Origin of the sequence: Microbacterium sp. NPDC056057 (genome assembly GCF_042266945.1) — a bacterium.
In the GTDB taxonomy this organism is placed as follows: Bacteria; Actinomycetota; Actinomycetes; order Actinomycetales; family Microbacteriaceae; genus Microbacterium; species Microbacterium trichothecenolyticum_C.
On record NZ_JBHJWS010000003.1, the window covers coordinates 401,012 to 458,682 of the forward strand.

A 57,671-nucleotide genomic window follows, 5' to 3' on the forward strand; every position below is an offset into this window, starting at 1 on the left:
GAGGGCGCGATGGAGGCGCTGCACGTCCAGTGGATGGACGAGCCGGGCCCGACCGACGTGCTGAGCTTCCCGATGGACGAGCTGCGCCCCGGCACCGAAGACGCCCCGACGCCTCCGGGCCTGCTCGGCGACATCGTCCTGTGCCCGCAGGTCGCCGAGACCCAGGCGGTGGCCGCGAAGCACTCCACGCTCGACGAGCTCATCCTCCTCACCACGCACGGCCTGCTCCACCTCCTCGGCTTCGACCACGCCGAGCCCGAGGAGGAGCGGGAGATGTTCGGACTGCAGCGCGAGCTCATCACCTCGTTCCAGGCATCCGAACGCCGACGACCTCGCGCATGACCGCCGCCCTCCTTCTCGTCGCCGCAGCGCTCCTGCTCGCGTTCGGCGCCCTCATGGTCGCGATCGACGCGGCGCTCAGCGTCACCTCCCGCGCGGACCTCGCCGAGCTCGGAGCAGGCGGCCGCAACGCGGCGTCGCTGCGGAAGATCGGGGACGACCCCGACGCGCATGCCAATGCCGTGATCTTCATCCGCGTGCTGGCCGAGACGACGGCCGCCGTGCTCGTCACCGTCGCCTTCGTCGACCTCTTCGACAACATCTGGTGGGCGATGCTCGCTGCGGCCCTGCTCATGACCGGCGTCTCGTACGTCGTCGTCGGCGCCAGTCCGCGGTCGGTGGGCCGGCTGCACGCCCGCCGGCTGCTGCGCGGGGCGGCTCCGGTGGTCCGCGGGGTGCGCATCATCCTGGGGCCGCTCGCCCACGGACTCGTCGCGCTCGGCACGCGCATCACGCCGGGCGCGTCGCGCGGCTCGTCCTTCGCGTCGGAGGAGCAGCTGCTCAGCATCATCGACGAGGCGGCCGAGAACGAGCTCATCGAACAGGACGACCGTGAGCTGATCCACTCGGTGTTCGACTTCACCGACACGTTCGTGCGGGCCGTGATGGTGCCGCGCACCGACATGGTGACGGTGGATGCCTCGACCTCGACGCGCGAAGCGATGACGCTGTTCCTCGAGAAGGGCGTCTCGCGCATGCCGATCGTCGACGACGATGCGGACGACGTCGTCGGAGTGCTGTACCTCAAGGACCTGGTGCAGTTCGGCTTCCGCGACGAGGCCGGGTGGCGGGATGCCCCGATCAGCCGGATCGCGCGCCCGGCGGTGTTCGTCCCCGAGTCGATGAAGGCCGAGACGCTGCTGCAGCAGATGAAGCGCGACGCCGTGCACGTGTGTCTCGTCGTCGACGAGTACGGCGGCGTGTCCGGACTCGTCACGCTCGAAGACCTCATCGAGGAGCTCGTCGGCGACATCTCGGACGAGTACGACCCGCGCGCCGAGGAGGTGACGGAGCTCGAGCCCGGTCACTATCGCGTGAGCGCCCGCCTCGGGCTCGACGAGGTCGGCGACCTGTTCGGCCTCGAGCTCGAGGACGAGGACGTCGACTCCATCGGCGGGCTGCTGGGCAAGGCCCTGGGCCGCGTGCCGCAGCCGGGCGCCACCGCCGAGTACGCCGGCCTCGTGCTCACCGGGGGTGCGTCGCGCGGGCGCGGGCGCGGCATCTCGACGGTGTTCGTCGAGCGCGGCGATCCTGCTCTCGACATCGGCCGCTCACCGCGCACGGGCGAGATCCGCATCGTGAGCCCCCGCACCGGCGAGATCCGGCTGCCTCGGAAGGAAGAGACGTCATGACCGAGAACGAGCCCACTCCGGACGCCGAGCCCGGCACCACCGCCGAGTCCGCCGCCCCCGAATCCGTTGAGGGCCGGTCCGGCTTCGTCACGTTCGTCGGGCGCCCCAACGTCGGCAAGTCGACCCTCACGAACGCCCTCGTGGGCGAGAAGGTCGCCATCACGAGCGACAAGCCCCAGACGACGCGCCGCGCGATCCGCGGCATCCTGAACCGGCCCGCCGGACAGCTCGTCATCGTCGACACCCCGGGACTCCACAAGCCCCGGACGCTCCTCGGTCAGCGTCTCAACGACCTCGTCGAGCAGGTGCTCGGCGACGTCGACGTCATCGGCTTCTGCGTTCCCGCGACCGAGAAGGTGGGCCCGGGCGACCGCCGCATCGCGGAGTCGCTCAGCGGGTACGGCCGCGCGAAGAAGGTCGCCATCGTGACCAAGACGGACGCCGCCTCCCGCGACCAGATCACCGAGCGGCTCATGGAGGTCGACAGCCTCCGCGAGGACTGGGCGGCCGTCATCCCGCTGTCGGCTCTCACCCGCGACCAGCTCGACGTGCTGAGCGACGAGCTGCTCTCCCTCATGCCCGAGGGACCCGCGCTCTATCCCGAAGGCGTCGTCACCGACGAGTCCACCGAGGACCGCATCGCCGAGATCATCCGCGAGGCCGCGCTCGACGGCGTGCGCGACGAACTGCCGCACTCGATCGCGGTCGTCGTGCAGGAGGTGGAGCCCCGCGAGGACTCCGACCTCACCGACATCTACGCCGACATCGTCGTGGAGCGCGACAGCCAGAAGGGCATCATCATCGGGCACAAGGGCTCGCGCCTGCGCGACGTCGGCGCTCGCGCCCGCGCGCAGATCGAGCCTCTCGTGGGCACCAAGGTGTTCCTCAAGCTGCACGTGCGGATCGCCAAGGAGTGGCAGCGCGACCCGAAGCAGCTGGGGCGTCTCGGCTTCTGATGCCGTCTCTCACCCTCCGGTCTCGGTGATCGCAGAGCGGATGATGACGGTGTCGGCACCGTACTCCGCGTCCGCCGCCTCCTGCCAGCTCCCGTCGTCCCACACGACGTCGACCCAGAGCCACCCGTCCTGCGGATACGAGGCGAGATACGCGTCGCCGAGCTTGCCGGGGAGCTCGTCCTGGATGGCGGCGAGGGTCGCCTCGTCGCCCGCACCGGGCTTCCCGCCCGTCGGGTCCTCCGGCCGGATCGGGTCGTACAGGGCGAGAAGGATCGGCGGCTGCGTCGAGGTGAACGTCTCGCCGTCGTAGGTGCCGCGTACCGCGTAGGAGCCCCACGTGACGTCACCCGACGACTCCGCGCCGTCGACGCCCTGCCACGTCCAGTCCTTCAGCGGGATCCCGGTGCACTGCGGAGGATATGACTCCGCGACCGGACCCACGCAGAGCTGCGGGGCCCCGCCGCTGTCGAGCACGGTGCCGGTGGCGGCGACCTCGCCCTCGGGAGGGATCGGGGTCACGGCCCCGAGCGATGCCGGCGCGGGTGTCCCGCTGGGACCAGCGCTCGCGCATGCGGCGATGGCGAGCATGACGACGGCGGCAGTGGCGGCGATGCCGAGGGGGCGACGGAGACCTCTCATGTCTCGATGGTGTCGCATCGACGCCGATCGTCTCAGAATCGGATGCCGCGGCATCCGTCCGTCATCTGTTCGCTCTCCGCTCGTCACGGGGTGTAGCCTGAATCCATGCGCTTCGGCCGGCTTCTCCTTCTTAGCCGCCGCGACGAGACCTCGTTCTAGGGCCTTCCTCGTCGCGGAGCTTTTCGTTGGCCCGCATCATCAGGCATCGAGCCGCCCCGATCGGGCTGCAGCTCGGAACAGACGAGAGAAGCGACGACATCATGGAGAACACCCAGAAGCCCTCGGGCCTGCCGACCCACAAGTATCGGCCGTTCCACGAGCAGATCACCGTGAATCTGCCCGACCGCACCTGGCCCGACCAGCGCATCACGACCGCACCACGCTGGTGCGCGGTCGATCTTCGCGACGGCAACCAGGCGCTCATCGACCCGATGAGCCCCGAGCGCAAGCGGATCATGTTCGACCTGCTCGTGCAGATGGGCTACAAGGAGATCGAGGTGGGCTTCCCCTCGGCGAGCCAGACCGATTTCGACTTCGTGCGTCAGCTCATCGAAGAGGACCTCATCCCGGAGGACGTCACGATCCAGGTCCTGACGCAGGCGCGTGAGCACCTCATCGAGCGCACGTACGAGTCCATCGCCGGTGCCAAGCAGGCGATCGTGCACCTGTACAACTCGACCAGCGTGCTGCAGCGCGAGGTGGTGTTCCGCACCGACGAGCAGGGCATCATCGACATCGCCCTCGAGGGCGCACGCCTGTGCCGCGAGTTCGAGAAGCGCATCCCCGAGACCAAGGTCTTCTACGAGTACTCGCCCGAGAGCTACACCGGCACCGAGCTCGAATTCGCGCTGAGCGTGTGCAACCAGGTCATCGAGATCTTCGAGCCGACGCCCGAGCGCAAGGTCATCATCAACCTGCCCGCGACCGTCGAGATGGCGACGCCGAACATCTACGCCGACTCGATCGAGTGGATGAGCCGACGCCTCGCGCACCGCGAGAACGTCATCCTGTCGCTCCACCCGCACAACGACCGCGGCACCGCGATCGCCGCCGCCGAGCTCGGCTACATGGCCGGCGCCGATCGCATCGAAGGCTGCCTGTTCGGCAACGGCGAGCGGACGGGCAACGTCGACCTGGTGGCGCTGGGCATCAACCTGTTCACGCAGGGCATCGACCCGCAGATCGACTTCAGCGACATCGACCAGGTCAAGCGCACGGTCGAGTACTGCAACCAGCTGCCCGTGCACGAGCGCAGCCCGTGGGCCGGCGATCTGGTGTTCACGGCCTTCAGCGGCTCGCACCAGGACGCGATCAAGAAGGGCTTCGAGGCGATGGACGCCCGCGCCGCGGCGTCCGGCGTCACCGTCGACGAGATCGAGTGGGCCGTGCCGTACCTGCCCATCGACCCGAAGGACCTCGGCCGCTCGTACGAGGCGGTCATCCGCGTCAACTCGCAGTCGGGCAAGGGCGGCGTCGCGTACCTGCTGAAGACCGACCACTCGCTGGATCTTCCCCGCAAGCTGCAGATCGACTTCTCGGGTGTGGTGCAGGCCAAGACCGATGCCGAGGGCGGCGAGGTCACGAGCGACCAGATCTGGAAGATCTTCACCGACGAGTACCTGCCGTCGGAGGTCGCCGACGAGCGCTGGGGACGCTTCGAGCTCCTGGCGACCAGCACCCGCAGCGACCTGTCGGGCGACGTCGCGCTCGACATCACGCTGCGCGACGGCGACGACCGGTTCGAGGCATCCGGTCGCGGCAACGGCCCGGTCGCCGCATTCCTCGAGATCATCCGCGCACAGGGATTCGACGTGACGCTCTACGACTACGTCGAGCACGCCCTGAGTGCAGGCGGCGACGCGCAGGCGGCCGCCTACATCGAACTCCAGGTCGATGGTGAGCGCCTCTGGGGCGTCGGCATCGACTCGGACATCTCGACCGCATCGCTCAAGGCGATCGTGTCGGGCGTGAACCGCGCCATCCGTACGCGGCAGCGCTCCGGGGCCCTCGCGGGCGTCTGAGCGCGAACCGTCGACGGGTGTGCGCGGGTGATCCCCGCGCGCGCCCGTCGGTGTTCGCCCACCGGCATCCGGGAAGACGGATGCCTCAGGGCTTGACGATCGGGATGGTCGAGGTCTCGACGGCCACCTTGCGTCGGTAGAGCGCTCGTTGCTCCGGCAGCGAGATGTCGAAGATCACGGCGAGCAGACGGATCACCGTCGTGACCGCGATGCCGACCGCCGCGGCGATCACGACGTCCACGCCGAGCTTCTCGGCCGTCGCGAGGACGAGGCATCCGACTCCTGCGGCGACCGCGTAGAGCGAGCCGACGTGCATGATCGCGACCGGCAGGCCCATGATCACGTCGCGGAGGATGCCGCCGCCGACCGCCGCGCAGACCCCGACGAAGACGGCGGGTACGAGCGGCAGCCCGAGGACGAGGGCCTTGCTGGTCCCGAATGCGCCGAACAGGCCGATGACCAGGGCGTCGAGGCCGACGATGACGGCGTTGAGTCGCTGGAAGAGGCCGGCGAGCAGCATCCCGAACAGTGCCGCGCCGACCGCGGTGAGCAGGTACCAGTTGCTCTGCAGCGTGGTGGGCGTGACGTTGAGCAGCAGGTCGCGGATAAGACCGCCGCCCATGCCCATGACGATCCCGATGATCGCGACGCCGAGCATGTCGAGCCGGCGTTCACCGCGGAAGCCTGAGGCGAACAGCGCGCCCTGGATGCCGCCGAGGCCCACGGCGATGAGGTCGGCCCACAGGGGGATCACGAAGACCGGCTCGTCCACCCCTCCATTGTCGACGGGGATCAGGGGATATGGGTGCGCACCGCCGACAGGAACCCGTCGAGATCGTCCGTCCACAGCCGCACCGCCTCGACGCGGTCGCGGCCCTGCGGAAGCCGCACGTCGAGCGGGTGCTCGAGAAGGATCAGCACGTTGGTCTCGTTGGCGATGCGCGCGGCGAACGTGCGGCCCTCCGGCTCGTCCACGACGGCAGGTGCCTTGTCGACCCGATGCGCTGAGCGCTCGACGGACCGCACGACCTGCCAGGGCAGGTCGAGATCGAGCTCGGCACCCTGTCGCACGCGGATTCCGGCAGGACCGACCGCGTGCGGTCGGGTCAGGTAGCCGGACAGGAGGCCGAGCATCCACGTCACGCCCCAGATGCCGAGGACGAGCAGCGGGATGCGCAGCCAGGCCCAGCGGTGGACGATGAGATCGACGATCGGGATCTCGACGGCCGACAGCACGATGAAGACGACGAGGAGCGTCAGCACGGGAGAGTGGTAGCGGAACGCGCTGGCGCCCACGGGAACGCGGGGCCTGCGGAACACGAACCGGAAGATGCTCTGATAGACCCCGAGCTCCATGATCCATGCGCGCCGCGCGAAGGCTCCCAGCTTCGTCCGCCATCCGGGCGGAGCCAGGGTGCCTGACGATCGATCCGGTCGAGCCGGGCTGTCGCGCGGAGTGTCGACGGCGCTCACGACGGGCGGTCCTCGGCGGTCCGGGCCTCGTGCTCCGCGATGAGCCGGTTCAGCCGGTCGAGGACATGCGTCAGCCCCCGCAGCGTCGCTTCGGCGGTCGCATCGTCGAGGCCGTCGATGAGCTGTGCGCCGAGCTCGGTGTGCTCGGCGTCCATGGCGCGCATCGCCTCTTTGCCACGCGCCGTCAAGGTGACGAGCACGGCCCGGCGGTCGTGGGGGTGCGGCTCGCGGCGTGCGAAGCCGGTCGCCTCGAGCCCGTCGACGAGGGTCGTGATGTTGCGAGGCGTCACGCCGAGCGCCGTTGCGAGCTCCGCCTGGGTGCGCGGGCCTTCGTGGAAGACGAGCCAGAGGATGTGGGTGCGCGCGGGCGTGAGGCCCCGGCGATCGAGCTCGCGCTCCTGGTCGGCGCCCAGTACGCCGGACAGCGCGAGCAGCGTGTCGAGAATATGAGTACCGGACATAGTGAACATGGTACACGTTCAACGATCACGGCCGTCTTGCGCGGCAGGCGCGAGCTCTACTTCTTCTTGCCCTTGCCCGGTGAGGTGGGGGTGGGCTCGGGTGCGGGTGCGGGTGCGGGCTCCGGTGCGGGCGTGGGCACGACCGTCTGCTGCGCGGGCGGCGGCGAGGTCTCCGGGATCGGGGCTGTCGGGGCGACCGGCGCCGCGGTTGTGAGGGCCGCGCCGGGCGCATAGCCGTCGGAGCGTATCCGCAGCGAATCGAACTGCGCGGAGCCCACGGTGACGAGGAGGCCGAAGCGCCCGTCGGCGAGGGCGGCGTTGTACGCGCGCGACGCGATGAAGACCCCGTTGAGCGTCAGCGACACCGAGGCGCCCTTGATCGTGACGAAGAGGGTGTACTTCGTCCCGGCGACGAGGGCCCGGCTGACCGTCTGATCGACGACGACGCGTCCGCCGGCGACGTGTCCGAAGACGACCGCCTGCGCCGCGAGATCCAGCACGATGAACTTGTAGTCCGAGGTGCTGTAATAGTCGTAGACGAGGCCTGCGCGCGATCCCGCCGTCAGGGTGACCGACTGGGTGATCTCGAGGTAGGCGTTGGGCGACACCGTGCCGCCGATGCCGGCGAGTCCGATCACGGGCCTGCCGCCTGCCACGGTGCCGTTCACCGTTCCGGCCCCGGGTGTGAGCGCGCCGCTCGGCACCTGGCCGACGATTCCGGGGCCCGTCGTGAAGTCCTCGGTCATGTCGTAGGTGATGGTGGGCGGCAGCACCTGGACCGAGATGCTGTCGAACTGCCCGCGCGCCTGGTTGGAGCCGACGCCGACGAAGCCCTTGTTGAGGCCGACCGCCTCCCCGTCGATGATCCGCGGCGCGAAGGTGTACGTGAACGCCGTGGTGCCGTCCAGCACGACGCTCACCGTGGTGCCGTTGACCGCCACCATCATCGTGTACCACTTGTTCGACTTGACCCCGCCGGTGACGACCGATTGGACGTCCACGATCCATCCCGCCGACGTGCGACGACCCATGACCAGCTTGTTCGTGGACTGGTCGACGCCGGCGAACTTGAAGTCGGTCGGGGAGAAGTAGTCGAAGATGACGTAGGCGTTCGCCTTCCACCCGCCCGTCGGCTTGGTGAGGTAGACCTGCGCGTGGATCTCGAAGTAGATCGGCAGGTACTGGTCGATGTAATACACCGCCACGGCGTCGCCGGTGGTCGAGGCCGCGGTGACGGTGAGGGCACCGCCCTGTGCCTGGAAGGCACCGGAGTCGGCGAAGAAGTCCTCGGCGCCATCGGTGAAGCCGGCCGACCGCAGCACGTCGCGCTTGCCCCCCGGCACGTTCCCGGGCTGCGGATCGCGCGGACCGCCGGTCTGGTCCTGCCACTGCGGGTCCTTCTGCGTGACGAGGCCGATCTCGCCGTACGGCTCGCCGTTGCGCGGGACGTAGGGCGCGCCCGAGAGCTGCGCGACGGTGAAGTCCGCGCCCTGCGCTGCGGACAGCGCGTACAGGAACTCGAACAGGGCGGGCGGCACCTGGCGGCTCACGGTTCCGAGGCCGAAGGGCGCGAAAGGCACGAGGTAGCTGTTGAACTCGCCGACCCAGTCGATCAGCCGGTCGCCGCCCGTGTTGGCGATGAGCACATCGAGGCCCGCGCCACCGACGGCGCGATCCTCGTAGGTGCTGTGCGTGTCGGGCTGGGTGTTCTCGCCGGCGGCCGTCGTCAGGACGTCGTCGACGTTGAGCAGGTCGTTGCCCCAGCCGCCCCACAGCGTGTCGCGGCCGGTGCCGCCGACCATCCAGTCGTTGCCGTTGTCGCCGAACAGCATGTCGTCGCCGTCGGAGGCCACCGTGCTGGTCGCCGTGCACGTCCCCTGGTTGTTCGACGCGGAGCAGCCGGTGACCAGGCGGCCCTCGGTGTGGACGAAGTTGAGGAACCACTCTCCGCCGTTGATGAGGACCTTCCGCATCGGGAAGTACTCGTCGTACCGGTCGAACTCGCCCGTGACGGGGTCGAAGCCGAGGAGTGTGCCGTCGTTGAACGGCCGGGCGAAGTCGCTGCGCTTGCCACCCACGCCGTAGCCGAGCGTGAGCGCCTCCGCGCCGGAGATCGCGTCGTCGCCCGAGCCGCCGTGGATGAAGTCGGCGTCCCAGCCGCCGAAGATGACGTCGTTGGCGAACAGCGGCGTGAAGTCCACGTCGAACACGTCGCCGTTGGCCGCGAAGGGGGTGAGGTCCACGCGCTTGGTGAGCTGTCCGGTCGGGAACAGGGTCGCCACCTGAACACGGCCAGGCGTGGTGATCTCCACCTGGACGCTCGCGGTGGTCACGCCGTTGAGGGGCTCGGTGGTGCCGTTGCGGCTCGTGAAGATGCGACCGTCGTCGCCGAGGATGCCGTCGACGCCGGTGCCGCCCGAGATCCAGTCGTGGCCCCATCCGCCGACGAGGTCGTCGTCGCCCGCATCGCCGAAGATGACGTCGCCGTCGCGGCCGCCGTAGACGGTGTCGTCGCCCGACTCGCCGTGGATCTCGTCGGCGCCGCCGATGTCGTTCGCGAGCGCCCCGGCGGCGAAGTCCGGTCCGCCCGGCGTGTAGTCGAGCATCACGACAGCACGGGGGAGGAGACGCATCTCGCCGACGCCGGTGTAGTTGTCATAGGTGAAGGTGCGGTATTGGGTCGCGCCGCCGGCGCCGGCCGCGACGAGGCGGAGGATGCGGCCGTTGTCGCCCACGATGTTGTCGGAGTCGCGGCCGTGCAGAGCAGTGTCGTCGTTGCGGCCGACGTCGGTGCCCGCGCCGCCGAAGATCATGTCGCCCGTGTCCGGCCGCCGGTCGGGCGTGGCGAGCGAGAACAGGTCGGAGCTGCCGCCGACGATGTCGTCACGGCCCAGGTTTCCGAAGATCACGTCGGAGCCGCCGCCGCCCTCGATGTAGTCGTCGCCGTCGCTCGCCGCCTCGACCGAGGGGTCGAGGACGAGATCACCGGCGGCATTGCGCGAGGCGCCCACGGCCTCGTCGATGGATCCGTCGCCCTGGATGGTGTCGTTGCCGAGCTGTCCGAAGATGGTGTCGTCGTGCGCGCCGCCGGCAATGTCGTCCGCACCGAACCGGTCCGCCGCGGTGGCGAGGTCGTGATCGAGCAGGGTGATGCGGAAGTCGCTCCAGGCGGTCGGGCCTGCCGGATCGTTCTGCCAGCTCGTCGTCACGTTCGCGGTGCCGGCCGTGGAGGCATCCGTGCTGTAGATCTGGCCGTTGCTCAGCACCCGGAAGCGCGGGCTCGTGTGGTTGCCGAACGTCAGCGAGCGGTCGAGCGACACGTTGTCGCCGAAGATCAGGTCGCGGTCCGTGCCGCCGTCGATGCGATCGGCTCCGGTGCCGCCGATGAGGATGTCGTCGCCGGCCTCACCGCGGATCGTGTCGTTCCCGCCGACCGCGTTGTCGGTGATGCCGAGGGTGATCACCTGGAGCGCACCCGCGCGGACGGCCAGCTGCAGGAAGCCGTGGTCGCCCAGCACGATGTCGGCGCTCGCTCCGGCGGCGATGACGTCTCCGGCGGCGCCGCCGAGCACCAGGTCGATGCCGGAGCCCGAGGTGATGGAGTCGGCCCCGCCGACCGCCGGGTCGGTGGTCTCGATGCGGCCCGCGGGGAGCGGCACGCCGCTCCAGAGAGAGGTGGCAGGTCCGCCATCGGCGGTGAAGCGTCCGTTGTCGCCGATGACGATGTTTCGTCCGTCCGATACCGCGATCGTGTCGCCGCCGGTGCCGCCGATGACGAGGTCGTCGCCTCGACCGGTGGTGATCGTGTCGCTGCCGCCGAGGGTGGGGGCGATCGACCACACGCGGTCGATGTCGGCCGGCGCGCCGTCGATCGCCCAGTCGATCGACGCGTGATCGCCGATGACGATGCCGGTGCCGTCGGAGGCGGTGGGAGTCTCGCCGCGGTTCGTGGTGATCGTGTCGCCGCCCGCGCCGCCGAGGACGATGTCGGCGCCGAGGCCGGTCGTGATGACGTCGGCCCCGCCGATCGTCGGGTCGACCGTGGCGAGCGAGCCGAGCGGGCGCACGGCGCCGTCGGTGACGTCGCCGACCCCGCCGTGGCCGGACTCCGCCACCACGTTGCCGGACGCGTCGACCCACCGCACCACCCCGCGGTCGCCGAACACGATGTCGCCGCCCGTTCCGCCGTGGAGCGTGTCGGCGCCGATGCCGCCGAAGATGACGAGCGGCAACGTCGACGCGTGGCCGTTGACGACGTCGTCGTCGGTCAGGCCGGCGGGAAGGATCGCGCCCGACGCGGGCATCACCGCGGCGACGGTCGACGACCGGGTGACCTCGATCACGACATGCGCCGCCGAGCCGTCGCGCTGTGGCGCCGTGGCGAACGACAGGATCCCGCCGCTCACGGAGAGCTCGGACACCGTGAGCAGGCGGCCGTTCACCCACACGCGGTATCCGACGAGGTCGCCCATGGCGCCGAGCGTGTAGGTGCCGGTCGACTGGACCGCCCACGTCGTCAGGTGCAGCAGCACGGTCACCACGTCGCCCGGCAGCAAGGAGGCGAACAGCCCCGCCGTGTCGAGGCGGGACGACACCACATACAGCGTCGGGTCGATCGTCGTCGTGACGCCCGCGCGGGTCACGGTGATGCCGGCGACGATGTCGGCGCGCAGCGGCTCGTCGCCGTCGTCGAGGTCGGTGCCGAGCCCGATCACGTTGTCGTTCGGGCCCTGCGTGTTCAGGACGAAGAAGTCGTCCTCCGCCGCGGACAGGTTCACGATGACGGTGTCGTTGCCGAGCCCGGTGTTCAGCCACGTCGTCGTCCGCACGCCGGCGCGCACGTGGGTGCCGTCGATCAGGATCGTGTCGGCGAAGCCGCCCGACCAGATGCGGATGCCGTCGGCGAAGGTGCCGTCGGCCGCGGCACGCCACGAGATCCCGGCCGGCGCCAGCCCGGTGACGAAGATCTCGCCGTTCGGGGCGAGCGCCGCGTCCCGCGCGATCGCGGCGGCGGCAGCATCCGTGATGAGAACGTTCGCGTCATCGGCGCCCGCGCCCTCGTCGCTGAGGAGCAGAGTGTGGCGGCCGGCGCCGAGGTCGAGGTTGAGCGTGCCCTGGATGAGGTCGAGGTCGCCGGCGAGGAACTGCGGCTTCTGGGCGAGGCCCACGTCGGCCCGCGAGGAGATGTACACGCGGTCGTCGCCGAGGCCGAACGAGACGTTGGTGATCGGCAGCGTGCCGCGGATGTTGAGCACGTCGCTGCCCGAGCCGAGCGCGAGGTTGAGCGTCTCGAGCCCGATGTAGCGGATGCCCGCCTGCGCCGAGGCATCCGTCGCCGGCGCAGCCACGGCTGCACCGAGGGCCGCCAGCTGGATCGTGATCGGGTCGGCCGGGTCCTCGTTGACCTCGCCGCGGAAGCCGATGAGGTACGTGCCGCCCACGAGCCACACGTAGACGCTGCCGGCGCAGCGGGTGCGATCCTGCTGGCCGCAGCTCATCGAGACGCCCGGATCGGCTCCGACGGTGTGCGGGTACAGGAGGGACTGCAGAGCCGAGCGGACGGCTTCGGCCGACGTGCCGGCCGCGAAGGTGATCGCGCCGATGCCGGTGGCCACGCCGCCCTGCACCTGCGACAGCATGACGGTGAACGCTCCGCCGCGCGGCGTGACCGAGTAGAGGCGGTCGAGCGGACGACCGAGCGCGTCGACGGCGGTGCGCGGCGCCATGTCGAGCCCGGTGAGGGTGTCCTGCGTGAGCCAGCCGAGGTTGGCGTTCGTGTCTCCGGCGTCACTCAGGTTCGCGACATCCGTCCCGACGCCGCCGTCGAGCACCAGCAGAGCCGCCAGAAGATCCAGGACACCGGCTGCTGTGCCCACCGCGAACGTGTCGTCGTCGGTGTTGCCGTACAGCGGCGCGGCCGCACTCGACGGACCTCCGATCACGCGGGTGTGGCCGTCGATCGTGCGGATCGTGAGGAGGTCATCGCCGGGACCCGCGTCGATCGTCGTCGTGCCGGCATGCGTCGACTCGACGGTGAACCGGTCGTCACCGTATCCGAGGCGGATGGTGAGGTCCTCGAAATCGGCGTAGCGGATGCCGCCGAGCACGGGGCGGCCGGCGAGGGAGTAGTCGCCCGCCATGCCCAGGCCGGTGATGCGGTCGCGGGTGAGAGTGCCGGTGTCGCTCGCCGGGCTGTCCTCGTTGTGGACGACCAGGACGTCCACCTGCGCCGACTCGATCGCTTCCCCGGTGCTCGCGGTGATCGGAGTCGGGTGGCCCGAGCTCTCGCCGGGCAGCACGATCGGCAGGTAGTCGTCGAGTTCGAGCGACACCGGCGGGTTCGGGTCGTCGCCGCCGGACAGGTACAGCGGACCCTGGATGAGGTGCACGCGGCGGGCGGCGTCGGCGAACTCCTGCACATCGTCGCCGTCGACCCGCGCATCGTCGAGCGCGCGTACCGTGACGATGACGGCCGATGCCCAGTTCGCGGCCGTGAAGGCGAGGGTGAGCGACGAGACCCAGGCGCTGCCGTTCCAGATTTCGAGCTGGCGCTCGTGGCAGCCGTTCGGCAGCCCGCAGTCGGCGCCGCCGATGTCGAGCGTGAACGAGGCGATCGCGTTGAGCGTCACGCGCACGGTCTCGCCGGCCGAGGGGGCCTTGGTGAGTCGTACGGTGTACGACGCGGTCGCGCCGAACTGCCCGGTCGTCGCGCCCTCGACGAGGCGGAGGTCGCCACCCGTAGGCGTGATCACGACGCCCGCCGAGTCGCCGTCGTGCACGAGCACGCTCACGCGATCGACGACGGTGCCTGCGAGCTCCGCCACGTAGACCCGTCCGCCCACCACGAGGCTGGTGCCCCACGGATCGAGAACCGTGATCGACGTCGCGGTGTTGCCCGCGATCGTGCGGTAGGCGGCCGTTCCGTTGGCGTCGACGAGACGCAGCAGCGAGCCGCTCAGACCGCCTGCCGCGGTGGGCAGCGTGACGCCCGAGAGCGTCACGGTGCGGCGATCGGCCGAGATCGCGACGACCGTTCCGACGAGCTCGCTGTCGGTGAGCGGTGCCGCGTACCCGACGATCGTGAACGCAGCGCCCGCGCCGGGAGCGGCATCCCATTCGCCTTCGATCTCGATCGTGGTCGCGGTGTTGTTCCAGATGCGGCGCACCTGGCCCGCGGCGGGACCGCTCGTGATCGTGATGAGGTGGCCCTTCAGCGAGCCGGCAGCCGCGACGAGGCCTGAGAAGGCGAATTCGTTCGCGACTCCGCCTGCCCCCGCCACGGTGCCGGTGCGGCGGTCGCTCGACAGGATCGCTGCGGTGAGGGCCTGCACGTGCTGGCCCTCCACGGCGGTGTCGTCGATCGCCCGCACGTACAGGGTGCGCGCGCCGGCGGCGACGAACACGAGATCGAGCGTCGAGAACCAGGTGGTGCCGTTCGTCGAGAGCAGGAGGCCGACCGGTGCCGAGACGCGCACGGTCACCGAGCCCTGAGGCACAGAGGTGAGGCGGACCTCGTAGGTGGCCGTGGTGCCCCCCGTGCCCGCGGCATCGACCGGCTCGACGACACGGATGCCGCCGTCGGGCAGCACGACGGGAACCTCGGGTGCGTCGTCGTCGATGACGCGGACGAAGGTCGTCGCGACGAGCGCTCCGCTGTACTCGCCGCCCACCACGATCGCGTCGATGGGAGCGAACCTCTCACCCTCGGCGGCCAGGTCGCCCGTCGCCCGCACGAACACGGTGCGCTGAGCGGTGTCGCCGATCGTGAGGGTGACCGACGTGCTCCACGACACGCCGTCGAGCGACAGCTCGATGGCCCGCGCACGGCTCGTCGAGCTCGGGTCGACGGCCGGGCCGGAGAGCGTCACCGAGACCGCGACGCTCGGAGTGCGCGTGAGACGCACGGTCACCGCGCCTGCCGCCGCACCCTCGGCGAGGACCAGCGAACCGCCGACGGGCGCGACCACGACGGTCGGCTCATCGTTGTCCATGATCTCGGTGGAGATGCCGTCCACGGGCAGCAGCGCCCAGGCACTGTTGGCCACCGTGCTCTCGACCTCATGGCGGATGAGGCCCGTGTGGCCCAGCAGGTCGTTCGCCTGTACGGCCGGAGCGGCGCTGCCGACCTCGATGCGGTCGGAGCCCAGCCCGCCGAAGATCGACAGCTCGACGGCCGGGTTGGTCGACAGCACGTGGAAGACGTCGTCGCCCTCCATGCCGTAGATCGAGACCCGCTCGACGTTGACGAACCGGATGACGCGACCCGCGCCGTAGACGCCGCCCGACGTGATCACGAAGGTGTCGCCGAACTCTGTGCCGATGATCACCACGAGGTCGTAGCCTGCGCCGCCGTCGATGTTCACGGGCGCGTTCGACGCGTACTGGATGAAGTTGCGCCCCTCGCCGGCGTTGAGGGACGTCAGTTCCGACTCGCCCACGAACGAGCGGATCACGAACGTGTCGTCGCCGGCGTCGCCGTACAGATTGAGCGTCGCGACGTTGCGGAACACCTCGAAGGTGTCGTCGCCGGCCCCGCCGTAGATGTTCGCGGTGAACGACACACCGCGCGTGAGCTGGCCGCGTGTGGAGGAGAAGAAGGCGGATGCCGGGAACTCGCTGTCGGGCACGTACGCGGTGTAGAGCTGGCCGAAGCGGAAGCGGTCGTTGCCGGACCCGCCGTTGACCGTGAGCACCGAAGCGGTGTCGTCGAACGCGAACGTGTCGTCGCCCGTCAGCCCGTTGACGAGGACGCCGCCCGTCATCTCGGTGCCGTAGGTCACCTTCTCGGCTGAGCCGAACTGCCCGGAGGTCGCACCGGGCTGCGAGAGCGCCGCGACGAGGGCGCGGGTCGCGTTCCGGCGGAACAGGAACGTGTCGTCGAGCGACGAGCCGTTGACGATGAGGACGTTGGTGCCGCCGTCGGCCACGTCGAGCGTGTTGATCCGGCTGTTGCCGATGCCGAACAGGTCGATGACGAAGTAGTCGGAGTTCGCGCCGCCGTCGAGGTCGAGGACCTGCCCGTCCATCGGGTTCATGCCGACAGGCCCGGGCGCGGCATTGACCACCAGCCAGTCGGCCCCGTTCTGGCCGAGGACCGTCGTCGGACCCGAGAGCCCCTCCACGAACACCCGGTCGTCGCCGTCCGCCGCCCGGACCGTCGTCGCCGCCGCGTGGGTGGAGTCGACGTTGAGCACGTCCGAGCCCGAACCGAGCGTGAGATCGAGCGTCTCGAACGCGGCATAATCGACACGGCCGTCGGTCATGGCCAGGGTCCCGGTGGTGACGGAAGCACCCGCCGGCACGAGGGGTTGTCCTGCGACCGCGGTGATCGTGAGCAGACGCGCCCACCCCGCGGCTCCCGCGAGCGCGCCGGTCCAGGCGACGGTCCAGCGGGTGCCGGCCTTCGTGACGACGACGTTGCCCGCGCCGACCAGAGCAGCGATCGCCGCCTGCACCTGGGCTGCGGTCGCGTCGAAGGCGAGCTGCCCGGTCGTGCCGAGGCCGGCGACGGCGAGGGCGAACCGGCCGTCGACCGCACCCGCGACGGTGACCACCTGCACGAGGCTGGGCCGCGGCATCCCTCCGGTCATCCCCAGTCCCGCCACCGACGTGCTGCTGACGACCCCGATGCGATCGAGCACGGTCGCGGCGTCGTCGAGGAACAGCGTGTCGGTGCCCGAGCCGCCCGAGATGGTGAGGGGCGCGGTGATGCCGGTCAGGACGCCTCCGATGCCGGTGAGGGTCGAGCTCACGCGTACGGTGTCGCTGCCCTCCCCGGTGCTGATGGCGGTGGCGCCCGAGACGCTGCGCACGATGACGGTGTCTGCGCCGTTCCACGTGGTGAGGGCCGTCGACCCGGTGTGGGTGGAGTGGATCGTGAACGTGTCGCCGCCGGAGCCGAGGTCGATCGTCAGCGCCTCGAAGCCCGAGTAGGTGATGCCGGCGGTCATGCCGAGACCGGTGATGCGATCGGAGGTCAGCTCGCCGGTGTTGGGTGCGGTGTCGCCGGTGTCATCCACGGCGAGGAGGTCCGCACCGAGGATCGCGCCCGGGCCGGTGCCGCCCGAGACGACCAGGAGCGCGACGATCGCGTTGACGTTTCCGCCGGTGTTCGTCCAGGTGGTGTTCGTGGTGCCGGCGCCGGCGGCCCGCGAGCCGACCGCGACACGGTCGGTGTGCTCACCCGTGAAGATGCGGTGCTCGACCTGGATGGCCTGCACGGCCACGCGGTCGCCGCCGGCGAGCGTGCGGATCTCGACGAGCTCCACGCCGGAGTGCGTGATCGTTCCGAGCGTCGTCATCACGCCGGCGTCGTTGAACGCGACGCGGCGGATGCGGTTCGCCTGCGTTCCCGCCGGCGGCGCGGCCACCACGTCGAGGATGAGGTCGTCTGGAGCGGTGGAACCCCAGACCTCGAGCCGGTCGGCCCCGGACGTGTCGACCACGTGCACCGCCAGGCCGGTCGAGCGGGTGAGCTCGATGCGCACCAGGTCGGCTCCTGGCCCGGCGTCGAGGTATGCGGTCCCGGTCCACGGGGTGGCCGCGCGCGCGGACCCGGCGACCGTGACCGTGCCATCGGCGTCGCCGACGAAGATCGTCGTCGCCCCGCCCCCGGTGGACGTCAGGCGCGCGGTCTCGAAGATGCCCTTGAGGTCCTCGGCGATCGACCCCACGCCGAAGTCCGTGCCGACGGCCAGCCCCACGACGAACAGGCTGCCGTAGAGACCGAAGTCGCCGGTGGGGAAGGACTCGACGAGCGTGTCGCTGCCGCCGTCGTCGAAGAACTGATCCTGACCCAGCCCACCGGTCACGGTGTCGTCGCCGAGTCCGGAGTCGAGGACGTCATCGAACATCGAGCCGACGAGGGTGTCGTTCTCGGTGCCGCCCCGGAGGGTGAGCGCGAGCTGGTTCGCCGTGACGCCGGCGGCGGAGATCGAGTCGGCGCCGCCACGACCCTCCACGACGAGCGCGTCGCCCTGGCCGCGCACACCGCCCGAGATCCAGACCGCATACGCGGCGCCCGAGGTGCGCGTCACCTTGGTCTGGCCGCTGTCGGTCGTGACGGCGAAGGCGTCGCCCGCCGTGTTCGAGCCACGGACGGTCACGAGATCCGTGCTGCCGGTGCCGAGGGCGACGTCGACCCGCGTCAGCCCCGACGAGTTGCCGGTGACGTCGTCGAGGGTGATCTGGTCGGCGCCCGCGCCGGCGTCCACGATGAGACGCTCGATCCCCGAGGTCGTCTTGACGACGCCTCCGAGGTCGAGGCTCAGCGTGCTCGTCGCCGGGTTGGCGACCGTCAGCAGATCCGCTCCGCCGCTCAGCGAGAGTGTGAGCGAGTCGGTGCCGGACCCGCCGATCACGACCTGCGTGTCGCCGGACGTGAACACCGCGACGGTCGCCGTGATGGAGTCGTCGCCGGACCCGCCGTCGTAGCGGCGGGCCAGACCGGAGAGCGTGTCGTTGTCGCCGCCACCGTTGAGGATGTCGGTGATGCTGCTCCCGAACAGCTGATCGTTGCCGTCGTCGCCGTTGAGCGTGACCGTGCCGGAGCCTGTGTGACGCAGGATGTCGTTGCCCGTGCCGCCGTTGACGGTCGCGCTCGCCGTGCCGGTGACCGTGATCGTGTCGTTCTCGGAACCGCCGCTGAGCACGCTGCCGGAGCCCGAGCCCTGCAGCAGGATCGTGTCGTCGCCGGACCCGCCGTCGATGGTGACCGGGATCTCCACGCTGGGGTCGATGACGAGGTTGTCGACGCCGTCGCCGAAGTTCGCGTGGATGCGCTGCACGTTCGCGTAGGTGCGGGAGTACCCGAACGCCGTGATCCGGATGGTCGCGAGCCCGTTGTTCAGGCTGCCGATCTGCTCGATGAACACGGTCTCGTTCGTCACCGAGGTGGCGACGTTCCTCGCGGTGCGCTGCGGACTGCCGCCCACGTTGACGTAGAGGTCGCGATCGGTCGAACGCCACGCGCGCAGGTCGTGGTACGGATCCGGGTTGCCCGTGGTGCCGTTGCTGGCGAGGTAGGGCACGACCGGGAACGACACTGTCCCGATGGTGAAGGTGTCGCTGCGCGAATACCAGGTGCCCAGGATCTTGAACCGCACCGTGATCTTGAAGCGCAAGGGCACTTCGCCGAAGCCGTCCCCGTCGCTGTCGACGCCGTCGCGGGAATCTGCGGAGACGGAGAGGTCGAGCCCGACGCCGAGGCTGATCTCGAAGATCTTGAAGTCGAAGTACACCTCGACGCTGGCGCCGCCGCCGATGAACAGCGTGTACCAGACGATGCCGTCGTCTTCGTGCTTCAGGAACGACACCTCGAGGTGGAACTCGCCGCGGATGCCCATGAACGAGCCCCCGAGCTGCATGCGCCCCGACAGCTTGAGGCTGAAGTTGCCGTCGGAGTTCAGGAAGATCGAGCCGGACAGGTCGGCGATGAAGAAGTTGAGCGTCGCGTAGGCATCGAGATACCAGTCGCCGGAGGAGTACGTCGTGTCGGTCGCACTCGTCTTGCCGACCTCGATCGTGAAGCCGGCATCGAAGCTGAACAGCCGCAGGAGCGTGACCGAGCCGGTGAGCTGGAGCTTGAATCCAGGATCGACACCGTTGCGGCGCTCGCCGACGGTGTTGATGCGCAGCTCACCGCTCGCGCTCAGGCTGAAGATGAACGCATCGGCCGAGGCGCTGACGGCCACGGCCATGACGAAGCCGTCGTCGTACACCCCCGCCCGGCCGGTGGCCCGGAACGTGAGCCCGGCGAGGTTGAAGTCGACGCCGAACGACATCTCGAAGGCGCCGGCCGCGATGCGGATCTCGGCGAAGCCGGAGCCCCGGGCGAAGCCGAGGAAGTCGATCGCCCCGTCGAGCCGGAGCAGGAATCCGGGCGCGACGCTCGTCGAGCCGATCATCTTCGCCGACCCGGTCGTGTTGAGCTGGATGACCGCGCTCGCCGAGAAGCCGATGCCGATGTCCTCGCCGAAGCCCACATCGAGGGCGATCGCGAACCGGGCGACGACGCCCTGGCTCGTGATGGAGAAGCCGGAGTCGACGATCGTGAGCTCGCCGAACGGATCCAGCGCAGCGCGGCCGTTGACCAGGAGCGACAGCTCGGACGCGCTGATCGTGAGCACGACGTGTCCCGTGATCTCGAGCACGTTCAGCACCTTGAGCGACCCGTACATCTCGAGGCGGAAGCCGGCGATGACGTTGATCGTCTGGTTCTCGACGATGAGCCGGTCCTGCGCGTCGCGGGCGAACCCGCCGAACACCGGGCCGCCGTTGACGGTCTGGGTCTCGACCACGAAGGTGCGGATCTGACGCGCGTTCGAGAAGGTGTTGATCTCGAGGAGGAACTGTCCGTTGAGCGACAGACCGGGGATCGCGTTGACCCCGAGGGTGAGCTGCACGCGCCCCACCACGCCGGTCTGCGCGCCGACGTAGACGGCGAGGTTCAGCGCGCCGGTGAGGGATCCGAGGTAGGGGATCGTCGTGCCGACCATGCCGTCGACCTTGAGATAGGCGGTGCCCGTCGGGTCGATCGCCGCCGTGATGCCGATGAAGCCGGTGAGGGTGAACGCTCCGCCGATGGTCAGCTCGGCCTGGATCGCGGCCACGACGTAGATGCTCGGCCCGGTCGCCGACGGATCGGGCTGGCCGTCGATGCCCGGGGGAGCGGCCGGGATGTAGAACACCGGCGCCTGCCCCGGCAGCAGCAGCGGCAGGAAGGCGTTGGGCACGACGAAGGTCTGATCGGCGAGCGTCGTGTTGAAGATGACGTTCACCGAACCGGTGGCCGAGAAGAGCGAGCCGACGTTGGGCAGTCCGATGCCGACGCCGGTGGCGACGCGGATGCTGCCGGCGACGCCGGGCAGCGGGCCGTCCGTGCGGATCATCAGCAGGCCCGTGACGGAGCCGTACTCGAGCCTGGCCGAACCGTAGCCGAACGAGAGGTGCCCGGTCAGGAACATGTCCATCTTCGGCGTCGGGGGATCCAGCGAGATGTTCAGGTACACTCCGCCCTGCACCCGCATGAGCTCCGTCCCGCCGGGGGCGACGATGAGCTGGCCGAGGATCTGGAACCCGAAGCTGAAGGGCTGCAGGACGAAGGTCTCGGTCAGGTCGGAGCCGCCGGGACCGACGCCGGGGAGCGTGATGACCTCGGTCTTGACCTCGTTCGTGAGGTTGATGCGCAGTTGTGCGGAGCCGTCGAGGTGGATGCCGAACTGCTCGAGGAACTCGAAGTTCATCTCGACCGACGCGACGCCCCAGAACTGCGGGATCGGGTGCATCGGGTTGGTCGACTCGTCGCCGACGAGCAGCACGAAGCGTCCGGCGGTCGCGCCGAGGGTTCCGAGCTTGTAGACCTCGATCTGACCGACGAACGTCAGCATGAACAGGTTGCGCGTGGTGTCGATCTCGAGGACGACCTCCGCGTGGATGTGCAGGAGCGGTTCATCGAGGAAGTCGCCCGCCTGCAGCATGATCCCGCCGGACAGCTCGATGAAGAACGAGGTTCCCTGCACGATCAGCCTGAAGCTCTGCGCGTCGCCGTCGGCGAGGTTTCCGGCTGTGTCGCGCCATGCCCCCGGCGCGAAGGTCACGGTGACGGTGCCCGCGGTCAGGTCGGACGCCAGCGTGTACGAGTAGCGGGCGATGCCGTCGCCGAACTGCACCCCGGCGTACGTCATCGCCTGCGTCCCGCCACCGGTGAGCGTCAGATCGTCGGCGCCGAGGCTCGTGGTGTCGACGGCCGCGCCGGCGACGGGGGTGAGACGCACCCCGATCCACGTGCGCGGGCGGATCACGGCGTCGGTGAGGTTCGCCTCGGCGGACGCTGCCGCCGGGTGGCTCGCGGCCGAGTAGATGACGCCCTGCGTGTTCTTCCACGATCCGTCGACGAACGACACGGTGATGTCACCCGAGACGTGACCCGAGAAGAAGTAGCGGTATGTCGTGCCGGTCACGAGGAGCGCGGCCCCGATGACGTCGAGCTCGGTCGTGCCGACCTTGACGACGATCTCGGAGTCGGCGTCGGTGATGGTCGCGGCGTCGACCTGGAGGCCGCCCAGGGCGTGGAACGTGATGTCGACCCAGCCGCGCTGCGCGAGCTCGCTGACGTCGAGCACGGACCCCGGCGTCGGGTCGATGAGCGCTGCCGTCGGGGCGGTGACCGTGAAGGCCTCGGTCTCCGACGAGTTGAGCACCCCGCCGATGTCGGCGAAGCTGCCGGCCCGGAACGTCATCGTGTAGGAGCCGACGGCGAGGTTCGCCGTGAAGGAGTAGCGGTAGGTGTCGCTCGTTCCCACGCGGACCGGCGCGGAGAGGGTGATGAGGTTGCCGGCGGCGTCGCGGAACTCGAGCTCATCGCCGTTGATGGTCGAGTGGTCGATCCCGGAGCCGGAGGCGCCGCGGAAGCGGATCTCGAAGTACTTGAGGCCGTTGACGAGGTCTCGGCCGATGGTGGCACCGGCGATCTGGCGGACCGTCGCCTCGTTCGTGGTCGGCGTGGACGGGTTGTCCGGCACCGTCTGCACGACGTCGCCGGTGGCGCCCACGACCTGGAAGGACTGGGTGAGGGTCGTGCCGGCCGGAGGCCCGCGGTCCGGATTCACGGTGAACGCCGTGAGGTCGAACACCACGTCCACGCGGCCCGGGAGGAAGGTGCCGCGCAGGAGGAACCGCCAGGTGTTGCCGCCGAGGGGGACCACGCCCGTGATCTGCACGCCGTTCGCCCCGGGGCCGCTGAGCACGAACTCGTCGCCGTCGACCGAGCCGGGGACGATCGCGTACGTGATGCCGCCGACCGACACCGGCGGGATGAACGTCACGTCGAGGTAGGTGACCTGACGTTCCGCTGCGTTGATCGTGATCGGCTGCGGAACCCCGGCCTGCGTGCCCGCGGACGGCTGCGCACCGCTGTATGCGGTGGTGCCGTCCGTCAGCGTGTACGACCAGCCGCCGGCCAGGAAGGTGACCTCCACGTCGTCGCCCGCCGCCAGCGGCACGGCCAGCTGGTAACGCACCCAGACGACCCCGTCCTCGACGGACAGCAGGGTGCGCGCTCCGAGGGTGACCGCCCCGCCGTTCACCTGCAGCGTGATCTCGGGGAGGCCCGCGATCAGCGTGGCGGTGTCGATGAGCAGTCCCGTCGGAACCGCGAACGGCACGTCGATGTAGTCGCGCGCGGGTGCCGTGTACGCGGCATCCGGAACCGGCGTCGTGGTGTCGGAGTACCCGACCTGCACCGCGGCGATCGTGACGGACGACGTCGCGGTGGCCGCCGTCTCGCGCTCGACCACGACCGGCACGATGAACTCGAAGGCGCCCGAGCCTGCGCGGATGGCGCGCGACGTGTCGCGCACCACGGTCCACCCGGCGGCCGACGCGGTGAACACGAGCGCGCCGAGACGGCTGATCACGGATCCTGCATCGACCCCGTAGCCGGACGGAAGCCCCGCGCCCGCAGCATCCGGGAACGTCACGGTGATGTCCGCACTCCACGCGAGGGGCGGCTGCGGTGCCGGTGCCGGTGCCGTGAGGGAGGAAGCCGTCGGGGCGACCGCCGCGAGGTACGACCAGCCGCCCGCGAGCTGGGTCAGCTGCACCGAGAGGCCTGCTTCGTACTGTCCCGTGAGCCAGAAGCGGAAGCGGAGCTTGCCGGCCGGCGCGCCGGTGATCTGCGCGGGCGCTCGAGCGCCGTCCAGCACGATCGTGCCCAGGCCCTCGCCGAAGAGCTCGAACTCGGGTGCGAGGTCGAGGATCGACGCGATGTCGAGGTTCCGGCCGTTCACCGCGGCGTCGAAATCGACGTCGACGTACGCCGTGGGCGTGACGGTGAGGGTCTGTCCCGGCTGGGCGCCCGCCGAGACGGTGCCCCGGTAGCCGAGCGCGCTCGCGGCCAGCGTGGCGGTCAGCGCGCCGCCGCCGACGGTGGTGACGATGACCGGGATGCGGAACTCGCCGGGCGTTCCCGTCGCCGTGATCGGCGCGGATGCGTCGCGCGTCAGCGCCCAGCCCGTGCCGCCGAGTGTCAAGCCGGCGAGGCGGCTGATGACGGAGTCGGGGTCGACGGTGAAGCCGGCGGGAAGCCCGAACTGTCCACCGGTCGGGAAGAGGATGCCGACGCTGCCCGCGCCCGTCTCGGTGGGTTCATCCGTGACGGTGAGCGCACCGCTGAGCGTGAACAGGTACGACCAGCTGCCGGACAGGAACGTGAGGTTGACCGCGCCGGTGGTCGCGAAGCGGCCGGTGAGCCAGTAGCGGTACGTCAGGGTGGTCGTGGTCGTGTCGACGAGCTGCGGCGCCTGCGTGCCGTCGAGCTGGATCGTGCCGAGGCCTGGGCCCGACAGCTGGAACTCGGCGGCGAGATCAGTGATCGACGCCTGGTCGATGGTGAAGAGCGTCGGCTTGGTGAACGTGACCGTGATCCACGCCCGGCCGTTCACGACGTTGATGTCGACGGAGGCGCCCGGGGTCGGGTTCGTGATGACCGCGGTCGCACCGGTCACGGTGAAGGACAGCTGCGTGGCGGCACTCGGGGCGCCGGCGGTCGTGCCCGCGGCCGTCGTGAGGTCGGCATTCTTGACCGCGCCCTGCGCGAAGTCGATCACCCAGCGCCCCATGCCGAGGTCGTCCGTGCCGATCGCGTAGCGGAAACGGGTCGTGCCGCTGATCCGCACCGCCGCGGTGAGCAGCTGGGCGTCGGTGATGGCGTCGGCCTCGACCCCCTGGGTCTCGGCGAGCGAAGCGCGCGTCAGCACGTCGACGCGTGCGCCGTCGGCCATGTAGAAGGCACCCGTGCTGTCGACCTGCAGCTCGGCGAGCGTCATCCCACCCGCGGTGGTCACCGCGAGGATCGGCACCGGGCGCGTGAAGGTGAACACCCGCGGCGGGTCGGACCCGCGGGTGAGGGTGAACTTCATCTGGTCGGTCAGGACGCTCGCGAGGTCGAGGCTCGCACCGGCCGCCGGCGTGTACGAGATGTCGAGGTACTTCGTCGAACCGGCTGCCCCGTTGACGACGCCGACGTCGATCGTGCCGCCGTTGGTCGTCGGACCTCCGAGGTCGATCACCGGCGGTGTGCCGGTGGCGATCGGGTCCGCACCCTCGACCACGTCGAAGGCCACCTCGTTGCCGGACGAGTCGCGGAAGCCCATCTTGAGCTTCCCGTAGATGGTCAGCAGGCGCACCTGGTCGGGGAAGTCCGCGAGGAAGAGCACCGTGGCGTCGCCGTTGGCGACCTTCGACAGATCCGCGTACAGGCGGCCGCTGATCGAGATGTTGTCCTGCGCGAAGTTCAGCTTGCCGATGATCAGGATCTTGCCGTCGGTCGAGATCTTGACGATCACCTGACCGTTGAACACCGCTTGCGACGTGAAGATCGAATAGATGCGGGCGGACCCGGTGATCACCATCGGCGACGTGAACGCGGCGGCGAAGCCGCTCTGGCCCGGGTTCGTCGAGATCGTCCGGGCCTGCAGGGCGACCTGGTTCTGCAGGGACAGGAGCCACTCGGCGGCCGAGAGCACGGTCGGCAGCTGGAAGGCCGACGAGCGCAGGGCGAACGGATCCTCGATCGACGGCAGCGTCTTGAAGAACTCGACGCCGGCGGCGAAGTCGTTGAGCACCAGGCCGATCTGCGGCACCAGCATGATGCCGCCCGGGATGTTCGCCGTGATGTAGACCTGCAGCGGACCGAGCTCGGAAAGGCCCAGTCGCAGGCCGAACCCGGCGAGGCCGGCGATCGAGATCGTCCCCTCGAGGCCGAGGTAGAACACACGCTGATGCACCGCCGTCGTCGTGTCGAAGACGCCGATGATCGAATAGTTCGAATCGAGTTTCAGGATGCCGCCGACCAGCCCTGCCGACACCTCGCCGCCGAACATCTTGCCCTTGACGGTGACGCCGATCGAGTCGATGCCGATGATCGGGAATCTGCCTTCGAGCAGCAGCGACGGCTGGATGCGGATGCCCTGGATGGCGCCGGTGATCTGCAGGCCCTGCAGCCCCTGAATGCCGGTCACGCTGGCCGACAGGATCAGCACGAAGTCGCCCGGGCGGTTCTCGACGTCGTCCCACTGGATGCCGATCGCGTCGATGCGCACCGGGAGGAACGCCGGCCACTTGAAAGAGTCCCCGGTCGCGGAGCCGACCGAGAGGAACACTCCGAAGCCCGGCAGCGCCTTGAAGGAACCGTCACCGGTGATCGCGAAGTTGCGGCCCTCGCCGGCGATCACGAGCGAGCCGATCGTGACCTTCGCACCGACGGCCTGCAGCTGGACCATGTACTCGGCGCCCTCGGCACCGGTGTCGAGGCGGAAGTCGCGGGCCGTGAGGGTCACGTACGTGCCGAGGCGGATCTCGAGGGTGTCGACGGTGAGCTGGAACGCGTCGACCTTGCCGCCGCTGAAGGTGAGCGCGATGCGGAACGCCTCGTCGTCGGGCGAGCCGTCCGGCCGACGGTCGTCTGCCGTCAGACGGTCGGTCAGTGTGGCGCCGTAGGCGCGGCCGGGGAAGAGTCTGGCGCCGCCTGTCGCGATGTAGATCTGGCCCGTGAACCCGGCGGTCTCGGAGCTCGGCGCGCCGGCCGGCGGGAAGCGGACCTCGAGGCCGGAGACGCCGACACGGATGTCGTCGAGCTCGAGGATCCCTCCGAGTGTGATCTTCCGGTCCGCGGCCGTCGGCGCCAGCGCGTTGCCCGGATCCGGCGTGCCGCCGGCCGTCGGGGCGATGCCGTAGGCCAGCTCGGCCGTGCCGAGCCGGAAGCCGTTGCCGTAGACGGTCAGGCCGGGGATGAGCCCCGCCCCGAGTGCGACGTCGTTGTTGGCGTTGATGTTGGAGGACGCGGCCGGATTGTAGGGCCGCAGCGACCCGGTGATCCCGAAGGACGGGAGCGTGATCGTGGCGGTGTTGATCTTGACGATCTCCTGGTCGATGGCGCCCTTCGGATCGTAGGCGATCTTGATGCCCGTCGCCTGGAGGCGGGCGACCCCGGGGATCTGCGCATCGAGCGCGGCGACCTGCAGACCCCACTTGCCGGTGAGGCGGATGTCGACGTTGCCGCCGAGGAGCCCGAACACGTCGACGGCGAGCTCGAACGAGCCCTGGATGCCGATGAGGTCGACCGTGACGCCGGAGCTCGTCTGCGCCGCCGACTGCTGACCCGTGGTCGGGTTGCCGCCGAAGGCGAGCGATGCCCGCTGGACCCCCACGATCACCGAGACGAGTACCTTGCCGTCGGCGAACCCGAAGCCGCCGAGGCCGATCGTCGGGCCCTGCAGCGTCAGCGGACCGAGTGCGAGCGGACCGCCGGTGGTGATCTCACCGGCCGCCGCGGGCGACACGGTGACCGACAGGCTCTGCGTGCCCTGCGTCGGCCCGCCGGACTGCACGATCGCGTCGCGGTCGAGCACGATCGAGATCGTGCCGGTGCCGGTGAACAGGCCCAGCGTGTTGTTCGGGTTCTTGTCCTTGAGGAAGTACCGGTAGGTAACGCTGGTCGAGCTCGCGGCGGCGCCGGCGATCAGGAGCGGCGCTCCGACGATCGTGGGGCGCGACCCCGTCATCTCGAGGTCTCCGACGAGGCCGCTGATCGTGAACGGCGCGACCGTCGCGTTCTCGATCGGTCCCTTGCTGATCGGGTCTGCCGGCAGCGTGCCGCCCGCCCCATCAGGCTTGGGCAGGTTCGTGAACGTGATGTCGATGTAACCCTGCGCGTTCAGCTGGGCGAGGCTGATCGCCGGTGTGGCGATCGACGCGACCGGGGCTGATACGCCGCCCGGCGCGACGGGCGCCAGCCGGAAGAACTGCTCCTGTTCGCCGACCAGCGACGCGCCGCCCGCGGTCACGCTGCCGTCGATGAAGGTGATCGTCACGATCGCGGCGCCGGGCAGGGCGGGGCCGGTGATCGCGTAGTCCCAGGTGTTCGGCATCCCGGCGACCGCCACCGCCGTGCCGGGCGTCCAGGTGCCGGAGGCGCCGGCGACGCTGATGGAGAACTCGGGGTCGACGTCGGTGACCGAGGTCGCGAGGATCGTGCCGCTCGAGGGCGTGAAGCGCACCCGCAGCGTCGTGATGCTCGATCCGTTGAACACCGAGCCGCGGACCGGGTTGACGAGATCCGCCGTCACCACCGGAGCGGGCTGGGAGCAGATCGGCCGCGGATCCGCCGCGACGCAGGCGGTCTGCGCGAGCGGCATCGCCGAGAGCATGGAGAACGCGGTGAGCTTGAAGTTCACCAGCTGGAAGCCGTTGACCGGCGAGATCGTGAAGCTCGCCAGGCCGCTCATGCTCGCGACGCTCGTGGCGCTGAAGCCCACGAAGATCGAGGCGTTGGACAGCGCGAGCGCCAGGGTTCCGTCCATCTGACGGTTGATGCGGAGCGAGCCGCGCAGGCTCACCGTGTCGCCCGCGCGGATCTCCATGCCGGTCGCGGCGAAGCTGAAGGCACCCGCCGCGACGGAGCCCGCGGCGATGGCGTTCGCGCCCGACCCGGTGGCGCTCGAGAAGGTGAACGTCGTGGTGTCGGAGGTGTTCACCTGGAACTGCACCGTGCCGACGATGTTGAGCCCGTCGAGCCCGAGCAGCGCGAGCTCGCCGGTCGCGCGCAGCGCCCACCCGGTGACGTCGCGCGTGAAGTCGACGGAGGCGTTGCGGATCAGCACGCCGACGGCGGCGGGATTGAGCCCGCCTCCCGCGAGCTTCGACGGCCCCGAACCGATGAAGATCTCGAGTCCCGACCCCGAGAACGCATCGCCGCTGATCGCGAACTGACCCGCGCGGATCTCGAGCACGTCGCCGAAGCTGAAGTCGAGGTCCTGCACGATGAACTGGAAGACGGGTGTCGCGGGCACGTCGAGCGTGAGAGTCTCGCCGCCCACGACGATCGACTGCGTCACCTCCGCGCCCGTGGTGTTCACGGTGAAGCCCAGCGAGGCCGACGCCGAGAAGCCCGGCACCGTGACCGCGGCCTTGCCCGTGATGATGCCCGCGATGCCCCCGGTGGTCGTCGTCCTGACCGGGCTGGTCGACGTCGTGGCGCCGGGAGAGAAGACGACGAAGAAGCCCGAGCCCTCCACGATGCCGGGGTTGTCGCCGCCGGTGTCCTCGCCGGCGTCGAGCGTCACGTTCGCGAGCGCGATCTTGCTGACCTGGTTGACGCCCGAGCCGATCCGCTCGAAGGCGAAGTCCGCGGTGATCGTGAGGGTCTCGGTGCCGGTCTGGATGCCGATCTCGATGTTCTCGGCCGCGACGCGCAGGAACGGACCCTTGGGCAGCCGCAGCACGCGGACATTGGCCTGCAGGGCCGCCTGGTTGCCGTTCGCGTTCCAGGTGACGGTGTACTGGTTGCCCGCGAGGGCGACCGTCACGCGGTCGGTGGCGGCATCCGAGTCGAGGAGCGCCTCGATGGCGGCATCGACGACGGATGCTGCGGCCCCGACGGCGATCGGACCGCTGATCTCACTCGCCTCGAGCACGCCGTCCTTGTCGGCGTCGATCGCGAGCGTGAAGGTGCCGCTCGGCGCCGAGACGGTGATGCGCTGGACCTCGGCCGAGCCCGCCTTGCCGTCGGCCACCGTCGTCACCGAGACTCCGGCGAACTGGAACACCTCGTTCACGACGACCCCCTGGCCGTTCGTGACGAGCGTGTTCAGCTGCAGCGTGAGGTCGGCGGTGATCGTGAGGGGCAGTCCCGGGGTGGTGACGCTGCCGGCGATCTCGCCCGCCATGCCCGTGGGCGTGATGATGAACGCGCCGCGCCCGTTCGTCAGCTGAACCCCGACGTCGTCAGCGGTCGACGCGAGGTCGGCCCCTGGGTCGCCGAGGAAGAGCTCGACGTCGGTGAAGGCCATTCGCACGATCTTGGCGCCGGCGGCGGTCTTGGTCTGCTCGAAGACGGCGACACCCTTGAGCGTCTGGCCGAGGATCCCGATCGCGGCCGGGTCGCCGACGAGGCCGACCTGTACGCGGAGCGTGTTCTTGGGGATGGAGAACGCGACCGTCGATCCGCCGACCTCGAGCGACGGGTTCGCGTCGACCAGGGTGTTGTTGACCTGCACGATGATGTCGGCGTCGACGGAGACGCCGGGCAGCACCGCGGGGTTCAGCGTGATCCCGGCGACGAGTGCTCCGGCGATGCCGCCGCGAGTCACCTCGATGATGCCCGCGGAGATGGTGGCGGTCACGTAGGTGCGGGTGCCGTCGCCGAGCTCCAGCACCACGTCCGACAGCGCCAGCGTGATCCGGCCGCTCGGGGTCTCCTTCGCGAACGCGAAGTCGCCCGTGAGGCGCTGCCCCATCACCTCGAGGGAGATGTCGAGCCCCGCGACCTTGAGCCCCGAGGCGATCGTCGCGCCGTCGACCGGGTACGGGTTCAGGAGCGTGTTGATCTGGACCTCGAGCGTTCCGGAGAACGACACCCCGGGGATGAACAGCTCCACCGTCGCCTGGATGCGCCCCGCGATGCCGCCGGCGACCGTCCCGCTCTTGCCGACGATGTCGAAGGCGCCGGAGCCGTCGCGCACGACGACGACGTCGCGATCCGGCGTCCCGAGGCGCAGCGACACGTGGGCGAAGCGGATCTTCTGGGTGGTCACGTCGTCGGGCGTGCCCACGCTGCCATCCGGGCCGATCGCCGTGGACTTCTCGAACGAGATGTCGGCCGTGAGCTGCTGACCGGCGATCGTCAGTGTGAGCGCGGTGACCCCGACCCTGAAGTACGGACCGGCCGGAAGCTCGAGGGTGAGCGTCTGGCCGCCGACCGCGAACTCCTCGTCGACGGCGACGGGGACGATCTTGGTGCCGACGGTCCGGCGCATGTCGCTGATCTGCACGCCGACGGTCGCGGTGGCCTGGAGGCCGGGGCCGAGGCGGATCGACGCCGTCGCGCTGATCGACGCGCCGATGCCGGCGCTCGTCACGAGCACGAGAGCCGTGCCGCCGGTGAGCCGCATGCCGATGTCGTCTGCGACGTCGGCAGGGGAGTCGCCGGGGGTTCCGCCGTCGTCGCCCACGAACAACGCCACATTCGTCGCCGCGATGCGCAGGATGTTCACGTCGTCGGACGTGCCGGCGCGCCCGTCGGCGCCACCACCGCGCACCTGCTCGAACAGGAAGGTCCCCGACAGCGACTGGCCGAACACCGTGACCCCACCGGTCACCTCGACGCGCACGAATCGGCCGGCCGGAAGGTCGAGGCTCAGTGCGCCGAGCGTCGTCTTGACGGCGATGGGCGCGGTGTTGATCTGCAGCCGGATCGAGAGCCCGGTGCCGAGCGAGAACGGGATGGCGTCGAGGCCGACGAGGTCGATGTTCGCCGAGACGTCGACCGCCATGCCGGCGGAGGTCAGCAGGAACGCACCGGTCCCGCCGGTCAGGCGCAGCCCGACGTCATCGGCGTCACCGGCGCCCTTCGGGTCGCCCAGGAAGAGCCGGACGTCGGATGCGGTGACCTTGACGACGCGGGAGGCGCCGACGCCCGCCTGCTCGAAGGTGAAGTCACCGGTGAGGGTCTGGCCGGCGAGGTCGAGGGCGAGGTCGTCGACATCCAACGCGAACGCCTTCGCGGCGCCGGGTCGCGTGTCGATCGAGAGCGTCATCGCGGCGGAGGCGGCCACGCCGGGCACGGCGAGAGTGACGGTGCCCGACACGGAGCCGAACATCCCGGTCGCCCCGAGCTCGAGAGTGCCCGCGCCGCCCGCGAGCGTCAGGATGTCCGTCCCGCCGTCGCCGATCCGCAGACCGACGTTCGCGAGCACGATCGTGGTCGTGGTCCCGGAGCGCTCGAACGCGAAGTCGCCGGTGAGCGACTGGCCGGCGATCGCGAGGACGACGCCCGTGCCGCTCACGCGGACGGCGAGGTTGCCGGGCAGATCGAGCGCGACCGTACGTCCGCCGACGGTCACGGACTCGGTGACCGGGGTGGCCGACTGGTTCATCGCAAGCGCGAACGAGCCGGCGATCGTGACGCCGGACGGCAGCAGCGAGCCGAGGTCGAGCGTCCCACCCAGACGCATCGCCATGCCGGCGGGCGTCAGGACGATGATCCCCTCGACGCCGGTGAGGATCGGCGCATCGGATCCCAGCCGCACTGCGCCACCTGCGACGGCGATGACGGTGCGCGCCGACCCGCCGCTCGACGTCGCCTGCTGGAACAGCAGGTTCGCGGTGAGGGTCACGTCGCCGATCACGACCGCGATGCCTTCGCCGGCGATCCGCAGGTACGGCCCGGCCTCCAGCCGCGTGTGCGAGGGATCGGCGAGCACGACCGCCTGGCTCGACCGATTGATCTCGAACCGCAGCGCGGACGCCGAGACCGTGACGCCGCCGCCGAGCGAGATGCTCGCACCTTCGATGGTCAGGATGCCGGCGAGCCCGGTGGCGCCGATCTGCAAGGCCCCCGCCAGCGAGAGCTCTCCGATCGGCGCTCCGAAATCGGCGACTGCAGCGATCGAGACGTCGACGATCCTGACGCCGCCGACGGTGCGCTGCGAGAAGCCGACCTCACCCTCGGTGAGCAGGAATCCGCCGATGTCGATGGTGATGTTCTCGCCGGCCACGGAGATCGAGCTCGCCGCCGGATCGGTCGTGTCGAGCACGACCGCGAAGTCCCCGCTCACGAGGATCCCGGGCAGCGTCACCGCGAGGGTTCCGCTCACGGCGCCGGCTACGCCGGTGGAGCTGAGCACGAATTCACCCTCACCACCGGTGAGCGACACGAAGTCCGTGGTGCCGTCGCCGAAGCCGGCGCTCGCGTCCGCGATGGTGATCACCGTGGTGGCCGACGGGCCGCTTCCGGACTGGGTGAACGTGAAGTCGCCCGAGAGCCGCTGCCCGGCGACGACGATCGCCACATCGGTGCCCTCGACGCGGAGGAACGGGCCGGCGAGCAGATCGAGGGCGACAGTGGTTCCGTCGAGCTGGAAGCTCTCGTCCACCGCAGGGCCGGAGTTGACCGCGACGGTGAACGTGCCGCTGAACCGCACGGCGTCCCCGGGGACGAGGAATCGGACCGTGCCGGTGATGCGTCCGGCGAGCCCCGAGTCCCGCATGAGGAATACGGCGGAGCCGTCGGTGAGCCGAACGCCCGCAGTCGCGGTTCCGAGCGACAGCGTCAGCGCCGACGCGATGATCACGGTGGTGCTGGGTGCCGGGGTTCCCGGGGGAGCGCTCGGCAGCACCGGCCCGCGCACCTGCGAGAAGACGAAGACACCGGAGAGCGTCTGGTCGGCGATGGTGAGGGCCGCCGGCGCGGCGAGGGTGCCCACCTGAACGCGCAGCGAACTCGCGGGCAGCACCACTCCGCCGACGGTGCGGGCCGCCGTCGAGGTGTTGAGCTGCAGGCCGATGTCGCCCGTCAGTTCGACCTCGTCGCCCGCGTTGAGCGTCAGATTCGCGACCAGGACCGTCGCGAGGCCCTGCGGCGTGAGTTCGAGCGTCCCGGCGGCGACGGTGGCGATGGCGACGCCGTCTCCGAGGCTGAGGGTGAGGGGCGATCCGCCGTCGCGGGCGTCGGCCCCGAAACGCACGCGCAGCCCGCCTCCGGCGAGCGTCTCGAAGGCGAACGTGCCGGTGAGCTCCTGCCCGGCGACCGCGAGGGTGAGGTCGCCGACCACGAGCAGATGCGGCGCTCCCGCCGCGCCCTCCGCCACCGTGACGGCATCGTCGCCCGTGCCGAGCACCTGCTCGGTGGTGGTCTCGTTGTAGGAGATCCACGCCGTGCCCGCGAGGGTGACGCCCGGGATGCCCACGAGCTCGACCGTTCCCGAGATCGCGACGACGCGGCTGCCGGTGGTGCCCTTGACGAAGCCGTTGACGCCGGTCAGGTAGAGGCCGACGGCGAAGGGGTTGCGTGCGTCGTCCTCGACGAATCCAGGACCTTGCCCGACGAACACCGTGAGGTCGGACACGGCGAGCTCGGCGCCGCTGAAGTCGACGCTGCCGATGATCTCGACGAAGTCGCCGAGCTTGATCGAGCCCGATACCGCCAGGGCGATGAAGGCGCCTCCGGCGTCGGCGATCTCATCGGCCGCGAAGACGAGCGGCACGTCCACTCCGCCCACCGCGATCGTCTGGTTGAGCGGCTGCGTCGTGCCGTTGTACCGGACAGCGACGGTGGCCTCCGCCTCGAGCCCGCCCGCCGCGGCCGCGATGGCGCCGGAGAACGTGCCGACGATGCCGCCGGTCGTCAGCAGGAACGCACCGCGACCGTCGACGATCTCGAGCCCATCGCCGCCTTCAGGCGTCAGTGCGACCGAGACGTCGCTGAACGCGATGGTCGTGACTCCGGTCGCGGTTCGGCTGAGGAGGAAGTTCCCCGAGAACGACGGGCCGCCTGCGACGCCCAGCACGCCGCCGGTGACGGCGAAGTGCAGGAAGGGGCCGGCGGGGACGTCGATGCCCAGATCGGTGCGGCGCACCGCCGCGGTCGACGTGTTGATCGCGAACTCGATGTCGCCGCCGAGCGTGAGACCCGCGGGGAGCGAGAAGATCCCGGTCACGCTGCCTGAGAAGCCGGCAGCGACACCGCCCGGCGTCACGACCAGGGCACCCGACCAGTGGTGCGCCGCGGTGACGTTCACGAACGTCCCGAGCTGCAGCGTGAGGTCGGTCACCGCGAAGGCGACCTCGCCGGCCGGGGTGCGGCTGACGAGCACGCGGGCGGCGCCGAGCGACTGGCCCGCGACCGTGATGCTCGCGCCGGTCACCTCGATCTTGAGGCCCGGCTGCACGACGACCTCCGCAGGTCCACCCGGGTCGAGGGTCACCGCGGCGAGGCCGGAGTTGACCTGCACCGCGACGTCGCCGCTCACCGCCAGCCCGGGCACCGTGACTTCCAGCGTGGCCGCCAGCGAGCCCGCCATGCCGGCGGCCGTGATCCGGAAGGACCCCTGGATGCCCGTGACGCGCACGAGGGGCGACGTCGGGGTGCCGAAAATGATGACGCCGCTCGACACCGTCAGCGTGAGCGCGGTGCCCTGCCTGACGACCTCGATGTCCCCGGCGAGGGTCTGGCCCGCGATGACGATCGCGAGGTCGTCGCCCACCACCCGCAGATACCCGCCCGATCCGCCCGCGGGGAGGTTCACCGACACGGTGCCCGCACCCACCCGGACGGTCTCGTCGACCTCCGCAGAGGTGGTGTTGATCTCGATCGTCAGCGTCGCGGCGATGCTGACGCCGGGCACACCGGTCAGCGCGGCCGTGCCCGTGACGCGGCCCGCGAGTCCGCCGGTCGACGGGAGCACGAAGAGCGCCTCGCCACCCGTGAGTGAGAGCGCCGCGGAACCCGCACCGATCGAGACCGAGACGTTCGCAAGTGCGATGCGGGTGACCACAGAGTCGTCGGTGCCGCCCGCGACGCCGTCGGCACCGTAGGAGGTCGCGCGTTCGAACGCGGCATCCGCGCGGATCCGCTGATCCAGCACCGTCAGGACGACCCCGGTCCCGGCGATGCGCAGGTACGGCCCGGCGGGGACGTCGATGGTCACGATGCCGGCGCCGACCTGGAGCGTGTCGTTCACCGCGAGCGAGGTCGTGTTCACCTGCAGGTCGAAGGAGCCCTCGAGGGAGAAGGCCGAGCCCGACACGTCCACCGTGAGCGCGAGCGAGCCGGCCACACCGTTCGGGGTGATGACGAACAGCCCCGAGCCGTCGCTCACCGTGAGCGGGCCGAGGGCGAGGGCGACGTTCGCGACGCCGACCCGCACCACCGTCCCGGTCGCGCCGGTCACCTGCTCGAAGGTCACGTCGGCGCTGAGCGACTGGCCGAGTACGGTGATCGTGAGGTTCTCGCCGCCGACGCGAATCAGGCCGCCGGGGAGGGCTTCCGACCACCCGGCGACGGTCTGCGCCGTGCCCGTCGTGTTGAAGGCGACGGTGATGGTGCCCGTCACCGCGATGTCGGAGACCCCGAACGCGACGGCGACGGTGATCGCGCCGTACGCCCCCTCGGGTGCGAGCACGATCGTCGCCGTCGAGCCGGTGCCGGATGCCGGCTGGCTCACCGTGAGCAGCGGGGCCGCTCCGCCGAGCACGATCCGCGTGTTGCGAAGGGTGAGGGTCAGCGTGCCGCCGCCGTCGTCGACGACCTCGATGTCGGTGGTCAGCGTCTGCCCGGCGATCGTGACCGCGAGTCCCGTGCCGGCCACCCGCACGTAGCCGGTCGCGCCGCCCGCCGGCAGCGCGAGCGTCAGGGTCTGGCCGCGGACGAGGAACGTCTGGTCGACGGCATCCGTTCCGGTGTTGAACTCGACGGCCAGTCCGGCCGAGAAGGCGACGCCGGGGACGTCGAGGGTCAGATCACCGGTGATGCGGCCGGCGAAGGTCGAGGAGGCGCCCGCGGACGACAGCAGGATCAGCGCGGCTCCGCGCGACAGCACGAGGGCATCGCCGGCGAGCCGCAGCTCGACGTCCGTGGCGGCGATCCGCAGGAGCGTCTTCGTGGTGTCCGGTGCACCTCCCGCGCCGAGCGGCGTGACCCGCTCGATCGCCAGGTTCGCGGTGAGCGACTGGCCGAGCACCTCGAGCGTGAGGCCTGCTCCCTCGAAGCGGAGGTACGGACCGGCGGCGACGTCGAGCACCTGCGCCGTGGTTCCGACGACCACCGACGCCTGCACGCGCGCTCCCGTGGTGTTGAGCACGAGGGACAGCTCGCCCTCGAGGCTCGCGTCGGCGCCGAGGCGCACCGAGATCGTGCCGTCGATGCGTCCGGCGAAACCTGCCGGCGTGAGCACGAGGATGCCGGATCCCGCGCTCAGCCGCACGCCCAGGTCGTCGTCGAGAGCGGTGCCGGTGTCACCAGGGGTACCGCCGTCGTCGCCCAGGAAGAGCGCGACGTTCGTAAGCCCGACGACCGTGGTGGCGACGCCGTCGGCCGTCACCCTTTCGACGGCGATGTCGGCGCGGATCGTCTGTCCGAGCACGGCGAGGTCGAGGCCGGTGAGCGCGACCCGCAGGTACGGCCCGGCGGGAAGCGCCGCGGTGCCCACGGTCACGGCTGCCGCAGACGTGTTGATCGCGAGCTCGGCGAGCACGGCGTTCACGCCGAGGGCGGCGATCGTGATCGTGGCGCTCAGTGTGCCCGCCACGCCGCCGGAGCGCACGACGAGGTCGCCCTGGATACCGGTGACGGCGACGGCATCTCCGAGGGCGATCGCCCCGTCGCTGACCGAGAGGGTGAGATCGGTGCCGTCACGGCCGAACGAGAACGTGCCGCTCAGCGATTGCCCGCCGAAGGCGAGCGTCGCCCCGCTGACGACGAACTCGGTGATCGCAGCATCCGTGGCGAAATCGACCAGCACGCCCGGCGCGGTGCTGCCGGGGATCTCGATGGTCTGCGTGACCGCCAGGCCGGTGTCGTTGACGCGCACACTGGTCGTGCCGGTGATCGTGACGCCGGGCACGCCGATGATGCTGACCGTGCCCGTCGCGACGAACGCGTGGCCTCCGCCCATCTCCACGAGGCCGATCGTGGCGTCGGTGAGGAGCACTCCCATCGCGAGAGGGTTGAGCGCCCCGGATTCGAGGAACGCCGGACCTCGCCCGAGGAAGATCGTGAGACCGGATGCGGCGACGACGCGCACCGGCACGCCGCCGATGACCGTGTCGCTGAAGGTGAGATTGCCCTCGATCGTGACGAAGTCGCCGATCGTCAGGGTGAGGTCCGACGCGGTCAGGCTGAAGATGATGTCGCCGCTCGCCGGCGCCGGGAGCTTGAAGACCAGGTCCGAGCCGCCGACGCGCAGAACCGTGTCGATGGCGACCGCAGTGGTGTTGATCTGCAGCAGCACGGTGCCGTCGACCGAGATGCCTCCGCCGCCGAGCGACGCCGACCCCGACAGGAAGCCCGCGACACCGTCGGCGCGGAGGATCAGCGCACCCGACCCGTCGAAGAGCGAAGGGTCGGAATCGCCGTCGAGCGTCACGGCGACGCCCGCCATCGCGACGATCGTCTCCGAGATCCCACCCGGCGCTGTCGATCGAGTGAAGGCGAACGAGCCCTCGATCGTGCCCGCCCCCAGGATCTCCGCGGTGAGCCCGGACACCTCGACGCGAAGATACGGTCCTGCCGGCAGGACGCCGCTTCCCGGGTCGAGCGGCCCCGGCGTCGTGTTCACCGCGACGCTCACCGTCGTTCCCGTCACGGAGAGGAACTCGGGCACGCTCAGGTTCGCGGTCGCCGAGATGCTGCCGGCGACGCCGGCGGGGGTGATCAGGAACGTCCCGGTGATGGCTGAGACCGAGACGAACGAACCGAGGCTCGCCGTGCCGCCGGTCACCGCCACCCGATAAGAGGCCGAGCCCGACGCGACGGTCCGCTCGAACCAGACGGTGCCGGTGATCGACACCCCCGCGACGGTGACCGCGAGGGAGGAGGCTCCGACTCGGAACGCACCGGGCGCGATCGCGCCGTGCGCCGCGGTGTCCGTGTTGAATTCCACGGTGAGCGAGCCGGCGCTGATGCTCACTCCGGGAAGGACGAGTGCCGGCGTACCGGTGAAAGAGCCCCAGACACCGCCGGCGCCGACGCCGAGCGTCGCCGTCACACCGGTGACCGTCAGGATCCCGTCGCCGAAGGCGAGGCTGCCGTCGGTGATGCCGATCGTCGTCACGCCACCCGTGCGCTCCACCGATACAGACCCGGTGAGGCGCTGGCCGGCGATGGTGAGCACGATGCCGGTACCCGACAGCTGCAGGTAGCTCGCGCCACCGGCCGGGAGGACCAGCGCGACGTCCGTCCCGCCCACGGTGACGGTGGTGTCGACGTCCGCGCCGGTCGTGTTCAGCCGCACGGCCAGGCCGCCCGTCAACGAGACGCCCGGCAGGGCGACCGCGACGACGCCGGTGAACGAGGCGGCGACGCCGGCAGCCGAGATCACGAGCGCCCCTGCGCCCTTCGTCAGCGTGACGACGGGCGTGCCGCCCGCGGAGAACACCAGCCGGCCGCCTGCGATCCCCGCCCGGACCACCACCGCGCCGGCGGCGTCGACGCCGCGTTGGAAGGTCACGTCGGCGGAGAGCTCTTGACCCGCGATCGTGATCGTCGTACCCGTGGCCTCGATCCGCAGATACGGTCCGGCGGGCAGATCGCCGACGGCGGCGGATCCGGTGTTCACCGCGACGCCGACCAACGATGCGAACGAGAAGCCGGTGACCTCGGACGAGATGCCCGCGCTCAGCCGCCCGGCGACGCCCGTCGACGCGATCGTCAGGGATCCGGTGATGTCCGAGAGGGCGAGGAGGTCGGTCGTGCCCGACGTGATCGCGAAGGAGCCGCCCGCGACGGTGATCCGCGTCTGGGTCGCGCCGTCGACGACAGCGCGCTCCACCGTGAACTCGTCGAAGGTGATCTGCTGTCCGGCCAGCGTCAGGAGGACGCCCGTTCCACTCACCCGCACGTGGCGATCTGCGGCGGCAGTGCTGAGGTCGAGGTCGAGCGACGTGTCGAGGGCGAGACCGGGCACCGAGATCCGCAGGTCGCCGGTCAGCGTGGCGGTGGCCTCTCCGCCGTCGAGGGTGAGGGTGCCTCCGCCGTTCTCGAAGCGGGCGGAGGCCGCGCCGGCGCCGAAGGCGAGCGACAGATTCGCGACGGTCACCGTGAATCCATCGGCCGCGGTGGCGAACGCCAGGTCGCCCGTCATCGCCTGTCCCAGCACCGTGATCGTGAGTCCGGTCCCGCTGTAGGTGTCGCCTTCGGCCGCGGCGAACGAGATCGTGACGTCGCCGGAGCCGTCGCCGAGCGCCACGACCTCGTCGACGACGCCGGTGAACCCGTTCACGCGCGCACGGAAGAGTCCGCTGACGGAGACGTCCGTCCAGCCGGTGAGGGACACCGTGCCGCTCGCGTCCAGCGCCATCGCCGTGCCGGTGGCCGACGACTCCACGTACAGGCCGACGACGGCGCCCGTGAGCGCGAGCCCGCCACCGAGGTCGATGGCGAGGCTTCTGGCGGCGATCGCGACCGCCGTGGTGCCGGCGGCTGTGTCGATCTCGACGCGGCCCGCGAGTGTCGCGGTCACCAAGCCCGTCGCGACGACCGTCGCGGTGAGCACGCCGCTGACGCCGGCGGGCGCGAGCACGAGGGTGCCGCCGCCGTCGGCGAGGTCGAGGGTCTGCGCGCTGCCCGAGGCGAGTGTGGCACGGAGCTCACTGACGATGAGCGTCGTGACGCCCGCCGCGTGCGTGATGCGCACCCTGCCGGTGAGCGTGGTGTCGGCGATGTCCAGCTCGATGTCGCCCGCGAGCGAGAGCCCGTCGGTGCCGTTGTAGCTCAGCGCGGCGTTCGACACCGTCAGTCCGGAGCCGCCGGCGGTGAAGCTCACGGTGCCGCCGGTGAGCGTGAAGTCGACGTCGCCGGTGTCGTCGTGGGAGACCAGTCGCAGCGTCCCGCCGGTGATCTCCACCGCGTCGCCGAATGCTGCCGAGACCCCGGTGGCCGTGATCGTGAGGTCGGAGCCGTCCTGGCTGAGCGTGGCCGACGTCACCGCCAGCTCAGCGATCTCGGTGCCGCCCGCCGACACCGAGATGCCGAACGACGTGTCGGGTGTGACCGGGCCCAGGGTGATCAGCAGGCTCCCGGCGTCGAGCGTCGTCGCGCCCGCGAGCGTGTACGTCGCGCTCACTGCGGCGCTCGCCTGGATGCGCAGAGCGCCGACGGCGAGGTCGGGCCGGAGCGTCGCGGTGAAGCTCGCCGTCCCCGTGTACGGCGAGGTCAGCCCGCTCAGCGCGATCGAGAGGTGGATGCCGGTCAGCGAAAGTGCGTCGCCGAGCACGATGTCGTCGAGGTCCTGGTCGTACGGATGGCTCGCGACGTACGCCTCGAGCTGCTGCACGATGATGCCGACGATGCCGGCCAGCGGGGAGCCCGCGACGTAGTCCGAGAAGTGGGGGAGCGCGGCGGTCAGCGTGCCGGCTGCGGCATCCGCGGTGGTCGCGATCGCCTGGACCGAGCCGTCCGGTGCGACGTACCAGATGCGCGGCTGCCCGATCGTGCTCGCGACGGCGATGGTCAGCACCGGATCGATCAGGAAGGTCGAGATCAGGGTGCCGGTCCGGGCATCGTACGCCCGGAGGTCGAAGACGGCGGAGCGGGTGAGGATGCCGGAGACCGCAGCATCCCGTGCGGTGATCGTGACCCAGGCGTCGGCGGGCAGTGCGCCGGCCGCGAACGAGAGGGTGGCGCGACCGAGGGTGACGGTGCCGCCTGCGGCGGCGGAGACGAGGACGGCCCCGGCAGGCGGCGTGATCGCCGGCGTCTGCGCGGAGGGCGAGATCTCGAGGGTGGCGGTGGGGTCGAGGAGGGAGATGGCGGCGTCGACGTCGACGCGGAGGGAGACGGGTCCGTCGGCCGCCGGGGGGCCGCGCCCGGCGTGGAGCACCACATCGCCGCCGGCGACGATCGGGCCGTTCACCCGCACCGTTCCGGCACGCAGCAGGGACGGGAGCAGGAAGGTCTCGCCGCCGAGGGCCCCCGCGCCGCCGGTCGTCGTCGTACCGCCGCTCACGGCGGCGAGGCTGACGCCGCCACCGGAGCGCAGCGGCGCCGATGCGGCACCCAGCGAGCCGAGCGAGGTGGTGACCGTCGCGGCGATCGCGACGCCGCCGAAGGCTCGGACGGGAACAGCGGTCGGGGCGAGCGCGGGCAGCGACGCCGTCGCCCCGCCGAGGCCGGCGAGCACCGACACCGCGGTCGATGGTGCACCGGCACGGCCTTTCGCGACGATGGCCGTGGCATCCGACCGCCCGACCGCGGCGAGCTCCACCGCACCAGCGACATCGGCGCCGCGCGCCAGTCGCACCGCGGCGTCGTGGACACCGAGGGCGAGTGCGGCACCCGCGCCGGCGGCGCGGACGGTCGCCGTCTGCTCGGCGCGGAGCGAGAGGTCCCCGGCGACCGCGAGCGGCGAGCCGCCGTCGACCGAGGCCGAGGTGAGCGCCGTCGACGAGACGAGCGCCCAGCCCGCCCCGCCGTCGGCGGCGACGGCGTGGCGCGCGGTGGCGCGGACGGTGAGATCTGAGACGCCGCTCAGCACGGCTCCTTCGCCCACCGCGGCGCCCGACACCTCGCGCACGACGAGAGCCGTGATGCCGTCAGCTGCCTCCGCGGTCGCGTCGATGGACGAGTCCGCCTGGACCGTCGCCTGCGTCTCGTCGAGAGCGACCTTGGCCGACGGGGCGAAGCGGGCGATGGTCTCGAGGAACGCGCGGCCGACGGCGACCGCTCCCGCGTGGGGGTTCGCCGCGAGCGCGGCCCCGCTGAGCTCGGACTGCGCGGGGGCCGAGCCACCGGTGCCCGCCGCGACCACGCGCAGCGACCCCGCGGCGGTCGCGAGCAGGAGGAGCCGCGCCGCGGTGATCGACTGATCGCCCTCGACGACGGCGTGAGTGAGGCGTACGAGGTCTGCCTCGGCGAGTCCGAGTCCGGCGCCGCCTGCGGCGATCGCGCTCGCGGAAGCGGCGTTGCGCGCTTCGATGCGGACGCTGCCGGGAGTGGTGATCGTGGTGGTGCCGCCGACGCGCGTCACGGCCGACGACTGGTTCTTCACGAGGGCTGCGAGGCCGTTCGCGGAGGAGGCGGTCGTCGAGGAGCTGCTGAGCAGCACGTCGCCGGTCGCAGAGATGGCGGAGTCCACCACCGCGACCCCTGCGGACGACGAAGACCACGGGCCTGTCGCATCCGTCGAATCGGCGCGCAGAGTCACCTCGCCGCCGGAGAGCCGCGCGCCCGTGACGGTGACAGAGGCCGCGGCATCCTCTCCGTGCGTGCTCGCGTCGCTCGCGACGAACGTGATCGCTCCGTCGCGGTCGGCACCGGTCGTGTCGACGGACGCGCCGGGGCGCACCGTGATCGATCGCGCCTGGATCGTGAGGTCGGCCCCCGGAAGGACGACCGCGCCGTCGACGGCTACGGCGCTGCGGCCGGTGATGAGCGCCGCCACACGGGGGGCCAGGAAGGTCAGGCTCGCGACCACGGCATCCAGCCGCAGCCGGGCGGGCGTGCCCGACAGCACGACGGCAGCCGGGAGGCCCTTCACCAGCAGCGCGTCGAGCGCGCCGTCGATCGCGAGCGCGAGTCCCGCGATTCCGGTGAGGTCGACCGTGAACGACGCGGCGCCGTCCACGCCGCGCACGATGACGTGGGTCAGCCCCTGCGCCTCGACGGCGACGGTCGCGCCGGAGCCGGAGGTGAAGACGATGCGCCCTCCGACGAGGGCGATGCCGCCGGCTGCGGCCTCGGCCGCGGTCAGGGCGAGGGTCGCGGTGCCGTCGGCCACGGTCCAGCCGAGGGCTGCCGACGTCGGCGCCGCCGACGTCTCCGGCGTTGTCGCATCGGTGGTCGGCGCGTCGGCGGGCTGCTCCACGGTGGCGGGCGCGGCCGGCGTCTCGGCCGTCTGCTCGACCACCGGAGCGGGCACCTCCACCGGCGCGGGCTCCGCCGGCGCGGCTTCTGCCGGTGCCGGCTCTGCCGGTGCGGGGGGCTCGGGCGCGGGGAGGATCGATGCGTCCACTCCGCGGCTCTCACCGGGCGACAGCGTCTCGGCCATGAGCCCGCCGCCGTGACCGGCCCCGAGCGCGTGCCCGACCTCGTGGCGCACGACGGTGAGGAGGTCCATGCGCGACCAGCCCCACCCTGCGGCGTCGTCGTCGATCACGATCGCGCGACCGGATGCCTCGCCCAGGCGCGCATCCGGCAGCGAAGCGACGGACGCGGTGATGCCCGAGACGTCCGCTCCGGCGTTCGCCCACTCACCCAGGACCTGCGCCAGGGCGCCCGCGAGCGCGCCCGCGCCGAGGAACTGGTCGGGGCCGACGGGATCGCTGGGCGTGCTGGACGCGCTCATGGGCTGCGCGGCGTCGTCGTCCTCGGCCGCAGGCGGCGGGGTCGGAGTCGGCGTCGGTGTGGGCGGGGGCGTCGTCACTCCCGCGCCGTCGTCGCCCGAGATCGTCGCATCGCCGTTCTCCATCGGGCACGAGATCGAAGCGGGCTGCCCGTTGGTCCCGCCGACGGTGGTGCACTGGCTCGTCGAGAGCGCCTTGGCGAGCGCCGCGAGCGCCTCCTGCAGCTTCGCATCCGCTTCCGCCTGGGCCTGCGCGGCCTGCTGGGCCACGGCCAGCTCCGTGACGTACGCGCTCTGCTCCGCACGCACCACGCGCTCGCGACGAGCCGCCTCCGCGCGCCGGTCCTCCTGGGCGGCGAAGACGGAATCGAGCGCCGCGCGAGCCTCGTCGCGGGGCAGCACCTGGACGACGACGACCTCGGCGTCGCGCAGGTGGATGATCTCGGCCGGGGTCTGTGCGGGAGTCGTCGCGGGGGCTGTCGGCGCCGCCGGCGTTCGCTCGGCCGCGATCGGCTCCGGGGTGGCGGCATGCGCCGGCACGACGCCGGCGACGACGAGGGCGACGCTCACGAGGGCGGCGAGGGCGGCGGAGCCGGCACCGCGCGCGCGCCGACGAGCGGCGCTCTTGCGCGCACCCGATTCAGCTGCCCCCGACGGCATGATTCCCCCACGCCTGACCCCACCACCCGAAGCGGGGTCAACGTGGCCGAGTATGGCACCGACGCCGGATCGGTTACAAGCAGATTTCCCCAAACATCGGGACTTCTGCGGCGTGTCGCGAAATCTCTTCGGCGTGTCGCGACGTCATTCACGGCGTGTCGCGAGAGCGCTCGCTCTCAGGAGCCGCCCCGGCTCAGCGCGCAGGAGTTCGATCCCATCGTCGGTGCAGCGCCGCTCGAGACCACGATGCCGAACGGCACGTCATGGCATGCCACGCCGCCGATCCATCCGCCCGATTCGCCGCCGAGGATCACGGCCGCGGTGGTCGCGCCGCCGATGTCCATCCCGTTCACCGTGGGAGCCGCCGAATCGTCCGTCTGGAGCGCTACCGAGCCGCCGCTCGCTGTGCTCGACAACAGCGTCGGGGAGGCCGTGCCGGCGATCGCGACCCCGACCGTGTTGTCGGAGAACGTGCTCGAGCGCACCGAGCCGCTGGTCGCGTCCATGAACAGCAGGCCCACCTCGCCGTTGCCGGAGAATCGGGAGGCTTCGATGCTCACACGGTGCCGGCCGGTCACCGCGAGGCCTGCCCACGCGTTCCGCTCGAACAGGGTGTCGGTGACCTCGAGCGTCGTCTGCTCGCCGGTGACGTCGTCGGCGCCGGCGGACAGGTACACGCCGGCACCGCCGATGCCGTCCGCGATGGTGGCGCCCGCCACCCGCGCACCGCTCAGCACGAGCGACGCCCAGGGACCGGCGACGACGGCCGATGCGGGATCGGGACCCGCGACCTCGACCGTCATGTCGACGACCTTCACCAGACCGGTCGCGGCGATCAGGACGGCGGCGTCGGACGCCGAGGAGCGCAGGACGGTGGCGTCCCGGCCTGCGCCGCGCAGCGTCACGCCGTCGAGCAGGACGATGGTGTCGTCCGCCTCCACCGTCCCCGCCGGCAGTACGAGGGTTCCGCCCTCGGGGATCTGCGCGACGACCTCGGCGAGATCCTCGCCCGTCTGCAGCGTGCGCTCCGTCGTGTCGGCGGGGATGCGCCCGAGAAGCGTCGCCGAGACCCGGCGCCAGACGGCGGTCGCGATCGCGCCCTCAGGACGCACTTCGTCAAGCCCTGTCTGCAGCTCGTCCTCGAACCGGTCGGCGTCGCAGCCGAGGCGTTCGCGTGTCTCGCGCGCCGCGGCGACCGCGGCGGAGAGCGGGTCGCCGGACCCGTCGGTGTCGGGGGTTGCGCTCGGCAGCGGCTCCGGCGAGGCCGTCATCGATCCGTCGGGCCCCAACGGCCCTTCGTAGCCGGCCACGACGTCTGCGACCGCGTCGGAGACGGCGGCGGCCGCCGCGTCGCATTCCGCCAGACGGGTGTCTTCGGTCGGCGTCGGACCGGGCGTCTCCGCGGCGGTGCACCCGGAAAGCAGCACGACCAGGCCCAGGACGGCGGCGGCACGCGGCAGCATCACATTGCGGAGCATAGCGGCATGCCCGACGCGCGACCCGCGCCACCCGCGGCGCCGTGCCGCCCGATCCGACGGGAGCGCAGGGATAATTGACCCGTGCCCACCTACCGCGATGAAGTCGTGGTCCTGCGCACCCACAAGCTGGGGGAGGCCGACAGGATCGTGACGATGCTCAGCCGCCGTCACGGCAAGCTGCGCGCCGTCGCCAAGGGGGTGCGGCGCACATCGTCGCGGTTCGGCGCACGCCTCGAGCCCTTCATGGTCGCCGATGTGCAGCTGTACCAGGGGCGCTCGCTCGACATCGTCCAGCAGGCCGAATCGCTCGGCTCCTACGGCGCCGAGATCGTCGCCCACTACGACCGGTACACCTCCGCGCACGCCATGGTCGAGGCGGCCGATCGCCTCAACGAGGCCGAGGCGACGCCCCAGCAGTACCTGCTCCTCGTCGGAGGGCTTCGCGCCCTCTCGCGCGGCGAGCATGCCTCGCGGAGCGTCCTGGATTCCTACCTGCTCCGCGCGATGGCGCTCTCGGGCTGGGCGCCCGGCCTCGGCGAGTGCGCGCTCTGCGGACGCCGCGGCCCCCACGACACGTTCGTCGCCCAGCAGGGCGGCATCGTCTGCCGCGACTGCGCTCCGACCGGGGCCGCTCGCGTCGACGCCGCCACGGTGTCGCTCCTGCAGTCGCTGATGGCGGGGGAGTGGGACGCGGTGGATGCCGCGTCGCCGGGGTCGACCGCCGCCGCTTCGGGTCTCATCGCGGCCTACGCGCAGTGGCACCTCGAGCGCGGCATCCGTTCGCTCTCCCATGTCTCGGCAGCCCCGCAGGAAGGCACCAGGTGACCCCGAAGCCCTACACGCACCGCGACGCGGTGCCGTACCGCCCGCTCGACTGGACCGGCGTCTACCCGCCGGAGTACCCCCGCGGCGCCGTTCCGAACCACGTGGCCATCGTGATGGACGGCAACGGCCGCTGGGCCAACCGTCGGGGTCTCACCCGCATCGAGGGGCACAAGGCGGGCGAGGCCGCACTGCTGGACGTCGTGGCCGGCGCCATCCAGGCGGGCGTGAAGCACCTGTCGGTCTACGCGTTCTCGACCGAGAACTGGTCGCGCTCGCCCGAAGAGGTGCGCTTCCTCATGGGCTACAACCGCGACGTGCTCCACCGTCGGCGCGATCAGCTCAACGAGTGGGGCGTGCGCATCCAGTGGGCCGGCCGCAAGCCGCGCCTCTGGGGGAGCGTCATCAAGGAGCTGCAGTTCGCGGAGCAGCTGACCACCGGCAACAACGTGCTGACCCTCACGATGTGCGTGAACTACGGCGGCCGCATCGAGCTCGTCGATGCGATGCGCTCGATCGCCGACGACGTCGCGGCGGGCCGGCTGAAGCCCTCGGCGGTGTCGGAGAAGCTGATCCAGCGACGCCTCTACCGCCCGGACATGCCGGATGTCGACCTGTTCCTGCGGTCGAGCGGCGAGCAGCGCACCTCGAACTTCCTGCTGTGGGAATCGGCGTATGCGGAGTTCGTGTTCCTCGACACGCTCTGGCCCGACTTCACGCGGGAGGACCTGTGGCACGGCATCGACGCCTACCTCGGACGTGATCGCCGATTCGGCGGCGCCGTGGACGCCCCCGACGCCGCCACGTCCTGATCTCACGCCTGCGTCCGACGGGGTATCCAGCGAGCCCTTGCGCCCTCATCATTGACGTGAGCCGCGCATGCGGCCGGTCAGGAGGCGCGTCATGGCGCTGTCAGGGCCTCGGGTGGGCCTCGCCGCGATCCTGAGCCTCGTCGCGGCTTTCGCCCTGGCGGGCTGCGGGACGCCGGTGACCACCGAGGACGCGGGACGCACCACGACGGCGAGCCCTTCCTCGTCCGCGAACCGCACGGACGAGGTCACTGCCGAAGGGGAGACCGACACCGGCGGTGAGGACCAGGGCCAGGCGGATTCCGACGGCGGAGAGGATCCCGCCCAGGACCGCGTCCGCACCGGCCCCGTCGCCCAGTACGGCGGACCCGCCTACGGCGACCAGGGCACCGCCGAGGTCCTCGAGCCGGGGGTCTGGTGCAAGACGATCGCGGTGTTCTGGGGCGGCGACGCGGTGCCGGACGGCGTCAGCTTCACGTTCGAGAACGCGGTGACCGATCGGCCCGGCCTGCGGGTCGACGGCGGGGTCTGCGGAACCCGCGGCGCGGACCGCTCCTGCCTCGGCATGCTCGTCGCGGCGAACGAGTCCGGCATCTTCTGCAGCCTCGTCCTCCGCCCCGGCGGCGACTTCCAGGACGGGACCGCCATCACCTTCCGCGGCACGCTCGAGTGCCCGACCGCCGAGATCTGCGACCAGGTCGCGGCGCGCGAGGTCGACCCGGGACCCCCGATCATCGTCAACGACCCGGAGCCGTCTGACGAGCAGGACCAGGAGCAGGTCGAGGACCCGGATCAGCAGCAGGAGCCGCAGCCCTCCGACACGCCCACCATAGAGGTGGACGGCTGATGGCAGCTCACCCGCGTGCCGCATCTCCGCCCGAACCTGCGGCCTCAACGGCAGCGGATGCCGCAGGCCACGACACCCCCGCACCCGCCGGCACCTCCGCACCCGCAGGGTCCTCCGCATCGACCGCCGATGAGCCGCTCCGGGTCGACCCCGGGCTCGGCTTCGAGAAGTGGATGGGCTTCCTCTCCTCCTTCGTGGCTCCGCTCACCCTGGTCACCGCGCTGCTCTTCTACTTCGGCTATGTGTCGACGCGCGAGTTCTTCCGGTACTTCGGCGTCGACGTCGACATCATCGGGCTGAGCTCGCAGGAGTTCGTGATGCGCAGCCCCGGCGCGCTGTTCATCCCGGTCATGGTCCTCACCCTGCTCGCCGCCGCCGCGATCCTCGGCCATCGCGCCCTGCGGAAGTGGCTGCTGACCCAGGAGCGCCCCGCGCAACGGCGTGTGATCGGCATCCTCGCCTGGACCGGGATCGGCTTCATCCTCGCGGGCCTCGTCCTGGCCTTCCTCGTGCCGTTCCTGCCGCGATGGACGTACGGCCAGCTCCTCACCCCGCTGTTCCTCGCGATCGGCGCGGGCCTCGCGGCCTACGCCTCGGCCACCGTGCGCGCCCTCGACCGCTCGAGCGGCGGGCGAGGCGTCGTCGTGCTCCTCGTCCTGGTGATGATCGCCGGCACGTTCTGGTCGACGGCGACCACCGCGCAATGGTGGGGCCTCGGGCAGGCCCGCTCGCTCGCCGCCGACCTCACGACGCTCCCCGCCGTCGTGCTCGACACCCCCGAACGGCTCTATCCAGGCAACGACGCCATCACCTTCCAGCAGCTCGGGGACGAGGCATCCGTCGAAGATCCCGCGGCCGCCCCGCAGACGTTCGCATACCGATACTTCGGGCTGAGGCTGCTCGCGCAGGGCGGCGGGCGCCTCTACCTCGTGCCCGACGCCTGGTCGCCGGATGCCTCGACCCTGGTGGTGCCGTACGACGACGTGCGGGTGCGATTCCGGTTCGTGCCCGACGCCGATCCGCCGGTTCCCTGAGCATCCGCACCGGACCGACGCATTCGGCGGAATAGATGCGCGGACGCGCGCGGTTGTCCTCAGCATGACGGACGCCATCAAGATCGACGTGTGGAGCGACATCGCCTGCCCCTGGTGCTACATCGGCAAGCGCAACCTCGAGAACGGACTGGCCGCGGCATCCGCGGACGACGACGCCCCCGCCGTGGAGGTGACATACCACTCGTTCGAGCTGTCGCCCGATACGCCCGTCGATTTCGAGGGCGATGAGCTCGACTTCCTCGCGAAGCACAAGGGCATGCCGCGCGCCCAGGTGCAGCAGATGCTCGAGCGCGTGACCGGCGTCGCCGCCGACGCGGGCCTCGAGTACCGGTTCGACCTCCTCAAGCACACCAACACCGTGAAGGCCCACGAGCTCCTGCACTTCGCGAAGGAGCAGGGCCGTCAGCACGAGCTCGCCGAGCGTCTCATGGCCGCGTACTTCACCGAAGGGCGCCATCTGGGGCGACAGGACGAACTGGTCGACCTCGCCAGCGACGCCGGACTCGACGCCGACGCCGCCCGGGAGGCCCTCGAAAGCGGCCGCTACCTCGACGCGGTGCGTGCCGACCAGGCGCAGGCCGCGGCCTACGGCATCAACGGGGTGCCGTTCTTCGTGATCGACGGCAAGTACGGCGTGTCGGGTGCTCAGCCCGCCGAGGCCTTCGCGCAGATCGTGCGGCAGGTGTGGTCCGAACACCGCGAGCCCGCCGACGTCGACGCCTGAACCTCCGAACGAGGACGGGCCCGCCGCGATTCGTCGCGGCGGGCCCGTCCGATGTCTGCGGGGTCAGCGAGGCAGGTTCGCCTCGATGACCTCGACGATCGCCGGGTCGTCGGGCTTGACGTTCGGACGGAAGCGGTGGATGCCGCCCTCGGGCGTCAGGACGAACTTCTCGAAGTTCCAGACGATCGGGCCTTTCTTGCCCTCTGCATCGCGCGACTTCTTCAGCGCCTTGTAGACCGGAGCGGCGCCGGGGCCGTTGACCCGGACCTTGTCGAAGACGGGGAACGTCACACCCCACGTGACCGAGCAGTACTCGAGGATCTCGTCCATCGACCCTGGCTCCTGCCCCATGAACTGGTTGCAGGGGAAGCCCAGCACCGTGAAGCCGCGGTCGGCGTACGCCCGCTGCAGCTGCTCGAGCTGCTCGTACTGCGGAGTCAGGCCGCACTTCGACGCCACGTTGACGACGAGGAGCACCTGGTCGCCGTACTCGGAGAGGGTCGCGGTGCCGCCGTCGGCGGTGGTGAAGGGGATCTCGCGCAGGTCGGTGATCGTGGCCTCGGTCATCCCCCCAGGCTAAGCCCTGTGCACAGGGGCGCGGCCGTTCAGCCAAGGGACGGATTCCTGTAAGAGAATGGAACGCGTGACTACTGCCCTCGCCCTTGCGCCGACGCTGCGCATCGGGCCCATCGAACTCGACGCCCCCGTGGTGCTCGCGCCGATGGCGGGCATCACCAACACCGCATTCCGGCGCCTCTGCCGCGAATACGGAGCCGGCCTCTACGTCAGCGAGATGATCACGACGCGCGCTCTCGTCGAGCGCAACGCGACGACGATGCGCCTGATCACGCACCACGAGTCCGAGACCCCTCGCTCGATCCAGCTCTACGGCGTCGATCCCGCGACGACCGAGGCCGCCGTGCGCCTCCTCGTCGAAGAGGATCGCGCCGATCACATCGATCTGAACTTCGGATGCCCCGTCCCGAAGGTCACCCGCAAGGGTGGGGGAGCGGCCCTCCCGTGGAAGCTCGGCCTGTTCCGCGACATCGTGACGCGCGCCGCCCGCGCCGCCGGTGACATCCCCCTCACGGTGAAGATGCGCAAAGGCATCGACGCCGACCACCTCACCTACCTCGACGCCGGACGCATCGCAGAGGACGCCGGCGTGGCCGCGGTCGCCCTGCACGCACGCACCGCGTCGGAGTTCTACTCAGGTCAGGCGGACTGGTCCGCGATCGCCCGGCTCAAAGAGACGGTCACCAGCGTCCCGGTGCTCGGCAACGGCGACATCTGGTCGGCCGACGACGCTGTGCGCATGATGCACGAGACGGGGTGCGACGGCGTCGTCGTCGGTCGCGGCTGCCTCGGGCGTCCCTGGCTGTTCGGCGATCTGGCCCGCGCGCTCGGCGGCCCCGGCGCCGCGCCGGCCGAGCCGGTCGACGCGACCCTCGGGTTCGTCTCGCGCGCGTTCCGCCGTCACGCCGAGCTGCTCGTCGAGTTCTTCGAGGACGAGGACCGCGGCTGCCGCGACATCCGCAAGCACGTCGCGTGGTACTTCAAGGGCTACCCGGTGGGCGGAGAGCTCCGCGCGAGCCTCGCCACCGCATCGAGCCTCGCCGAGATCGACGACCTGCTCGCCACCCTCGATGCCGACGCCCCGTACCCGGGCGCGGCCGCCGAAGGGCAGCGAGGGCGCGCCGGAACCCCGAAGCGCCCCGCTCTGCCCGACCGCTGGCTCGAGTCGCGCGAGCTCAGTGCCGAGGCCACCACCGCCATCGCCGAAGCGGAACTCGACCACAGTGGCGGGTGACCTGGCCGGCGCGTCCGAGCGCCCGGTGGGCTACGACGACGCCGATGCCGCCCGCTTCCATGCCGAGCGCCACCGCTCCCAGCGCGACGACTTCGCGCGCGACCGCGCGCGTGTGCTGCACTCGGCCGCGCTGCGCCGACTGGCCGCGAAGACCCAGGTGCTGAGTCCCGCGAGCCCTGCTGACTTCGCGCGGAACCGACTCACCCACTCGCTCGAGGTCGCCCAGGTCGGCCGCGAGCTGGCGACTGCCCTCGACCTCGCCGCCGATGTCGTCGACACCGCCTGCCTCAGCCACGATCTCGGACACCCGCCCTTCGGCCACAACGGCGAGCGGGCCATGAACGAATGGGCCGAGGACGTCGGCGGCTTCGAGGGCAACGCGCAGACCCTGCGCATCCTCACGCGGCTCGAGCCCAAGGTGATCGACGCCGATGGGCGCAGCTTCGGCCTCAACCTCACGCGAGCGAGCCTCGACGCCGCCTGCAAGTACCCGTGGACGGCCGATCACCCGCTTCCCGATCCCGGCGGTCGGCTCAAGTTCGGCGTGTACCCCGAAGACGAAGAGGTGTTCCGCTGGGTGCGCGACGGCGCACCGGGCAGGCTCCGCTGCATCGAGGCCGAGGTCATGGACCTCTCCGACGACATCGCCTACTCGGTCCACGACTTCGAGGACGCGGTCGTCAACGGCTACCTCGACCCGGCGCGCCTGGTCGACCCGCGCGAGCACGAGTGGCTCCTCACCGCGATCCAGTCCTGGGTCGGGTTCGACTTCGCCCGCGACGAACTCGAGGACGCGCTGTTCCGGCTCACCCGCATGCCCGAGTGGATCGATTCCTTCGACGGCACCCGTGCGGCGCTCGCGCGGCTCAAGAACCTCACCTCCGACCTGATCGGCCGCTTCGCGCGCGCCGCGACGACGGCCACACGCGAGTCCTACGCGACGTCCGTGCTCACCCGGTACCGCGGCCACCTCATCGTGCCCCGCATCGTCGAGGCCGAGATGGCGGTGCTCAAGGGCATCATCGGCGCCGCGGTCGTGTCGATCGAAGGGCGCAAGGACCTCTACAAGGAGCAGCGACGCGTCCTCAAGCGCCTCGCGACGGCCCTGTGGGACCACCCCGACGCGCTCGACGCGCTCCACGCCGAGGACTTCGCAGCGGCCGACACGGATGCTGCGCGCCGCCGTGTGGTCGTCGACCAGGTCGCCAGCCTCACCGATCAGCTCGCGATCGCGTGGCACGGGTCGCTCGTCGGACCTGTGGACGCGGCATCCGTCGGCGTATGGGCGCCGGGCGCACGGCCCATGGACACGGCCTCCCGCGCCTTCCGTGCGTCCGAGGCCCGCTGATGGCGGGGCGGATCCGTCAGGCGGACGTCGACGAGGTCAAGGCGCGCACGAACATCGCCGACATCATCGGAGAGCGGGTCGCCCTCAAGTCCGCCGGCGTGGGTTCGATGAAGGGGCTCTGCCCGTTCCACGACGAGCGCAGTCCGAGCTTCAACGTGCGGCCCCAGGCCGGCTTCTACCACTGCTTCGGCTGCGGCGAGTCCGGGGACGTGTACTCGTTCCTGCGTGCGATGGACCATGTGACGTTCACCGAGGCCGTGGAGCGCCTGGCCGGCCGCATCGGCTACGCCCTCCACTACGAGGACGGCGGCGCCGCCCCCGAGCACACTGGTCGCGCTCGCCTGTACGCGGCCAACGCCGCGGCCGCGGAGTTCTTCCGCGCGCAGCTCATGACGCCCGAGGCCGACATCGCGCGACGCTTCCTCGGTCAGCGCGGCTTCGACGCCGGCGCCGCGGCCCACTTCGGCGTGGGATTCGCCCCGAAGGGCTGGGAGGGCATGACCAAGGCGCTGCGCACCCAGGGCTTCACCGACGAGGAGCTCTCGTCCGCAGGCCTCGTGTCGCAGGGGCAGCGCGGCGTCTACGACCGCTTCCGCGGACGTGTGGTCTGGCCCATCCGCGATGTGACCGGGCAGGTGATCGGGTTCGGGGCGCGGAAGCTCTTCGACGACGACAACGGCCCGAAGTACCTCAACACCCCCGAGACGACCATCTACAAGAAGGCGCAGGTGCTCTACGGGCTCGACCTCGCGAAGCGCGAGGTGTCCCGCCAGCACCAGGTCGTGGTCGTCGAGGGCTACACCGACGTGATGGCGTGCCACCTCGCTGGCATCACGACCGCGATCGCGACGTGCGGCACGGCGTTCGGCTCCGACCACATCACGGTGCTCCGGCGCGTGATGGGCGACGACTCCACGGCCGGCGAGGTCGTGTTCACCTTCGACCCGGATGCCGCGGGGCAGAAGGCGGCGCTGCGCGCCTTCGCCGACGCCAAGCGGTTCAACGCGCAGACCTATGTCGCGACGGGCCCGGAAGGACTCGACCCGTGCGACCTGCGCCTCGCCCGCGGCGACGGCGCCGTGCGGGCGCTCCTCGAGACGAAGGTGCCGATGGTCGAGTTCGTGCTCGACCAGCGCATCTCGGGCTACGACCTGCGCAGCGTCGAAGGGCGCGTCGGCGCGCTGCGAACCGCGGCACCGGTCGTCGCGGAACTGCGCGATCCTCTGCTGCAGCCGGAGTACGTGAGGGTGCTTGCCAGACGGCTCGGCATGGACACCGAGGACGTCCGCCGCGAAGTCGAGCGTGCGGGCCGCAGCAGCGGGGGCGGCCGGCGCGACGCCGCGCCCGGCGCGGCCGAGCCGTCGAACCCGCCGATCGACGACGGCACCCTGCGCGTGACGCTCGCGACCCTGCCGCGCACGCCGGAGGTCGGGCTGGAGCGGGGTGCCGTGATGGGCGTGCTGCAGTTCGGCCATCGCATGGATCCGTCGCTCGTCGCGCGCGCCCTCGACCTGCCGTTCCGGCACCCGGCCCTCGATGCCGTGCGCATCGCCGTGCGCGACGCCGCGGGCATGCAGCGGCCCGGCTGGGCCGTGGATGCCGTCGCCACCGTCCGCGAGCCCTACCGGTCGCTCGCGGCGGAGCTGCTCGCCGCCGATTTCCCGGCGCTGAGCGACGACGAGGCGGTCTCTTCGGCAAGCGACCTCGCGCGCCGGCTGGTGATGCGCGGGTTCGACCGCGAGAAGGCGGAGCTGCTCGGAGCGATCCAGCGCGTGCCCGCGGAGTCGGAGGAGGGCCGCACCATCCGGCTGCGCCTGCGTGAGCTCGACGCCCAACGTCAGGCCCTCGCTGACGAGGCGTCCTGATCCGGTCCCGTCGGCTGGCGTCGACGCCGGTCAGCAGGCAGGATGAGGACATGGCTCACCGGCGAGATGCGGATGTCGCGATCGACTGTTCGGATCTGTCGATCGCCCGCTCGGGTCGGGGCGGTCCGGCGCAGCGCGTCGTCGACGGCGTGTCGTTCAGACTGCCGCACGGCGGCATCCTGGCGCTGATGGGCCCCACGGGCTCCGGCAAGTCGTCGCTCGCCGCGGTGCTGGCCGGCGCCGACGAGCCCGGTCTCGCCGTCGTGGGCGGACGCGGCATCGTCGAAGGCGTCGCGGTACGGCGTCCCGGCCGCGCCCACCGCTACCTCACGTACTACGCCGGCTACGTCCCGCAGGCCGCGGGCGCACATCTTCCGGCCCGCCTCACGGTCGCCGAGGTGATCGGCGAACCGATCACCAGTCGCGACCGGCACGTCAGCGCGCGAGCACTCGCGGTGCGGGTGGCGTCACTGCTCGACGAGCTCATGCTGCCCCTCGGCGCGGCGCCCAAGTACCCGTACGAGCTGAGCGCGGGCATGCGTCAGCGTGTGGCACTGGCCCGGGCCCTCGTGCTCCAGCCTCGCGTGCTGATCGCCGACGAGCCCTTCGCCAACATGGACGTCGAGGTGCGCAAGGCCGCACGCGAGGCGGTGCTCCGACGTCGACGCGAGCTCGACATGGCCGCCCTCGTCGTGACCAACGAGCCGGAGGTCGTGAGCGAGCTGGACGCGGACGTCCTCGTGCTGCGCGCGGGCCACGCCGTCGCCTTCGGGCACGGCACCGAGGATCTGCTGTGGACGCCCGACGGGCAGGCCGATCGACGCGTCGTCAACTCCTGAACGGGCCCACGTGGTCATGAGCACGTCCTGAGCTTTGCTAGTATGGACTGGTTGCCCGCACGAGAGTGCGGACCATTCCTCCATAGCTCAATTGGCAGAGCAATCGGCTGTTAACCGATAGGTTCTTGGTTCGAGTCCAAGTGGGGGAGCGAAAGCCTCGGGGCTCCACCCCCGAGGCTTTCTTCGTCTCCGGGGATCACATCGAGGAGTGCACATGGCGGCTCGCGCGAAGCCTTCGCCGCGTCTGGCCGTCGAGGGCGGGGTCCCTGCACCGGCGCCCGTCTATCGCTCCGTCCCCCTCCTGATCGCCCTCGCCGTGTTCGGCGTCGCCGTGCTGTGGGTCGGGCTCGTGGTGCTGTTCGGCGGGGATCCCTGGATGTTCCCGCTCTCCGCACCGGCGCCCTGGCTCTTCCTCGCGCTCGTGCCGTCGATCATCGCGATCCTGCTCGCCGTCCGGGGGATCGCGCTGTGGTCGCTGCTGTCCGCCGTGGCGAGCCTCTGGCTCGTTCCCACGGGCATCGCCACGATCGCCGTCGTCCTGGTCGCCCTCTGGTCCGTGCGAGGCATCCGCCGGCAGTGGGCCGCCCACGATCTCGATTCCGTGATCGCCACCGCCGCCGCGCACGACCTCCCGGTGCTCGTCGTGCAGCATGTCGCGGGCAAGCCGGGTGCGCGCAAGCGCACCGACACCACGCAGGTGCAGGTGCGCGACGTCGACACCGGAGAACTCTCCACCGCTCGCGTGTGGGGCCCGATGCGCATCGGCACGACGCTGGTCCGGCAGGGCATGAACGTCATCGCCCAGGCGCCTCCCGGAGCAGATGCGGAGCTGCGCAGATGGGTCCAGCGCCAGAACCGCCGCGACGACGCATCCGCAGCGTGACCCGAGCCGTGTGGCCGTGTGCGATCATTCGACGATGGCGCACACCCGCCCGGCGATCCTCACCCGCGGTCTGATCTCGCTCGCGGTCGGTGTCGTCGCCGGTTTCGCGGTCACGCCGTTCCTGGGTCTCGCGGCAGGGCTGCTCGCAGGCTGGGCGGCGCTGTCGCTCACGACCCTGCTCCTCATCGTCCCGAACATCTGGAGGATGGATGCCGCGCAGACGCGCGCTCATGCCACCGCGGAGGACCCGGGCCGCCGCCTTGCACGCCTGATCTCCCTCGCCGGCAGCGTCGCGAGCCTCGCTGCGGTCGCCGTCGTGATCGTGCAGGCGCGGCACGCCGACGAGCTGACGTCGTTCCTGCTCGCGGGCATCGCCGTGGTGGCAGTCGCGGCGTCGTGGGGCCTCATCCAGATGGACTACATGCTCCGATACGCGCACCTGTACTACACGGAGCCG

At 70.9% G+C, this 57,671-nt stretch carries 22 protein-coding genes and 1 tRNA gene (2 of these 23 running past the window's edge); 16 read left to right on the top strand and 7 right to left on the bottom strand.

The features are described from left to right. The 3 genes in view from ybeY to era are tightly spaced (each overlapping or abutting the next) and all read left to right on the top strand, a layout consistent with a single transcriptional unit that may run on beyond the window. Positions 1–342, top strand: partial view of an rRNA maturation RNase YbeY gene (gene ybeY, locus ACFC1K_RS13965; protein ID WP_310246792.1) — the 3' portion only. Its footprint begins 129 nt before the window's first position; 342 of the gene's 471 nt are visible here — the last part of the coding sequence; its start codon lies beyond the left edge, outside the window; its stop codon occupies positions 340–342. Continuing rightward, positions 339–1,691, top strand: coding sequence for a hemolysin family protein (locus tag ACFC1K_RS13970; protein ID WP_310290990.1), 1,353 nt, complete (start codon positions 339–341; stop codon positions 1,689–1,691). Before ybeY ends, ACFC1K_RS13970 begins: the two co-directional genes overlap by 4 nt. After that, positions 1,688–2,647 carry a GTPase Era gene (gene era, locus ACFC1K_RS13975; protein WP_375872077.1) on the top strand — a complete coding sequence of 320 codons (960 nt, stop codon included), beginning with the start codon at positions 1,688–1,690 and terminating at the stop codon, positions 2,645–2,647. The genes ACFC1K_RS13970 and era overlap by 4 nt, the downstream gene beginning before the upstream one ends. 9 nt (positions 2,648–2,656) lie before the next feature. Here era and ACFC1K_RS13980 read toward each other — a convergent pair whose 3' ends face one another. Further along, the gene (locus ACFC1K_RS13980) at positions 2,657–3,286 is read right to left on the bottom strand and encodes a hypothetical protein (RefSeq protein WP_375872078.1); all 630 of its coding nucleotides are present in this window, start codon (positions 3,284–3,286) and stop codon (positions 2,657–2,659) included. Between the two features lie 260 nt (positions 3,287–3,546). Here ACFC1K_RS13980 and leuA point away from each other — a divergent pair, with 260 nt between their 5' ends. After that, positions 3,547–5,307, top strand: a complete 1,761-nt coding sequence (gene leuA, locus ACFC1K_RS13985) for a 2-isopropylmalate synthase (protein ID WP_375872079.1) — start codon at positions 3,547–3,549, stop codon at positions 5,305–5,307. Between the two features lie 85 nt (positions 5,308–5,392). On the opposite strand, the gene ACFC1K_RS13990 is transcribed toward leuA, so the two are convergent. The 5 genes from ACFC1K_RS13990 to ACFC1K_RS14010 form a co-directional block, all read right to left on the bottom strand. After that, positions 5,393–6,079, bottom strand: a complete 687-nt coding sequence (locus ACFC1K_RS13990; RefSeq protein WP_375872080.1) for a trimeric intracellular cation channel family protein — start codon at positions 6,077–6,079, stop codon at positions 5,393–5,395. Positions 6,080–6,099: 20 nt separating this feature from the next. Continuing rightward, a complete protein-coding gene (locus ACFC1K_RS13995; RefSeq protein ID WP_375872081.1) occupies positions 6,100–6,780 on the bottom strand; it encodes a hypothetical protein in 681 nt (226 codons plus the stop codon). Continuing rightward, the gene (locus ACFC1K_RS14000; protein ID WP_375872082.1) at positions 6,777–7,241 is read right to left on the bottom strand and encodes a MarR family winged helix-turn-helix transcriptional regulator; all 465 of its coding nucleotides are present in this window, start codon (positions 7,239–7,241) and stop codon (positions 6,777–6,779) included. Before ACFC1K_RS14000 ends, ACFC1K_RS13995 begins: the two co-directional genes overlap by 4 nt. Before the next feature lie 56 nt (positions 7,242–7,297). Then, positions 7,298–44,734, bottom strand: a complete 37,437-nt coding sequence (locus ACFC1K_RS14005) for a hypothetical protein (RefSeq protein ID WP_375872083.1) — start codon at positions 44,732–44,734, stop codon at positions 7,298–7,300. Between the two features lie 176 nt (positions 44,735–44,910). Further along, positions 44,911–46,212, bottom strand: a complete 1,302-nt coding sequence (locus tag ACFC1K_RS14010) for a right-handed parallel beta-helix repeat-containing protein (RefSeq protein ID WP_375872084.1) — start codon at positions 46,210–46,212, stop codon at positions 44,911–44,913. 81 nt (positions 46,213–46,293) lie between these two features. Between ACFC1K_RS14010 and recO the strand changes: the two genes are divergently transcribed. The 5 genes from recO (at position 46,294) to ACFC1K_RS14035 (ending at position 50,469) form a co-directional block, all read left to right on the top strand. Continuing rightward, positions 46,294–47,037 (top strand): DNA repair protein RecO, encoded by a 744-nt coding sequence (recO, locus tag ACFC1K_RS14015; protein WP_056367373.1) that lies wholly within the window; start codon positions 46,294–46,296, stop codon positions 47,035–47,037. Continuing rightward, positions 47,034–47,846 (top strand): isoprenyl transferase, encoded by an 813-nt coding sequence (locus ACFC1K_RS14020; protein WP_375872085.1) that lies wholly within the window; start codon positions 47,034–47,036, stop codon positions 47,844–47,846. The genes recO and ACFC1K_RS14020 overlap by 4 nt, the downstream gene beginning before the upstream one ends. Positions 47,847–47,937: 91 nt before the next feature. Further along, the gene (locus ACFC1K_RS14025; protein ID WP_375872086.1) at positions 47,938–48,690 is read left to right on the top strand and encodes a hypothetical protein; all 753 of its coding nucleotides are present in this window, start codon (positions 47,938–47,940) and stop codon (positions 48,688–48,690) included. Then, positions 48,690–49,724 carry a hypothetical protein gene (locus tag ACFC1K_RS14030; protein WP_375872087.1) on the top strand — a complete coding sequence of 345 codons (1,035 nt, stop codon included), beginning with the start codon at positions 48,690–48,692 and terminating at the stop codon, positions 49,722–49,724. The genes ACFC1K_RS14025 and ACFC1K_RS14030 overlap by 1 nt, the downstream gene beginning before the upstream one ends. 64 nt (positions 49,725–49,788) lie before the next feature. Then, positions 49,789–50,469: a DsbA family protein gene (locus ACFC1K_RS14035; protein WP_375872088.1), complete on the top strand. Its 681-nt coding sequence runs from the start codon at positions 49,789–49,791 to the stop codon at positions 50,467–50,469. A 63-nt stretch (positions 50,470–50,532) separates the two neighbouring features. Here the strand turns inward: ACFC1K_RS14035 and ACFC1K_RS14040 are convergent, their stop codons facing one another. Then, the gene (locus ACFC1K_RS14040; RefSeq protein WP_056367368.1) at positions 50,533–51,036 is read right to left on the bottom strand and encodes a glutathione peroxidase; all 504 of its coding nucleotides are present in this window, start codon (positions 51,034–51,036) and stop codon (positions 50,533–50,535) included. 67 nt (positions 51,037–51,103) lie between these two features. On the opposite strand from ACFC1K_RS14040, the gene dusB reads away from it, so the two are divergent. The 7 genes from dusB to ACFC1K_RS14075 form a co-directional block, all read left to right on the top strand. Continuing rightward, complete coding sequence (gene dusB, locus ACFC1K_RS14045; protein ID WP_375872089.1) at positions 51,104–52,279, top strand: tRNA dihydrouridine synthase DusB; 1,176 nt, start codon at positions 51,104–51,106, stop codon at positions 52,277–52,279. Then, a complete protein-coding gene (locus ACFC1K_RS14050) occupies positions 52,269–53,627 on the top strand; it encodes a deoxyguanosinetriphosphate triphosphohydrolase (RefSeq protein WP_375872090.1) in 1,359 nt (452 codons plus the stop codon). Before dusB ends, ACFC1K_RS14050 begins: the two co-directional genes overlap by 11 nt. Beyond that, the gene (gene dnaG, locus ACFC1K_RS14055) at positions 53,627–55,492 is read left to right on the top strand and encodes a DNA primase (RefSeq protein WP_375872091.1); all 1,866 of its coding nucleotides are present in this window, start codon (positions 53,627–53,629) and stop codon (positions 55,490–55,492) included. Before ACFC1K_RS14050 ends, dnaG begins: the two co-directional genes overlap by 1 nt. Before the next feature lie 50 nt (positions 55,493–55,542). Further along, positions 55,543–56,331, top strand: a complete 789-nt coding sequence (locus ACFC1K_RS14060) for an ATP-binding cassette domain-containing protein (protein WP_310290957.1) — start codon at positions 55,543–55,545, stop codon at positions 56,329–56,331. Positions 56,332–56,407: 76 nt separating this feature from the next. Beyond that, positions 56,408–56,480: transfer RNA gene (locus ACFC1K_RS14065), tRNA-Asn, on the top strand. Between the two features lie 65 nt (positions 56,481–56,545). Then, positions 56,546–57,214 carry a hypothetical protein gene (locus ACFC1K_RS14070; RefSeq protein WP_375872092.1) on the top strand — a complete coding sequence of 223 codons (669 nt, stop codon included), beginning with the start codon at positions 56,546–56,548 and terminating at the stop codon, positions 57,212–57,214. Between the two features lie 34 nt (positions 57,215–57,248). Next, positions 57,249–57,671, top strand: partial view of a DUF1345 domain-containing protein gene (locus ACFC1K_RS14075; RefSeq protein WP_375872093.1) — the 5' portion only. It continues 216 nt past the right edge of the window; the window shows 423 of its 639 coding nt (coding positions 1–423); it begins with the start codon at positions 57,249–57,251; its stop codon lies beyond the right edge, outside the window.

What these genes read in the sequence shown, in the direction of transcription:
- ACFC1K_RS13970 (WP_310290990.1), top strand. Translation starts at nt 339, where the DNA reads ATGACCGCCGCCCTCCTTCTCGTCGCCGCAGCGCTCCTGCTCGCGTTC.
- era (WP_375872077.1), top strand. Translation starts at nt 1,688, where the DNA reads ATGACCGAGAACGAGCCCACTCCGGACGCCGAGCCCGGCACCACCGCC.
- ACFC1K_RS13980 (WP_375872078.1), bottom strand. Translation starts at nt 3,286, where the DNA reads ATGAGAGGTCTCCGTCGCCCCCTCGGCATCGCCGCCACTGCCGCCGTC.
- leuA (WP_375872079.1), top strand. Translation starts at nt 3,547, where the DNA reads ATGGAGAACACCCAGAAGCCCTCGGGCCTGCCGACCCACAAGTATCGG.
- ACFC1K_RS14000 (WP_375872082.1), bottom strand. Translation starts at nt 7,241, where the DNA reads ATGTCCGGTACTCATATTCTCGACACGCTGCTCGCGCTGTCCGGCGTA.
- ACFC1K_RS14005 (WP_375872083.1), bottom strand. Translation starts at nt 44,734, where the DNA reads ATGCCGTCGGGGGCAGCTGAATCGGGTGCGCGCAAGAGCGCCGCTCGT.
- ACFC1K_RS14010 (WP_375872084.1), bottom strand. Translation starts at nt 46,212, where the DNA reads ATGCTCCGCAATGTGATGCTGCCGCGTGCCGCCGCCGTCCTGGGCCTG.
- ACFC1K_RS14025 (WP_375872086.1), top strand. Translation starts at nt 47,938, where the DNA reads ATGGCGCTGTCAGGGCCTCGGGTGGGCCTCGCCGCGATCCTGAGCCTC.
- ACFC1K_RS14030 (WP_375872087.1), top strand. Translation starts at nt 48,690, where the DNA reads ATGGCAGCTCACCCGCGTGCCGCATCTCCGCCCGAACCTGCGGCCTCA.
- ACFC1K_RS14035 (WP_375872088.1), top strand. Translation starts at nt 49,789, where the DNA reads ATGACGGACGCCATCAAGATCGACGTGTGGAGCGACATCGCCTGCCCC.
- ACFC1K_RS14040 (WP_056367368.1), bottom strand. Translation starts at nt 51,036, where the DNA reads ATGACCGAGGCCACGATCACCGACCTGCGCGAGATCCCCTTCACCACC.
- dusB (WP_375872089.1), top strand. Translation starts at nt 51,104, where the DNA reads ATGGAACGCGTGACTACTGCCCTCGCCCTTGCGCCGACGCTGCGCATC.
- dnaG (WP_375872091.1), top strand. Translation starts at nt 53,627, where the DNA reads ATGGCGGGGCGGATCCGTCAGGCGGACGTCGACGAGGTCAAGGCGCGC.
- ACFC1K_RS14060 (WP_310290957.1), top strand. Translation starts at nt 55,543, where the DNA reads ATGGCTCACCGGCGAGATGCGGATGTCGCGATCGACTGTTCGGATCTG.
- ACFC1K_RS14070 (WP_375872092.1), top strand. Translation starts at nt 56,546, where the DNA reads ATGGCGGCTCGCGCGAAGCCTTCGCCGCGTCTGGCCGTCGAGGGCGGG.